This window comes from Chloroflexia bacterium SDU3-3 (genome assembly GCA_009268125.1).
Taxonomy (GTDB): Bacteria; Chloroflexota; Chloroflexia; order Chloroflexales; family Roseiflexaceae; genus SDU3-3.
The window spans coordinates 1-55,875 of record WBOU01000007.1; the positions used below are offsets into that span (position 1 = coordinate 1).

Consider the following 55,875-nt stretch of genomic DNA (forward strand, 5'->3'; position numbering starts at 1 on the left):
TGAGCGCGGTGGCCCCACCCCGTCCCATCTCGAACCGGGTCGTGAAACACCGCAGCGCTGAAGGTACTGGCTCCCCTGGAGCTGGGAGACAAGGTCCGCGCGCCCACCAAACAACCAAGCCTGCTGGTCACCCGTGGCGCCCGAGGAGGGCATCACGGGTGCTGGCAGCTGACGCGGCGTGGAGCAGTGGCAGCTCGTCGGGCTCATAACCCGAAGGTCGGTGGTTCGAATCCACCCGCCGCTACCAAACAAGGCCCTGGAGCTGATAATTTATCGGCCTCAGGGCCTTTTCTTGTGCTTTATTTATGACACCTCAACCAAAAATTAACATCTTTTTTGATTCAGCGCAACTTTTTGTAGTATCATAGCCATTAATATTTTGGGTAAAGGTGGTGTTATCCGTTTATGGCTGATCTATCACTTCACCAGTTGGATGGCGCAGCAATCAGCAATCTACTCGAAACTATGGATGTGCCCCGCGTACCGCAGCAGGCCCGCAGTCGGCAGAAGCGCGATCTTATCCTCGGCGCGGCGGCGCAGCTCTTTGCGCAGCATGGCTACGATGCGACGACCGCCGACGATATCGCTGAGGAAGCAGGGGTGAGTGTCGGGACCTTCTACAGCTACTTTCGCAACAAGCGCCAGGTCTTTCTTGCCCTCTATGTCACGGTGCTTGAGTCGGTTGAGGCCCTTGGTATCTCGAATATCGACTTTAGCGTCGAGCCTCGGCAGGCCCTGCGGGAGCTGGTAAAACGTTCGCTGACGCGCTCGCCGCTCTACTATGGCCTGCATAGTGCCTGGGCCGAGCTGGCGGCGCGCGACCCCGAGCTGAATGCGCTGAGCGAGCGCTTTACCGAGACGCTCTATCAGCAGATCTTGACGGCGGTGCGGCGGGTGGTGGTGCAGGGCATGGCGTGGCCTGATCTGGATGCCGAGGAGGCCAGCTGCGCGATCACGCTGCTGCTGGATCAGAAGTGCCCGAATAAGCTGAGGAAGACGCTCGGGCTGCCAGAGGAGATGGCGCGGCATCAGGAAGCACTAGCGGACATGATCTATCATACTATTTTCCACGGAGGCCCCGGAGATCATGCGGCAGGCGCATAGCAGTGGTGAAACGAACCCGCCGATGAGGCGGGTTCGTTGCTTTCAGCCGATGTGGAGGCTGCGCCATGCGGCGGCCACAAATTTGCCCTGGGGTGCGAGCCGCTCGACCCCCTGGAAGTAGCTGCGGGCGCGCTCGGACTCGCCGAGGTTGGCCAGCAGCTCGCCGAGGATGTAGCCGATCTCGGCCTGGCTGAGCGGCGAGCATTTTGGCAGCAGGCCCTCGGCGGTGTGCAGCGTGAGCGAGGCCTCGGCGAGGCGCTGCTGGCTGATCAGCGAGGCCGCCAGGGCGCACTGGAGCGCAGCGGCAAGCTCGGGCGCGGGGGCGCTGGCGATACTGCTGCGGATCTGGGCTTCGACTTGCTCGGCGGGAGCGCCGCAGAGCCGCATGGCCTCGGCCATGTAGAGCCGGGCCTGGGCCAGCTGGGGGGCGAGCCGCAGCGCCTCGCTAGCGGCCTGCGCGGCCTCGTGCGGTCGCTCTAGCTCGATCAGGGCACCGCTGAGCGCGGCGTAGAAGCTGGGCTGGGCGGGCAGCAGGCGGATGGCCCTGCGCAGGTGCTGCTCGGCCTCGTCGGGGTGGCCGTGGGCCAGCGCGAGCGCCCCCAGCAGCGCGAGCGCGTCGGCAGACCAGGGGTAGAGCGCCAGCGCCACGCGCAGCAGCGCGAGCGCCTGGGTGGTGTGGCCGCTGCGGCTGGCCTGCTTGGCCAAGAAGAGGGCCATGGCGCGTGTGGCGAAGGCGATGATCAGCGCGGCGGTGAGGATGGCAAGAAACTGCGGGCTGCCGAGGGCGGCGTAGAGGAGAAGTGCCGCCACGAGCATGATGGCCTCGGGGACCAGAAGGAGCCAGCGAAGTACGAGGTGGTGCCTGGGATATGCTGTGAGATAGGCAGTTCCGGCCATAACCTCAGTCCTTTCTTCGTTGCTTGCGTTGTAGTGCTAGTCTACCAGCGATATGTGACACGTACTGTCACAGCGGATGCTGATTTAGCACGAATTTTCGCCCTTTCGCGAAGATTGGCATATGTTGCGGCCATGAAGGGCTGCTGGCGTGCTGAGGGGCGGTTTGTATGGCGAGGTGTTAGCGGTGGCGCAGCGGCGCTTTTCCACCGACAGAGAAAGCTTCTGCAAACTACCGGCGGAAGTATTCACCCAAATCGGTCTAGCACATTATTTTGCCTTGAGGATATAAAAAGCGCCCCAGCACTTTTTTCGTGCTGAGGCGCTTTTTTGGCGGCTATGCGCTACTTCTCGTAGGGCTTGCCTGCGGCGGCGGGGCCACGGGTGCGGCCCACCACGCCGGTGAGCACGATGATCGTGATGATGTAGGGCAGCATCTGGATGAACTGCGGCGGCAGGGCAAAGTCGAAGCCCTGGATCTTGATCTGCAGCGCGTCGGAGAAGCTGAACAGCATCGCGCCGCCCAGCGCCCCGGCGGGCGTCCAGTTGCCGAAGATCATGGCCGCCAGTGCAATAAAGCCGCGCCCGTTGGTCATCACATCGTCGAAGTTGAAGGTGGCCTCAAGCGAGAACCACGCGCCAGCCAGCCCGGCCACGAACCCAGCGAACAGCACGTTCATGTAGCGCATGCGGATGACGTCGATGCCCATGGTGTCGGCGGCGCGTGGGTTCTCGCCGATCGAGCGGGTGCGCAGGCCCCAGGGCGTGCGGAAGAGCAGCACGGTCATCAGCGGCACCATGATCAGCATGCTGTAGGCGATCGGCTGGTGGTTGAAGAAGATCGGCCCGAGGATCGGGATCTGCGAGAGCAGCGGGATGGGCAGGTTGGGCAGGGGGTTGCCCACGCTGCCCGCCGCCTGCAGCGGCAGGATGACCGAGGTGCGCAGGAAGCCGGTGACGCCCACCGCCAGGATGTTGATCACCGTACCGCTGATGGTCTGGTCGGTCTTAAACTGGATGGACAGCAGCGCATGGAGCATCACGATCGCGCCGCCAGCCAGGATGGCGGCGAGCACGCCGAGCCAGGGGTTGCCGGTGAGCAGCGCGATGATGAAGCCCACGCACGCGCCGGTCAGCATCAGTCCCTCGATGGCGATGTTCACGATGCCTGAGCGCTCACAGAGGATGCCCGCGATCGCGCCGAGCGCGATCGGCGTGGCCAGCCGCACGGTGCGGGCCAGCAGGTCGACCAGATCTACGCGGTCGCCTGAGATTGCCCAGATCAGGATGGTGAACATGCCAATGAAGATCATCGACCCCACATAGATCGGGATGATCCGCGTGTAGGAGCGGATGAACATAAAGATGCCCGTCCCGATCAGGCCCAGGCTCAGGATGGCGATGGTGAGCAGGGTGGGCAACCGGATGTCGAGCAGCGATGGGTCGCTAAATTTCGCGCCAGGCGAGGTGATGCGCAGGGTCGATAGGGCCTCCCATGCGATATGGTTGGACACCAGGAGAAAAAGCAGACACGCAAAGAGCATGCCGATCAGGCCGACGATCCGCGCGCGGTTGAACAGTTTCATATGCTCCTCGCCCTAGCTTCCCCAGCCGCGGGTAGCCACAGCCTGTCGAGAGTCGACCTTCTTGATGCGGTAGACCAAGCGGATGATGTCGGGGGCGGCCACGAACACGATCACTAGCGCCTGGATGATATTGATCAGGTTGATTGAGATGCCGCTCTGCAGCTGCATCAGGCCCGCGCCGTTGCGTAGCGCCCCCCAGAACAGCGCCGCAGGCAGGATGCCGATCGGGCTGCTCTTGGCCAGCAGGGCCACCGCGATGCTGTCCATGCCGTAGCCTGCCGAGAACGACGACTTGAGGTTGTGCTCGACGCCCAGCACGGTGACTGCGCCCGCCAGCCCGGCCAGCGCGCCGCTGAGCGCCATGGCCAGCACAAAGTTCTTGGTGATGCTCATGCCGGCGTACTTGGCGGCGCTGGGGTTCTCGCCCACAGTGCGGATCTCGAAGCCGGTGGTGGTGCGGTTGATCAGCCAGTTGATAAACACCGCCACCACGATGGCCAGCAGGAAGCCCGCGTGCAGGCGGAACTCGGGGCCGAGCAGCAGCGGCAGCTGGGCGCTCTCCTGGATGAAGGGCGTGCGCGGCGCGCTGGCCTTGGTGTCGCGGAAGGTGTTCTTGATCAGGTAGTCGGTGAGGCGGATCGAGATGTAGTTCATCATGATCGTGACGATCACCTCGTGCGCCCCGGCGCGGGCGCGCAGGAAGCCCGGCACCGCGCCCCAGATCGCCCCGCCCGCCGCGCCGACCAGCAGGGCCAGCGGCACGTGGATGATGCCCGGCAGGCCCTTGAAGGCGAAGCCTGCCACGGCGGCGCAGATCGCCCCGATGCCGAGCTGGCCCTCGGCCCCCACGTTGAAGAGGCCGCACTTAAAGCCCAGCGCTACGGCCAGACCGGCGAAGATGAAGGGGGTTGATTCGACAAGGGTGTTGGAGATGGCGCTGAGGCTGCCGAAAGCGCCGATGAAGAGGCCGCTGTAGGCCGCGATCACGCTGGCACCGGTGGCCGCGATGATCAGCGCGCCGATCAGCAGCGCCGTGATGATGGCCAGAATAGGCACGAGCGCGCTGAGCAGAAGCTCTCGCCAGTTGACCGCCGTGCGGGCCGACCTGGCTGTGGGCGTGGTCGACATGGATACACTCCCTTTGCTGTAGTATGGTTGGTTGTTGTTGCTGCGAGACACGACGTTGTGCTTGCACTTCAATCTAGAGCGGCGCTCCGGCGGCTGGCGGCTCGTCGGCGGCCACGTGGGGCGTGGCATCCGACTCGACTGGCTCTTTGGTGATGCCCGCCATCAGCAGCCCCAGGCCCTCGCGGGTGGCCTCGGACGCAGGCAGGGTGGCGATGATCGTGCCCTTGAACATGACGGCGATGCGGTCGGCCAGGGCCAGGATCTCATCCAGCTCGGCGGAGACCACCAGCACGGCGGTGCCCTCGTCGCGCTGGCGGATGATGCTCTTGTGGATGAACTCGATCGAGCCGACATCCAGACCGCGGGTGGGCTGCGAGGCGATCAGCAGCTTGAGCGGGCGCGAGAACTCGCGGGCCACCACCACCTTCTGCTGGTTGCCGCCCGAGAGCTTGCCCGCCGCCGTCTCGATGCTGGGCGTGCGCACGTCGAACTGCTTCACCAGATCGTCGGCGTTTTTGTTGATCGCCTGCTGGTCGCGCACCCAGCCCTTGGCGAAGGGGCTGCGGTAGTAGCTGGAGAGCACCATGTTGTCGGCGATCGAGTAGCCGCTGACCATGCCGTGGCGGTGGCGATCCTCGGGGATGTGGCCCAGGCCTGCCTCGAACAGGCTGCGCGATGTGGCGTTGGTCACATCGCTGCCCAGCAGCTGCACCTGGCCCGCATCGGCGTTGCGCAGCCCGGTGAGCGCCTCGACCAGCTCGGCCTGGCCGTTGCCCTGCACGCCCGCGATGCCCAGCACCTCGCCCGCGCGCACCTCAAGCGACAGGCTGTCGACGGCCAGCGCGTTGCGGTCGTCGTAGACCCGCAGGCCGCTGATGCTGAGCACTGGCTGCTTGGGGCTGGCTGGGCCTTTGGCCACCGTGAGCGAGACCTCGCGGCCCACCATCATGGCGGCCAGCTGATCCTCGCTGGCGGTCTTGGGGTCGGCGCTGCCGACCACCGCGCCGCGCCGCAGCACGGTGATGCGGTCGGCGATCTTGCGCACCTCTTTAAGCTTGTGGCTGATAAAGATTATGGATTTCCCCTGCTCGCGCAGTGAAAAAATAACATGAAAGAGATCTTCGGCTTCCTGAGGGGTGAGCACGGCGGTCGGCTCGTCGAGGATGAGAATATCGGCACCCCGGTAGAGCGCCTTAATAATTTCTACACGCTGCTGCACGCCAATCGCCAGGTCTTCGACAATCGCTTCGGGGGGCACGGCTAGGCCATACTGCTGCGACAGCTCGCGGATGCGCGCGATCGCGGTCTTCTGGTCGAGCAGCGGGCCGCTGGTGATCTCTTTGCCCAGCATGATATTTTCGGCTACGGTGACGGTGGGCACCAGCATGAAGTGCTGGTGGACCATGCCAAGCCCAAGCTGGATGGCATCGAGCGGGCTGTGGATGGCAACTTTTTTCCCGCCGATGAAGATCTCGCCCTCGTCTGGCTGGTAGAGGCCGTAGAGGATGTTCATCAGGGTGGATTTGCCCGCGCCATTTTCGCCAAGAAATGCGTGGATCTCACCTGGTTCGAGCGTGAAGCTGACCTGATCGTTGGCGAGGACGCCAGGGAACCGTTTGGTAATGGTACGAACTTCGAGCACGGGAGGCATAGCGCACCTTAATTTTCTCAGACGTGCTTATTTATGATAAAAGGCCTGGAGCAAATTCTCCAGACCCTGGTGTTGGCCGCAGCGAGGCTTTGCTGCTAGTAGCATAACATAAAAAGGGAGAGGCTTAGCCTCTCCCTTTTCGCATAGGCCGATTAGGGCAGGGTCACGTTGGTCTTGATCGAGCCGTCGGCAAGGCCCTTCTGGATGCTGTCGAGCTTGGCCTTCACATCCGCCGACACGGCGCTGGCCGCATCGTGGAAGTCGGCCAGGCCCACGCCGTCGTTGGCGGCGTTGAACAGCACCGTGCCGCCCTTGAACGAGCCATCGACCGCCGACTTGACGGCGTTGTAGACGGCCACGTCCACGCGCTTGAGCGCGCTGGAGACCAGCTTGTCGGCGCCCTTGGTCGCGCCCTTCTGGAAGGTGGTCAGGTACTCGTCCTGGTCGACGCCGAGGACGAACACGCCCTGCTCGGCGGCGGCCTGGATGCCGCCCGAGCCGGTCTGGCCGCCAGCGCCGAAGATCACGTCGGCACCCTCGGAGATGAAGCTGCGGGCCGCCTCAGCGCCGCGGGCGCGGTCGGTGAAGCTGTCGATGTAGACCTTCTGCACCTTGACGTCGGCGTTGATGGCCTTCACGCCGTTCTCGTAGCCGAGCACGTAGCGCTGCACCGGCGGGATCTCCTGGCCACCGATCACGGCGACCGTGCCGCTCTTGGTGAGCGAGGCGGCCAGCGCGCCAGCCAGGTAGCCGGCCTCGTCCTCCGAGAAGGTCAGGGCCTGCACGTTGTCGATCGGCGGGTCGTACGAGGAGTCCACGATGGCGAACTTGACATCGGGGTGCTTCTCGGCAGCCTCTTTGATGGCATCGCCCATCAGGAAGCCCACGCCGATGATCATGTTGTAGCCCTCGCCCACCAGCTGGTCGATGTTCTTGCTGTAGTCGGCCTGGGCCTGGGTCTCGATATATGCCGTCTGGACGCCCAGCTCGGCCTCGGCCTTCTTCAGGCCCTCGTAGGCGAACTGGTTGAAGGTGCCGTCGTTGATCTTGCCTACGTCGGTGACGAGGCCAACCTTGAGGGTGGCACCGCCCGCGCTCGCGGTGGCGCTGGCCTCGGTGGTCGCGGCGGCGGTGGCCTCGGCGGTAGCCTCGGCAGTGGCCTCGGCGGTGGCCTCAGCAGTGGCCTCGGCGGTGGCCGCAGGAGCCTCGGTAGCAGCCGGAGCCTCGGTGGCAGCCGGGGCGGCGGTGGCGGCGGCTGGGGCGGTGGTGGCCGGGGCGGCCGGGGTCGTCGTGCCGCAGGCTGCCAGCGTCGAGCCGAGCAGCGAGAGCGTCAGGACCACTGCGCTGAGTGGTTTTCGCATAGGAATCTTCCTCCGTCCATAACATAACTATGGAAACAGCACCATCCAGCGGGCATTGCTGCGCCACCTTTTGGCGAACACAGGATAACATATTTTAAACAGTGTGATGCGGTCGCCGAACAAGAAAGCGACCTATGAGGCCACGCCCCTAAGTCGCCGATGACCGATGGTGGGATGTTGGTGAGTTGCCGGATTATACCAATGCTTGCGGCATGCTGCAATAGGGGTGCCAGGGCGTTCTAGGGCTACCTGATGCTGGATATGGCTGTGATGTTGGGTGCGGAGAGATCGCGCTGCGTGGGTTTTGTGCGGAAAGCACAGGAGCAGAGGGCGGGGATTTAGTGGCTTTGTCCAGAGCGTGGCGGGCGCGGGCTGAGTTTCTGTGGTTCGCTCTCATCAAATTCTTATTTTTAATGGCGCATCCACAGCTCTTTTCTTGCTTTGCGGCACAAACGATATCGCGATGGGATCTGGCCTTTCACCAACGAAAAAGCATCAGGGCGGCCAATTGGCCGCCCTGATGCGGAAGTGGTGGAGCAATGGGGATTCGAACCCCAGACCTACTGCGTGCAAAGCAGTCGCTCTCCCAACTGAGCTATTGCCCCAATAAAAAAGGAAGGAGTAAGTCGAATTCTTACCACTTCCTTCATTGTTTGGTGGGCGTAGGTGGACTCGAACCACCGACCTCGATCTTATCAGGATCGCGCTCTAACCATCTGAGCTATACGCCCGTTCGCTTTCGACGTGCGGGATTATAGCATTATCGGGGTATCTTGTCAAATCGGCCATATCGGGCGTTGGGATGCGGGTGCGGGGCGTCGGCCCCATGGGCGGGGCCGACGAATTTCTGCGGGGTTTTGAGCCTACTGCGGCACGTGGTCGTGGGCGTGGTAGCTCGACCGCACCAGCGGGCCGCTCTCGACGTGGCGGAAGCCGCGCCGCGCGCCCTCCTCGCGGTACATCTGGAACTCGGCGGGCGTCACATAGCGGTCGATCGGCCAGTGCGAGCTGGTGGGCGCGAGGTACTGCCCAATGGTGATCACATCCACATCCATGCTGCGCAGATCATCCATCACCTCGATCACCTCGGCGGGCTGCTCGCCAGCGCCCACCATGATGCCGCTCTTGGTCACCACCCCGCCGCCCAGCTCGCGGGCGCGGCGCAGCAGCTCTAGCGACTGGGTGTAGCTGGCCTTGGGCCGGAAGCGCCGGAACAGCCGTGGTACGGTCTCGATGTTGTGGTTCAGCACGTCGGGGCGGGCCTGCATCACCACGGCGAGCGCGTCCCAGTTGCCCTCGAAGTCGGGGATGAGCACCTCGACCTTGCAGTCGGGCAGGCGCTGGCGGATCAGGCGGATGGACTCGGCGAAGATGTGCGCGCCGCCGTCGGGGGCGTCGTCGCGGTTGACCGAGGTGAGCACGGCGTGCTTGAGCCGCAGGTGCTCCACCGCGTCGGCGATCCGCTCTGGCTCCTGCTCATCGATCGGCGCGGGCTTGCCCTTGGCGATCGCGCAGTAGCGGCAGCCGCGCGTGCACACGTCGCCCAGCAGCAGGAAGGTGGCGGTGCGGTGGTTCCAGCACTCGCCCATGTTGGGGCAGCGGGCCTCCTCGCACACGGTGTGCAGGCGCTTCTCGCGGATGAGCGAGCGCACATCGGTGTAGTTCTCGCCGGTGGGCGCCCGCACCCGCAGCCAGTCGGGGCGGCGCGGCGCGGCGGGCTGGTCGGCCTTGGCGCTGGGCGCGCTGGTGGGGGTGAGCGGTATGAAATCGGCCATATGGCGATGCCTTTCTCTACCTTGAGTCGGGTGGTGGGTTGCGAAGTGTCATCTTCTCGTTTCCGTACTATAACATACGCGCCGTGCGATCTTCTCAAGATCGCGCTTTTTGGGGCAGAATTAATACTTGACAAACTTGATCAAGTAAATTAGTATCACCACATCCATTCTTCGTGCTGCGCAGCACAATCTTTCAGAACACCACTCTATGGGCCTCTACCGCCCACAAGCGACAGGAAAGGAGCACCCTGTGGCCGAGGTTGTGACACTTGCTGGGAGCCTATCGGCGCGCTCGCGCTCGACGGCGGTGCTGGGCTATGTCCGCGAGCAACTGGCGGCGCGGGATGTTGCGGTGCGGCATATTGCCCTCCAGGGCCTGCCCGCCGAGGATGTGCTCTACGCGCGGGCCGACGCCACGCCGATCCGCGACGCCATCCGCCAGATCGAGCTGGCCGATGCGCTGGTGGTGGCCACGCCGATCTACAAGGCGGCCTACAGCGGCGCGCTGAAGGCCTTTCTCGACCTGCTGCCGCAGCGCATCCTAGAGCGCAAGGTGGTGCTGCCGATCGCCACTGGCGGCTCGCCCCACCACCTGCTGGCGATCGACTACGCGCTGAAGCCAGTGCTTTCGGCGCTGGGCGCGCAGCACGTGCTCAGCGGCGTGTACCTGCTGGATGCGCACATCCAGCTGGGCGAGGATGGCCGCGCGGATTTCGAGCCGCTGTCGCTGGCGCGGCTGGATGCGTCGCTGGATGCGCTGGCCGCCGCGCTGCCGCTGGCCCGCGCGGCGCTGGCGTAGGGGGTAGACGATGAGACTGCGACACAACCCCCTGGTGCGCGGGCTGCTGGCTGCGGCGGCGCTGGCCCTGCTGACCGCGTGCGCCGCGCCCAGCGCCGTGGCCCAGCCCCAGCCGCTGAGAACGCTGCGCATCGGCTACCAGAAGGGTGGCACGCTGCCCATTCTGAAGGCCCAGCAGCGCCTGGAGAAGCGCTTCGCCGACCAGCAGATCGCCGTGACATGGCTGGAGTTCCCCGCCGGGCCGCCGCTGCTGGAGGCGCTGAACGCGGGCAGCATCGACATCGGCGCGACCGGCGAGTCGCCCGCGATCTTCGCGCAGGCGGCGGGCACCCCGCTGGTGTACGTGGCCGCGCAGCAGAGCGACGTGGCCGGGCAGGCCCTGCTGGTGGCCAAAGACTCGCCGATCACGAGCGTGGCCGACCTGAAGGGCAAGAAGGTGGTGCTGGGCAAGGGCACCAGCGCGCACTACTTCCTCATCCAGGCCCTGAAGGATGCAGGCCTGAGCTACGGCGATGTCGAGCCGGTCTTTCTGAACCCGCCCGACGCGCGGCCCGCCTTCGAGAGCGGCTCGGTGGACGCTTGGGCGATCTGGGATCCGTATCTGACGCTGGCGCTGAAGTCGGGCCAAGCCCGCGTGCTGCGCGATGGCGCGGGGCTGCCGCAGCGCCACACCTACTACCTGGCCGCCCGCAGCTTCGCGCAGAGCCACGGCGATGTGCTGGGCGGCGTGCTAGATGAGGTGCAGCAGGTGGAGCAGTGGTCGAAGGCCAACCCCGACCAGGCCGCCGCCGCGCTGGCCCCGGTGGTGAAGATCGATGAGTCCATCCTGCGCGAGATCGCCCACCGCACGCCCTACGGCCTTGAGCCGATCAGCGAGCAGATCGTGGCCGACCAGCAGGATGTGGCCGACACCTATGAGCAGCTTGGCCTCATCCCCAAGAAGATCGTGGTGGCCGATGCGGTGTGGCAGTGGCGCACGCAAGAAGGAGCGAAGTGATGAACGTCCTCTGGTTCTTCCCCACCCACGGCGATGGCCGCTACCTGGGCAGCGACATCGGGGGCCGCCCGGTGACGCTGGAGTACCTGCAGCAGATCGCCAAGGCCGTGGACTCGCTGGGCTACGCTGGTGCGCTGCTGCCCACCGGGCGCAGCTGCGAGGATGCCTGGATCATCGCGTCGGCGCTGCTGAGCCATACCCAGCGCATGAAGTTCTTGGTGGCTGTGCGCCCCGGCCTCAGCTCGCCCGCCCTGGCGGTGCGCATGGCCGCCACCTTCGACCGGCTCTCCGGCGGGCGGCTGCTGATCAACGTGGTGACAGGCGGCAACCCCGACGAGCTGGCGGGCGATGGCCTGCACCTAGCCCACGACGAGCGCTACGCGCTGACCGACGAGTTTCTGTCGGTCTGGCGCGGCCTGCTGGCGGGCGAGACGGTGGACTTCGCGGGCGAGCACCTGCGCGTGGATGGCGGCCAGCTGCTGTTCCCGCCGGTGCAGCACCCCTACCCGCCGCTCTACTTCGGCGGCTCGTCGCCTGCTGCGGTGGAGGTGGCGGCCAAGCATGTCGACCTGTACCTGACCTGGGGCGAGACCCCGGCGCAGGTGGCGGCCAAGATCGCCGAGGTGCGCGAGCGCGCCGCAGCGCACGGGCGCACGCTGCGCTTCGGCATCCGCCTGCACGTGATCGTGCGCGAGACCAGCGAGGAGGCCTGGGCCAGCGCCAACGACCTCATCCGCTATGTGGATGATGCCGCCATCGCGCAGGCCCAGGCGGCCTTCGCCCGATCCGACTCGGTCGGGCAGCACCGCATGAGCGCGCTGCACCACGGCGGCAGCCGCGCGGCCCTGGAGATCAGCCCCAACCTGTGGGCGGGGGTGGGCCTGGTGCGCGGCGGCGCAGGCACGGCGCTGGTGGGCGACCCGGCCACGGTGGCCGAGCGGCTGCGCGAGTACGCCGACCTGGGCATCGACACCTTCGTGCTCTCCGGCTACCCCCACCTAGAGGAGGCCCACCGCTTTGCCGAGCTGGTCTTCCCGCTGCTGCCGCTGGATCACCCCATCGCCGCGCAGCAGGGGTTGCCGCAGCAGGGCGAGCTGCTCGGGGCGCGGGCCTACCCGCGCGAGCTGGCGCTGAGCGGGCGCTAGCGGCTGGAGCGCTGGCGCGGGGGCTTGGCCGCGCGCCAGTATGGCCTGGCGAGAAGACGAGAAGGAGAATGACCATTCTTGCAGGAGCGACACAGGAGCCAGCCGCCCTCGCCGCGCCCGCCCGCCGCCGGGCCTGGGCGCGGCCCAGCCTGCTGCCCTGGGCGCTGCCCCTGGCGCTGGTGGCGCTGTGGCAGGCGCTCTCGGCGCTGGGCCTGATCAGCGCGCGGGTGCTGCCCGCGCCGCTGGATGTGCTGCGCGCCGCCCTGGCGCTGATGGAGGGCGGCCAGCTGCTGCGCGACATCGGCATCAGCACCCAGCGGGCGCTGCTGGGCTTTGCGCTGGGCGGCGGCCTGGGTTTCGCGCTGGGCCTGATCAACGCGGTCAGCCCGCTGAGCGAGCGTCTGCTCGACAGCTCGGTGCAGATGCTGCGCAACATCCCGCACCTAGCGCTGCTGCCGCTGGTGATCCTCTGGTTTGGCGTGAGCGAGCAGGCCCGCCTGTTCCTGGTGGCGCTGGGCGTGTTCTTCCCGCTCTACGCCAACACCTTCCACGGCATCCGCACGGTGGACCACGGCCTGATCGAGATGGGTCAGGTCTACGGCCTCTCGCGCTGGGCGCTGTTCTGGCACATCCTGCTGCCGGGCGCGATGCCCTCCATCCTGGTGGGCGTGCGCTACGGCCTGGGCGTGATGTGGCTGACGCTGATCGTGGCCGAGACTCTGGCCGCCAACAGCGGCATCGGCTACATCACCATGAACGCCCGCGAGTTCATGCAGAGCGATGTGGTGGTGATGGGGATCGTGCTCTACGCCCTGCTGGGCAAGCTGGCCGACTCGCTGGCCCGCCTGCTAGAGCGCTGGCTGCTGGCATGGCACCCGCGCTATGGCCGGGCCTAGCGCCTATCGTGGAGGGGGAACATGACACAAGGGGTAGCGATCCAGCTGGAGCGGGTCGAGAAGCGCTTTGCTGCGCAGCCGGTGCTCAGCCGCCTGGATCTGGCGATAGCGCCCGGCGAGTTTGTCGCGGTGATCGGCAAGAGCGGCAGCGGCAAGAGCACGCTGCTGCGGCTGGTGGCCGGGCTGGATGTGCCCAGCGCCGGTGCGGTGGTGATCGACGGCCAGCCGCTGCGGGCACGCAACAGCGAGGCCCGCGTGATGTTCCAGGATGCGCGGCTGCTGCCCTGGAAGAGCGTGCTGGAGAACGTGGGGCTTGGCCTGCCCGCCAGCGGCCTGGGCCAGCGCGCCGCCGAGGCGCTGGAGCACGTGGGCCTGCACGACCGGGGCGGCGCGTGGCCGCTGGTGCTCTCCGGCGGCGAGCGCCAGCGTGTGGCCCTGGCCCGCGCCCTGGTGAGCGGCCCGCGCCTGCTGCTGCTCGATGAGCCGCTGGGCGCGCTGGATGCGCTCACCCGCATCGAGATGCAGCTGCTGATCGAGCGGCTCTGGCAGGAGCAGGGCTTCACGGCGGTGCTGATCACGCACGATGTGGAGGAGGCGGTGGCCCTGGCCGACCGCGTGGTGCTGATCGAGCACGGCCAGATCGCCCTGGATCAGCGGGTCGATCTGCCGCGCCCCCGCGCGCGCGGCAGCGCGGCCTTCGCGGCGCTGAAGGGCCAGCTGCTTCAGCGCGTGATCGGCAGCGGCTGGGACGTGTAGTCGGCAAGGTCGGGCGGCGGCGCGGCCTCGGCGATCTCCACCGCGAACACCTGGGCGAAGCTGGCCACCACCGCCTGCTCTAGCTCGGCGCGGGATGGGGCGTGCGCCGCGCCCAGCAGCCGCTCGATCGAGGTGACGCCCTTGCCCTCGATGCCGCACGGCACGATCTTCTGAAAGTAGCTCAGGTCGGTGCTCAGGTTCAGCGCGAAGCCATGCTGGGTGACGCCGCTGGAGCTGAGCTTGACCCCGATGGCGCAGATCTTCTCCTGCCCCACCCACACGCCGGTCAGCCCGCCGATCCGCTGGCCCGGCAGGCCGTAGCGCGCCAGCGTCACGATGATCACGTCTTCGAGCATGCGCAGGTAGCGCGCCACATCCCCGCCGTGGCGCGAGAGCTTGAGGATGGGGTAGCCCACGATCTGCCCTGGCCCGTGGTAGGTCACATCTCCCCCGCGATCGCTCTCGATCACCTCGGCCCCCTGGGCCGCCAGCAGCGCGGGCGGCACCAGGAAGTGGCCCTCCTTGGTGGCGCGCCCCAGTGTGTAGGTGTGCGGGTGGCCCAGCAGCAGCAGCGTGTCGCCCACCAGCCCCGCCGATCGCCGCTGCGCCAGCTCGCGCTGCATGGCCCACGCGGCGTTGTAGGGCATCTGGCCCAGCCGCAGCAGCGCGATCGCCGCTTTCTCGGTGTGTATCTCCATCGACCTTCTCATGAAAAACCGTAAGGCGCTTTTGTCGGCCCGCATTATAGCATTTTGAGATGTCAAGAGACGTGGCGCAGGCTGTTGGAAGGGGTGGCGCAGGTTGTTGGAAGGGTGGCACAGGCTGTTGGAAGCGTGGCGCGGTATCTCGGCAACAAGACAGATGCAAGATCACACAAAAAAAGGAGCGGGCCTAGGCTCGCTCCTTTCGATATCTACGGGTGGCGCTAGGCCTCGTCGCTGTCCTCAAGGAAGGCGCGCAGCATCCAGGCCATCTTCTCGTGGGCCTCCATCAGGCCAGTGAGGAAATCGCTGGTGCCCATATCGTGGATCTCCTCCTCGGTCTTGTCCACGAACTCGCGCAGGTTGCGGATGACCGCCTCGTGATCGGCGGTGAGGTTGGCCACCATCTGCATGGCCCCGATCCGCCCGCCCGCATCTTCCTTCAGCGTGGCGCAGTCCAAAAACTCGCGCATGCTGCCGAAGGCGGTGTAGCCCAGGGCGCGCACGCGCTCGGCCACCTCGTCGATAGCCTGCTCAAGCTGGGTGTACTGGGCCTCCAGCAGCTGGTGCAGCGAGTAGAACTGCGGGCCGGTCACGTTCCAGTGGTAGTTGCGGGTCTTGATATACAGCACGTGCTGATCGGAGAGCACGCGGTTCAGCACATCCGCCGAGGCGGCGCGCTCTTTGTCGTTCAGGCCAATATTGATCGCACTCTGCTTTTTCTGCTTAGCTGTCGCAGTCATCACGGTCCTCCTGATCATCGAACCCACTCGGGCCTCTGCTGATTCTAGTAGCACAGGCTGTGCCACAGGGTGCGGTTTTGGGGGCGGGAAAAACCGGGCGCGGGCGGCGTGCGTAGCTTGCTGCAATCATTGGAAGAAAGGTGCGACGGTGCGACGATGGATGCGGAATACCCTGCTGGCGCTGGTGGCCGTGGTGGTGCTGGCCGTGGCGGGCTTTGTGGCCTGGGCCGAGCTGCCGCTGGGCGCGCAGGATGTGGCGCTGGCCGCGCTGCGCTCGGATGATCGCGTGGTGGTGAGCGAGGGGCGCTGGCTGGCGTTTCAGCCTGCGGGCGGGGCGGGCGACACTGGCCTGATCTTCTACCCCGGCGCGCGCGTGGACGAGCGGGCCTACGCGCCCGTGCTGCGCCAGATCGCCGCGCAGGGCTACCTGGTGGTGCTGGTGCCCATGCCGCTGCACCTGGCGATCTTCGACGGCGACGCTGCGGATGACGTGCGCGTGGCCTACCCGGATGTGCGGCGCTGGGTGCTGGCCGGCCACTCGATGGGCGGCGCGATGGCCGCGAGCTACGCCCACGCCCGCCCCGATGCACTGGCGGGCATTGCGCTGTGGGCGGCCTACCCGCAGGCTAGCGACAGCCTGGCCGACCGCACCGGGCTGCGTGCGCTGGCGGTGTTTGGCGAGCTGCATGGCCTAGTCTCGCCCGATGAGCGGGCGCAGGCCCAGGAGCGCATGCCGCCCGATATGCGCACCCTGGTGATCGCGGGCGGCAACCACGCGCAGTTCGGCAGCTACGGCGCGCAGCCGGGCGACGCGCCCGCCGCCATCGACGCGGCGGCCCAGCAGGCCCAGGTGGTGAGCGCCACGCTCGACCTGCTGTGGGATGTGGCTGCCGCGCCCTAGGCGGAATAGCACGGCGCGGCTCCCCAGTGGCTGGGGGCCGCGCCGTGCTGTGCGGGTCGATCCTACGCCTGCATCGCCTCTTTCACCAGCAGGGCGATGTCGGTGGGCTGGCGGGCCACCTTCACACCCACCGCCTCCAGCGCGGCGATCTTCTCCTGCGCGGTGCCCTCGCCGCCCGAGATGATCGCGCCCGCGTGGCCCATGCGCTTGCCCTCAGGGGCGGTCTGCCCGGCGATAAAGCCGACCACCGGCTTGGTGACGTGCTCCTTGATGTAGCGGGCAGCCTGGATCTCGGCGTCGCCGCCGATCTCGCCGATCAGCACGATCGCCTCGGTCTGCGCATCTGCTTGGAACAGCGCCAGCACATCGATGAAGCTGGTGCCGATGACCGGGTCGCCGCCGATGCCCACGATCGTGCTCTGGCCCAGGCCCAGCCGCGTGAGCGCATCGACCGCCTCGTAGGTGAGCGTGCCCGACTTCGAGACCACGCCCACCGGGCCAGCGGCCACGATGTTGCCGGGGATGATGCCGACCTTGGCCGCGCCGGGGGTGAGCAGGCCGGGACAGTTGGGGCCGATCAGGCGCGCGCCCTTCTCCTGGACATAGGCGTAGGTGGCGATCATGTCGTTGGCGGGGATGCCCTCAGTGATGCAGACGATCAGCGCGATACCGGCGGCGGCAGCCTCGCGGATGGCGTCGGGGGCGAAGGGCGCGGGCACGTAGATCACCGAGGTGTTTGCGCCGGTGGCCTTCACGGCCTCGGCGACGGTGTTGAATACGGGAACCCTGCCATCGACGGCCTGCTGCCCACCACGGCCCGGCGTGACGCCAGCTACCACGTTGGTGCCATAGTCCAGCATGGCGCGGGCGTGAAAGGTGCCCTCGTTACCGGTGATACCCTGGACAACCAAGCGGGTGTTGTTATCGATCAGGATGCTCATCGTCGATACTCCTTGAGCCAATGAGGATGGTGTTCTCTGTCGCAAAGCGGGTTTATCCTAGCATATGCGTTGACAAAGCGCAATGCGGCGTGGCGCTTTCACAAGCGCTAGCGCTGGCCGAAGATCGCCCGCCCGACCCGCACCATGGTCGCGCCCTCGGCGATGGCGGCCTCGAAGTCCTCGGACATGCCCATGGATAGCTCGGCCCAGGGCGCGGCGGGGAAGCGGCGGGCCAGCTCCTCGCGCAGCAGGCGGGCGGCGCGGAAGGTGGGCAGCGGGTCATCGCCATAGGGCGCGATGGTCATCAGGCCGGTGATGCGCAGCCCCGGCAGGGCCAGCGCCTGCGCCACATCGGCGAAGAAGCCATGGGCGGCGGCGGGGCGATCCTGCCACATGGCTAGGTCGAAGCCCTCCTTGGAGGCCTCGCCAGAGACGTTGACCTGCAGCAGGGCCTCGCGGGGCGGCTGCCCGGCCTCCTGCACATGGCGGGAGATAGCCTGGGCCAGCCGCAGGCTATTGACCGAGTGAAGGCAGTCGAACAGGGCTGCGGCGCGCTTGGCCTTGTTCGACTGGAGGTGGCCGATCAGGTGCCACCTAGCCCCCTGGCCCGGCAGGCCCAGGATCTTCTGCTCGGCCTCCTGGATGCGGCTCTCGCCGAAGTCGCGCAGGCCCGCCGCCAGGGCCTCGGCGATCCGCTCCATGGGGAAGGTTTTCGAGACCCCGATCAGCCGCACGGTCTGCGGGTCGCGCTGGGCGGCGCGCGCGGCTCGGTCGATGCGCTCCTGGATCTGCGCGATCCGATCTGCTAGAGATTCCACGACGTGATTCCTTGGGTAGTGGCGCGGTTTGCTGCCGCCATTATAGGCCAAGCGCTACTCGCCGAGGCCAGGAATCTGCAGCGCGCTTGCCAGGATCAGCAGGAAATCGTAGGTGCCGTGGGCGATCGCGCTGGTGCTGGTGTTGGTGCGCTTGCGCAGCACGCCCAGCGCCATGCCGACCAAGAAGACCACCAGCAGCGAGTCCCAGCTGTACTGCAGGGCGTGCAGGCTGACAAAGAACAGGTTGGAGAGCAGGATGCCCGCCCTGGCCTGCAGCACGCCGCGCACCGCCAGCTCCTCTCCCAGCCCGGCGGTGACGCCGATCACCACCGCGCCCACCGGGCTGATGGCGAAGCTGAGCAGGCTGCCGAAGGCCTCGCTGTCGGTCTTGGGCCAGCCCAGCGCGCCCCACAGCCAATCTACCCCAGCCGAGAGCGCGGTGACGGCCAGCACCAGCGCCACCGCCGCGCCCAGGCCCACGGCCACCTGGCGCAGCGAGGGCCGCACCAGACCCAGTCGCTGGCAGGTCTGGCGCAGGCTGCGCACCTGGCCGTAGCCCACCGCGAACACCGTGGCCGGCACCAGCCACAGCAGGCCGTAGATCGTGCTCAGCAGCATGCCGGTGTCGCTGCGGCCTTCGTTGATCGACTCGCCCAGCCCCATCTGGCGCACCATGGTCAGCAGCGGCGGCTCGCCCAGCACCACCAGCGGCAGGAAGCACAGCAGCGTGGTGCCGACCACCACGGACAGCATCACGGTGTGCACAAACGACGACGGGTCGATCGGGATGACCCGGCTGAGCCTCCGGCGCACTGGGGGCAGCGCCACAATACCTGCCGCCACCCATGCGGCCAGCACGCCGACGCCCAGCCACACCAGCTTGGCCCCACCGCCATCCACCAGGGTCGGGTCGCCCGCCTGCATATTGGGCGCGAGCGTTGTCCAGCTCACCAGCATGATCATCAGCCCGCCGCCGCCCAGCAGCGCCAGCAGCGCCAGCAGCGCGCCGACCATGCCCAGGGCGTGGCGCTGCCCCAGGTAGGCCAGCACCGCCAGCAGCATAAACGGCAGTGCCTCGACCGCACCCTGGGCTATCTGCCCGAGCTCGGCACCCGGGCTGCCGAGCAGCCAGCCGAGCAGCGCCAGCACCAGCGGCAGCAGCAGAAAGCCGAGGATGAGCCACCAGCGCTGGGCTGGGCGGGGCTGGGCCTCGGGGGAATCCTGCCCATACGAGGGGGAGGAGATCGTGGTCATAGGGGGAAGCTCCTTTGGGGCTAGGTAGACCCGCCGAGCGTATGGCGCGGCGGGCAGGTATCGATATAGGTTCTACGAAAAGCATGCTCGATTTGTCGCATGCTGTCGCCCTAGAAGCAAGAACAGCGCCAGAGCAGGCGTGGCGGGCGAAAATATGTGCGGAAAACCCCTTGCTTTTTCCTCGGCTGGTCGCTATAATACCAGCATCGACTTTGCAAAATGCCGTTCAGGCACAAAGGAGGTGATGCCTATGAGTAGTCAGCGTCAGGGCATCGCCGGAGTGGCGGCCCGCTAGCGCCACAGCGGCGATGTCCTTTTCCACAGAAGCGCCCGCACCGGCATGGTGCGGGCGCTTTGTTGTGCGCCGCGCCTTTGCGGTGGGGTTGGGCATATGGTACGATACATAATGGCCATGGAGAAGAAGAGGCACTATGGATCAGCAGAGCGAGCAAGCAGCGGCGCTTATTCAGCGCTCGGAGCGGATCGTGGCGCTCACGGGGGCGGGCATCAGCGTGCCCTCGGGCATCCCCGACTTCCGCAGCAGCTCGGGGCTATGGGCTAGCGAGAACCCCATGCTGGTGGCCTCGGTCGAGGGCTTCGCCCGCGACCCGCGCCAGTTCTACCGTTGGATCGGCCCGCTGCTCGACCAAGTGCTGCTGGCCAAGCCCAACCCGGCCCACTACGCCTTTGCCGAGCTTGAGTGGCGCGGCCAGCTGCGCGCCATCATCACGCAGAACATCGACGGGCTGCACCAGAAGGCAGGCTCGCACGAGGTCTTCGAGCTGCACGGCCACCTGCGCAGCGCCACCTGCGTGGCCTGCGGCCAGCGCGTGCCCAGCGAGCCGCTCATCCCCCAGGTGCGCCAGGGCGAGGTGCCGCGCTGCAGCTGCGGTGGGGCCTTCAAGCCCGACCTCGTGCTGTTCGGCGACTCGCTGCCCATGGGCCTCTACTGGCTGGCCATCGAGGCGCTGCACCAGTGCGACCTGCTGATCGTGGCGGGCACCTCGCTGGAGGTGGCACCGGTGAGCGAGATGCCGCTGGAGGCGCTGCGGCGCGGCGCCAAGGTCATCCAGATCAATAAATCACCTACCTACCTCGACGCAAGCGCCACCATCACGCTGGCGGGCGACGTGGCCGAGATCTTGCCCCGGCTGGTGCGCCGCGCGGGGGCGATAGGCTAGGGCGCGCACGTTATTCGCACGCCGCCGCGCGGGCGGCACGATACCACTGTTGGAGCAGACTTTGACAAACGAGAACCTATACACCGAACTGGAGGCCCTGCGGCTGCGCGATGCCAGCGTCCGCGGGCGGCTTTGACCTCGCTGCGAAGCAGGAGGAGATAGCCCAGCTAGAGGAGCGCACCGCCGACCCAGGGCTGTGGTCCAACCCGCAGGAGGCCCAGCGGCTGATGCGCCAGCTGAGCCAGCTGAAGGCCGATGTGGCCCGCTGGGATGCGATCGGCGGCCAGATCGAGGGACTGGGCGAGCTGCTGGAGCTGGCCGACGCCGAGGGCGACGAGGATCTGCTGGGCGAGATCGCCCGCGAGCTGCAGGCCGCCGTCAAGACCATGGACGAGCTGGAGATCTCGGTGCTGCTGAGCGCCCCCTACGACGACCGCGACGCCTTCCTTTCAATCAAGGCGGGGATGGGTGGCACCGATGCGCAGGACTGGGCCGAGATGATGGAGCGTATGTACATCCGCTGGGCCGAGCGCCGCGAGTACAAGGTGAATGTGCTTGAGCGCAGCGAGGGCGACGAGGCGGGCATCAAGAGCGTGACGCTGGAGATCCGCGGCCCCTACGCCTACGGCAACGCCAAGGCCGAGGCGGGCGTGCACCGGCTCATACGGCTTTCGCCGTTCAACTCGGGCAATACGCGGCAGACCTCGTTCGCGGGCGTGGAGATCATGCCCGAGGTCGATGATGCGCCCGAGGTCACGATCAAGCCCGAGGATCTGCGGATCGACGTGTACCGCTCGGGCGGGCACGGCGGGCAGGGCGTCAACACCACCGACTCGGCGGTGCGCATCACCTACCGCCCTGGCACGCCCGAGCAGATCGTGGTGACGTGCCAGAACGAGCGCTCGCAGATCCAGAACAAAGAGACGGCCATGAAAGTGCTGCGCGGGCGGCTGCTGGAGCGCGAGCTGCAGCGCCAGCGCGAGGAGCGCGCCAAGCTGAAGGGCGAGTACCGCCAGGCCGACTTCGGCAGCCAGATGCGCACCTACTACCTGCACCCCTACACCCTGGTCAAAGATCACCGCACCGACCAGGAGACCAGCGATGTGCAGGCGGTGCTGGATGGCGCGCTCGAACCCTTTATCGAGTCGTATCTGCGCTGGAACGTCGGGCGCGACGCCTAGCGCTGCCCCACCACGCCCGACGCGCGGAGGACGCGCGTCGGGCGTGGCTGTGCCATGGGCGCGGGCCGCTGGCGGCGCGGCCTGCGGACGCCTTTTAACAAACACTACTGCTACGGCCCGCCCGCGTAGAGCGGCGGCCTGCGTTTTGACCTGTGAGGTTTGAGATGAAGATGAAACAGATCTGGCCGGTGCTAAAAGACTATACGATGATGACGGTGGGCGCGGTGCTGGTGGCCGCGTCGATCAACCTGTTCTTTGTGCCAAATAATGTGGTGACGGGCGGCATCATGGGCGTGGCTATGATGCTCTACAGCTTCTTCGGCCTGCCGATCGGCGTGGTGACGCTGGCGGCCAACATCCCGCTGTTTATCATCGGCTGGAGGCAGCTGGGCGGGTTCATGTTTGGGGTGCGCACGCTCTACGCCACGGTGGTAGTCTCGGTGGCGATCGACCTGCTCGCGCCCTTCATGCACTCGGTCACCAAGGATCCGCTGCTCTACATCCTCTATGGGGCGCTGCTGGATGGCATCGGCGTGGGTCTGGTGTTCCGCGCGCGCGGCACCACCGGCGGCATCGACATCCTGGCGCGGCTGCTGGAGCAGCGCTTCGGCATCCAGCCTGGGCGCAGCCTGCTGGTGATGAACATTGTGGTGTTCGGCGGGGCATTTTTCAGCTATGGCTCCGAGCCGGTGCTCTACGCCATCCTGGCCGCGTTTATCGGCAGCTTCGTGCTGGACTACACGCTGGCGGCGGGCGGCAGCGCGCGCCAGGCGCTGATCATCAGCAGCAAGCCCGAGGCGGTGACGCACGCGCTACTGCACGATCTTGGGCGCGGCGTGACCATGCTGGAGGGGAAGGGGGGCTATACAGGGGATCAGCGGGCGGTGCTGTTGTGCGTGGTGTCGCGCAATGAGATCAGCTTTGTGAAGAACATCGTATCGGCTGCCGATCCGCATGCCTTCCTGATCATCGGTGATGTGAGCGAGGTGCTGGGGGAGGGGTTCCGCACCTTTGCCCACCGGCCCGAGCCGCAGCCAGCGGTGGTGAGCACCCCGGCGCTGGCTACTGGCGAGGAGAAAGCTGTGTAGGGAGGGCGCCGGCATGGCGCTCCGCACCCCCCCTACCCATTACTCACCTACGGCGTGCGCGCGCGGGCGGCGGCCCCGGCCTTCGCGGATCTGCAGGCCATCGATGCCCTCGGTGCTGTAGCGGTTGAGCCAGTCGTACACGGTGTCGGCCTTGCGATAGCGCACCAGCCCGGATCGGGCCACGGTGGCGGCTGGCTTGCCATCGGCGACGAGCAGAATGGCCATTGCCCGCTCGCGTAGATAGGCCTTGGCGGCGCTGTCGCGCAGCCGCTGAAGTTCCTGGCGCTGGCCCTCGGTGAGAAAAATCCGTCGCTGGGTCATTGTGAGGACTCCTCTGTGCTATCGTAACGGTTTGTCGCCCTTGTGCTCTAACAGTGTCGCCGTGCCCGAAATAAATACATTTCTAACTTTTGAATCTGCGATCTTTTCCTCTGCGACATATGGTCGGAGATCGAAGGGCACACGGGCCGATCTGGCCTAGCCTGCGCGCAGCCCCACGGCCAACAATTCGATATGCGTGATCTGGAAGCTGGGCTGGCGCAGCATGAACAGCGGGGAGCTGGGGCGGGTGAGCATGTCGAAGGCGCGCGTGGCCTCAGGGGCGAGGTGGGGGGCGATCAGCGCGCCGAGCTCGGCGAGGTGTGTGGCGAGGTAGCGCTCCTCGTCGGCGGCCAGCGGGGCGCGGCGCTGCACCGCGAAGGGCAGCACACGCACATCCACCGCGCCCGCCTGGGCCAGCAGCCCGCCCAGGTCGCGCCCGATGTAGAACTTGGCCGTGGCCTGGCTAGGGCTGCGGCTCGCCAGGGCCGCGTGCTGCGCCGCCCGCACCGCCAGCTCTAGCTCGGCGGGCCAGGGCAGCACCATGTGGTGCAGGCTGTCGTTCTCAAGCACGGCCACGTGGCCGCCCGGATGCACCACCCGCAGCATCTCGCGCACGGCGGCCAGCGGGTCGGGCAGGCTGAACATACTCTGCGCGCACCAGGCTAGGTCGAACGCGCCGTCGGGGAAGGCCAGCCTGCCCGCCTCGGCCAGCTGGAAGCTGACGCGCTGGCCATGCGGCGCGCGCGCGGCGCGGCCCTGGGCCTCGGCCAGCAGCGCGGGGGAGAGATCGACGCTCACCACGCGGGCGGCGCGCTCGGCCAGCAGCATGCTCAGGCAGCCGTCGCCCGAGGCCACGTCGAGCACGTGGCTGCCCGGCCCCAGCGGCAGCGCCCCCACGATCTGCCGCAGCTCGGGCTGGCGCGAGCGGTGGTAGGCGTGCTGCATCTCGGTGTAGGGCGGCAGCTGCTCGCGCGCGAGCCCGCCGCCCGGCTCGGTGTCAAAGGTGGTGGTCATGGCCCGCTCCTCCTACGATAGCTCGGGGGCGGTAGCGCAAGAAGCGGGCCAGCCGCCAGCATGCTACGATGAAAGCAGGGCGCAGCATCTCAGCCCAGCGTCCAAGCAGGAGGGAGACAACCCATGAATATCTGTGTGTACTGCGCCTCAAGCGATCTGGTGCCCGAGCCGTACAAGGCCGCCGCGCGCGCGGTGGGCGCGGGCATCGCCCAGCGCGGCTGGGGCCTGGTGTACGGCGGCGGCAGCGTGGGCCTGATGGGCGCGGTGGCCCGCCAGGTGCACGCCGAGGGCGGCAGCGTGATCGGGATCATCCCGCAGGCGCTGCTGGATCGCGAGGTGGGCTATATCGACGCCGATGAGCTGGTGGTGACGCTGACGATGCGCGAGCGCAAGCGGATCATGGATGAGCGCTCGGATGCGTTTGTGACGCTGCCGGGGGGATTCGGCACGCTGGAGGAGCTGCTGGAGATCACCACGCTGCGCCAGCTGGCCTACCACGACAAGCCGATCTTTCTGGTGAATGTGGATGGCTTCTACGACCCGCTGCTGGCCATGTTCGATCAGATCTTCGCCCAGTCATTCGCGCACGAGCGCCACCGCCGCCTGGTGACGGTGGTGCGCAGCGTGGATGAGGTGTTCGCGGCGCTGGATGCCTACACGCCGCCGCTGCCGCCCGATGCCGCGACCGCATCCGACCTAGCCTAGCCCTCAAGCTGGTCGAGGATGGCGTTCCACTCCTTCATCCGGTCGGGGTCGCCGCCCTGATCGGGGTGGTGCAGCCGCGCCATGGCCTTGCGGATGGCCCGCGCCTCGTCGGGGGTGATGTCGAACCCACGGGGCGCGGCGGCGCTGCGCTGCTCGGTGCGCTGCCGCCACATGTCGCGCTCGTGCTCGACCGCCGCGTTCTCGCGCGAGATCGTGACCAGCTTGGCGACCACCTGGTTGTAGCTGCGGGCCACATCCTCGCAGCGGCCCTGCTCGGCGCGGATCTGGTGGGCGAGCCGACGGATCGTCTGCTGGGCCGCTTCCAGATCCTGCCGCAGCGTCTCCTCATCGCTGGCGATCTGCCGCTCGTCGTCAAGGTTGCGAAAGTACCGCACGCTCTCCTCCTCTCTTTTCCCTGTGCCTGAGCGCGCCCGCTGCCAGAAGTATCTATTGTACCAACTTACCGCCGCCTAGGGTGCTGTTTCTTCACTTGCGTTCAGGTTTGTTGGCATTTGGCGGGGCGGGACATGGTGCTGCGCGCACGCATCCGAGCCCTCAGCGCGCTTGCTACGCGCTGAGAGGTGGGTACCGTCAGGCTTGGTGTTGTGTGTGCCGTATGATACACGGCTTTGCGATGGGGGAGATCGGCTGCAAGGCCGTTGTTACCGGGGGGAGAACATGGTATGATAGAGCGGTCAGAAAGAGATGGTTTGACAAATGACGTTGACGCCGAGACAGCATGGCTGGCCCGGCGTTCTGTTTGTGGCACCGCCGACACCAGGATGTCGGCCCGTGTATCGGGCCAGCCTTTTGGCACCGCCGCGCCCCCGAGGGCATGCGACCGCCGCCCGTGTGCGCCCAGCCCTTTCCGCCGCGCCGCTGCCTGGCTGCCGATTGCCGCAGGCTCCTCCAATGCGTTCAAGTGCGAGGGAGAAGAATAGAATGGATACCCCAGCAGTCTCACGAATTGGCGTCTTGACAAGCGGTGGCGACTCGCAGGGCATGAACGCGGCTATCCGCGCTGTGGTCCGCGCCGCGCTCGAGCGAGATATTGATGTCTTCGCGATCTACGAAGGCTACCAGGGCATGTACGAGGGCGGCGAGTACATCCGCAAGATGGACTGGAACTCGGTGGGCGGGATCATGCAGCGCGGCGGCACCGAGATCGGCACGGCGCGCAGCGCGGCCTTCCGCAAGCGCGATGGCCTGCTGGCGGCGGCGCGCAACCTGATCGAGCGCGGCATCGACCACCTGGTGGTGGTGGGTGGCGACGGCAGCCTGAGCGGCGCGAACGAGTTTCGCGAGGAGTGGCCTGGCCTGATCGCCGAGCTAGCCGAGACCGGCAAGATCAGCCGCGAGCTGGCCGAGCAGCACCCCAACCTCTACGTGGTGGGCCTGGTCGGCTCGATCGACAACGATATGTACGGCACCGACATGACGATTGGCGCGGACTCGGCGCTGCACCGCATCACCGAGGCCATCGACTCGATCAGCAGCACGGCGGCCAGCCACCAGCGCACCTTCGTGGTGGAGGTGATGGGCCGCAACTGCGGCTACCTGGCGCTGATGGCGGGCATCTCGGGCGGGGCCGACTGGGTGTTCATCCCCGAGAACCCGCCGGATCTTGCCGACTGGGAGTCGCGCATGTGCGAGATCCTCAAGGCGGGCCGCAAGATCGGGCGGCGCGACAGCGTAGTGATCGTGGCCGAGGGCGCGCGCGACCGCGACGGCAACCCCATCCACGCCGACTACGTGAAGCAGGTGCTGGAGCAGCGCCTGGGCGAGGATACCCGCGTCACCATCCTGGGCCACGTGCAGCGCGGCGGCTCGCCTAGCGCCTTCGACCGCTGGATGAGCACCCTAGTGGGCTGCGCGGCGGTGGACGAGGTGCTGGCCATGGGGCCGGACAGCGAGTCCATGGTCATGGGCATCCGCGAGAACCGCATCACCCGCTACCCGCTGATGGCGGCGGTGGAGGAGACCCGCGCCGTGGCCAAGGCGATCGCGGCCAAGGAGTACGACCGCGCGATGGAGATGCGCGGCGGCAGCTTCTCGGACGCCTTCCGCACCCTGCGCACCCTGGTGCGCGCGCTGCCCCACGAGCCGGTGCAGGGCCAGCGCCGCCTGCGCCTGGCGGTGATGACGGCCAGCGGCGCGGCCCCCGGCATGAACACCGCCGTGCGCGCCGCCGTGCGGCTGGGCATCGACAAGGGCCACACCATGCTGGGCATCGAGTCGGGCTTCCGTGGCCTGATGGAGGACAAGGTGCGCGAGCTGACCTGGACCAGCGTGAGCGGCTGGAACTCGATCGGCGGCTCCGAGCTGGGCACCAGCCGGTTCGTGCCCGCCGAGGCCGACCTGCCTACGGTGGCCGCCACGCTGCGCCGCCACAACATCGAGGGCATCCTGATGATCGGCGGCTGGGCTGGCTACCAGAGCGTCTACCGCCTCCAGGCGGCCCGCGACCGCTTCGCCGAGTTTGGCATCCCCATGATCTGCCTGCCCGCCACGATCGATAACGATCTGCCCGGCTCGGAGATCAGCGTGGGCGCGGATACCGCGCTGAACAATATCATCGAGGCGGTCGATAAGATCAAGCAGTCGGCGGTGGCCTCGTTCCGCACCTTTATCGTGGAGGTGATGGGCGGCTACTGCGGCTACCTGGCGCTGATGAGCGGCCTGGCCAGCGGCGCGGAGCGCGTCTACCTGCACGAGGAGGGCGTGACCCTGGATGACCTGCAGAAGGACGTGCGCATGCTGCTGGACGGCTTCCAGAACGGCAAGCGCCTGGCGCTGCTCATCCGCAACGAGAAGGCCAACCGCATCTACACCACCGGCTTCATGCAGGCCCTGTTCGAGGAGGCGGGCGGCTCGCTGTTCGAGGTGCGCCAGTCCATCCTGGGCCACCTGCAGCAGGGCGGCAACCCCTCGCCCTTCGACCGCATCCAGGCCACCCGGCTGGCGGCGCGCTCGGTCGAGTACCTGATCGCCGAGAGCGAGAACGAGTCCCCGGGCGCGGCGATGATCGGCCTGATGCACGGCCATATCGACTACACCCCGATCGTCGAGCTGCCCGCGATCGCCGATATGACGCTGCAGCGCGTGCGCGAGCAGTGGTGGCTGGATCTGATGCCCCGCGTGAAGATGCTGGCCCAGTCTGGCCCGCACGGTCGAGCGCAGCGCTAGGCGCGTGGTGTTTGGCCCGCCCTGCCATTGCGGCAAGGCGGGCCTTTTTTTGTGGCGCGGGGCATCAGGGTGCGCTCCATGGCTCGCTCCAAATCTTGGAGTCTTGGAGCCTTGGTGGTAAAACGGCGCTCTTGTTCCCTTCTTGGTGAGGAATCTGGCTGGCGCGTGCTACAATGGCGGGAAATGGTGCACCTGAAAGAGAAGAGCATGAAGGCGAAGAAGATGCAGAAAGAGCTGGCCGAGCTGGCCGCAACCTACGGGCTGCAGAGCGTGCGGCGGCACATCTTCCTCTGCGCCGACCCGAGCGATGCGAAGTGCTGCGGGCGCAAGGAGGGGATCGAGTCGTGGAACTTCCTCAAGAAGCGGCTGAAGGAGCTGGAGCCAAAACTGGCCGAGGCCAGCATCTACCGCACCAAGGCCAACTGCCTGCGGATCTGCGCCTTCGGGCCGGTGGCGGTGGTCTACCCCGAGGGCGTGTGGTACCACTCGTGCACGCCCGAGGTGCTGGAGCGGATCATCCAGGAGCACCTGATCGGCGGGCGGGTGGTGTCCGAGTACGCCTTTGCCCACAGCCCGGTGGCCGCGCCCGCCGACTAGGGCCGGGCGTCGGCGCGCACGTTGTTCAGCGGGCTCCAGCCACGGTAGCCCTGGGCCTCCACCAGCTGCCAGATGGTGCCGTCGGCCTCCACCGTCGGCTCGTCGATGATGCGCAGGCGGTCGCCCTCGGCGAGGCGCGGCGGCATGGTGGCGCTGTCGAAGCTGGGCTGCTCGTGCAGCCAGCCCGGCCCGCCGCCGAGGTTGACCAGGGTGCCGGTGCGCCCAGGGATGGCGGTGGGCAGCGCGCCAGCGGTGGCGGCGGCCTGCGGCACGGTGGGCGCATCCAGCTCGCGCAGGGCCTGGCCGACCCACTGGTAAGTGGCAAATACCCCGGCGCACAGCATGCCGCTTACCGCCACCATGATCGCCAGGCGCAGCATGTCGCGGTTCCAGCTGGGCGCTGGCTCGGCTGGCTCGGGCGGCTGCTCGCGCGCCCGCTCGGCGGTGCGGCGGGCCTTGGTCAGCTCATCCAGCATGCCCTCGGCCCCGCAGAACACGGCGACGAAGCGCCCGTAGCGCAGCATGTCGGCGGCGCGCCACGCGAAGGGGCGGCCCTGGATGAAGCCGCGCCGCACGTGCTGGGCGTCCAGCACCAGCTGTAGCTCGGTGTCGGCCAGGGCCAGGTGGCGCTGGGCCAGGTCGGCCAGGGCTGCCCAGCTCAGCTCGCGGCGGATGAGCCGCTGGCGGTCGTCCTCGGCCACGGCGGGCGTGCTGGCCAGCGCGCCGCGCATGTGCTCCTCCAGCGCGCTATGGATGGCCAGCAGGGCCACGCCCATCAGGTCGCTGTCGCTGGATGCGCGGGCCAGCAGCCCGAACCCGCGCCGCAGCTTCGCCTCGACTGTGCTCATGCGGTCTCGCCTCTCGCTCCTGATCGTGTGGCGGCTCCCCCCGACGTGTGGCGCAGCCGGGGCGTACCCCAGCTGCGCCGCAGGCGCTACTTGATCACTGTCAGGCCGCCCATGTAGGGCTGCAGCACCTCGGGCACCAGGATGCTGCCATCCTCCTGCTGGTAGTTCTCGATAATCGCGATCATCACGCGCGGCAGGGCAAGGCCCGAGCCGTTGAGCGTGTGCACGAACTCGGGCTTCGCGCCGTGGCTGGGGCGGTAGCGGATGTTGGCGCGGCGGGCCTGGTAGTCGCCGAAGTTGCCGCACGAGCTGACCTCAAGCCACTCGCCCACGCCGGGCGCCCACATCTCCAGATCGTACTTCATCACCGCCACGCCCAGGTCGGCGGTGCATAGCTCCAGCAGGCGGTAGGGGATCTTCAGGCCCCGGCACACGTCCTCGGCGTTGTCGATCAGCGCCATCAGCTCGTCGTAGCTCTTCTCCGGCTCCACGAACTTCACCATCTCGACCTTGTCGAACTGGTAGACGCGCTTGATGCCGCGCACGTCGCGCCCGCCGCTCATCTGCTCGTTGCGCCAGCAGGGCGTGTAGGCCACGTGGTAGATCGGCAGCCGCCCCGGCTCCAGGATCTCCTCGCGGTAGAGGTTGGTGACCGGCACCTCGGCGGTGGGGATGAGCGTCATGTCCTGGCCCTCGACGCGGAACAGGTTGTCGCCGAACTTGGGCAGGTTGCCGGTGCCCACCAGCACCTCCTCCTTCACCACATAGGGCGGCAGGATCTCGGTGTAGCCGTGCTTCTGGGTGTGCAGGTCGAGCATCCAGGTCACCAGGGCGCGCTGCAGCCGCGCGCCCGCGCCCTTGAGCACGAAGAAGCGGCTGCCCGAGATCTTGATGCCGCGCTCGAAGTCGATGATGTCGAGCGCCTCGCCCAGATCCCAGTGGGGCTTGGGCGCGAAGCCCAGCTCGCGCGGGGTGCCCTCGGTGCGGGCCACCTTGTTGTCGGCGTCGCTCTGGCCGTAGGGCACGCGGGCGTCGGGGATGTTGGGCAGGGCCAGCATCAGCGCGGTGAAGGCGGCCTCGGTCTCGGCGATCTGCTTGTCCAGCTCGGCGATCTGGTCGCCCACGGCGCGCATCTCGGCGATCTTGGCCTCGCGGGCGGCGGCGTCCTTCATCTTGCCGATCTCCTTCGAGACGGCGTTGCGGGTGGCCTTCAGGGTCTCGGCGTCCTTCAGCAGCGTGCGTCGCTGCTCATCCAGCCCCAGCACCTGGTCGACCAGCGCGGGGTCCTCGTCGCGCCGCTTGAAGCCCTCCTTCACAAAGTCGGGCTGCTCGCGGATGAGCTTGATATCCAGCATGAGAGTCTCCTCTATCTAAACAAGGCGTTGTATAGCGTTAGATCCGCACGAAGCTCCACGAGATCATTTTGCCGTCCTCGTAGGGTGCGATGCCGTGGAACGGGCGGGGGTCGTCGTCGAACACCATATCGATCCAGAGCCTATCGCTGTCCCATAGGTTGAGCGACTGGATCTGGTCGACCGGCACCCACTCCAGCGTGCCCTCGTGGTTGGCCGTCAGCGGCGTGCCGCTCCAGCGGTCCACGCGGAAGATGAAGCCCAGCCAGTCTTCGTCGCCCACGAAGCCCGGCCAGTTGACCGTGCCGCGCAGCGACATCTCCTCGATCTCTATCCCGGCCTCCTCGCGCACCTCGCGGCGGATGCCGCTGGCCACGTCCTCCTGCGGCTCCAGCTTGCCGCCCAGGCCGTTGTGCTTGCCATAGTGGACGTCGTCGGGGCGGGTGTTGCGATGGATCATCAGCACCGAGCGCCTGTCGGGCGACAGGATGTAGGCCAGGGTGCCGAGGATGGGCTTGTATGGTGCCATGCGCTGTTCTCCTTCTCTACCAGGCGTCGGTCAGGCCGCTCTTTCTGGCGCGGTGCTCGTCGATCCGGCGGGCGCTGCCGCGCTCGATGCCCTCGGGCAAGGCGTCCATGGGAAAGTAGCGGGCCTCGGCGATCTCAAGCGTGTCGCGGGGGATGAGCGTGGCGCTGCCCTGGGCCACGAATACCGCGATGTGGTTGGTGATGCCCAGCGCGAAGCTGTGGTACATGCCGTGCAGCCGCTCGATCTGCACCATGGCCCCGGCCTCCTCGTAACACTCGCGGCGGGCGGCCTGCTCTAGCGGCTCGCGTCGGCCCACCCCGCCGCCCGGCAGCGACCACGGCCTGGGGCCGCTGCGGTGCCGCACCAGCAGCACATGGTCGCCCTGGATGACCAAGATGCGCACGCCCACCAGCAGCGGCTTGGTGATCCACCACCACACGCCGCGCGCCCGCAGCGCCCCGGCATAGAGCGCGGTCAGCGCTCGATCGCTCAGCGGTAGTCGCATAGCTGCCCCCCGGTGTCGCATGCCAATAAAAAAGCCCCCATCCTCTTTTTCATAAGAAAAAGGACGAGAGGCGCTGTGAGCCTTCGTGGTGCCACCTTCATTCCGATCGCGGGCTTTTTTTGTGCCACGGCGATCGCTCGCTGCGCGCTAACGGGCGCACCCGGCCTCGGTTCGGCTGGCGCGTGCGCGCCGCTTTTCCGGGCGACTCGTGGAGGGGATTGGGCAGGTGCCGCGCTGCCGCCTCGCACCATCCGGCGGCTCTCTGCAAGCGGGCGACGGGCCTACATCGTCTCCGTCATCGTCTGTCGGCTGCGATTATAGCACGGGGCTAGGCCCTGCGCAATCGGGCAGCGGGCCTGTTTCACCGCGAAGACGCGGAGATTTCTACCACCAATGGAGTCTTGATGGTAAAACGGTTCTTTCGTTCCCTTGGTGTCTTGGTGGTAAAGCGGTACACTAGAGGCGAGACGATCCGACACAGGAAGAGAGATGCCGCGATGTATCGCCAAGGCGTGCTGCTCAACATGATTATGCTCACCGGCCTGGCGGCGGTGCTGGCCGGGGCCGCCGGGCGGCTGATGCCCGCGTGGTCGCCTGCGCTGCCGGTGGCGTTGGTGGCGCTGGTGGCGCTTGAGGCGGGCGTGGTGCACCGCACCTACCGCCGTGACCGCATGTGGTTGAGCGAGCTGCTGCACTACCTCGCGCCCGAGCTGCTGGTGCTGGCCATGCTGGCCCGCGTGGCCGCCAGCCTGAGCGGCGGGGCCGACCTGGCCGCCGACGCGCGGCGCTGGCTGGGCGACCCGCTGGGCGCGCTCGACCTGCCGTTCTGGCTGGTGCTGGCGGCGGCCTGCGGCGCTGGCTGGCTCACCCACATCACCATGGAATCGCTCTGCCAGCTGGAGCCAAAGCCGCTGGAGCTAAGCATCCCCAGCGACGAGATCCGGCGCATGATGCAGCTGGTGCTGCAGGACAAGGCCGAGGCGCTGCGCCAGGTGGGGCGGCGCTTCCTGTTCGGCGGGGCGGCGCTGCTAGTGGCGTTGGGTGTCACCTCGGTGAACATGGAGGTGCTGGGCGGCCCCTCGGTGCCCATGCCGCCCGCCAGCGTGGCGGGGGCGCTGGCCTACCTGATCTGCGGCTTCATGCTCTACAGCCGGGGGCGGCTGGCCCTGCTGCGCAGCCGCTGGTGGCTGGATGGGGCCAGCATCGCGCCGGATGTCGAGCGGCGCTGGGGCGTGTCGAGCTGGCTGATGGTGGCCGGGGCGGCGCTGGGCCTGGCGCTGCTGCCGCGCAGCTACGGCATGGGCCTGCTAGAGACGCTGCACGCCTCGCTGGGGCTGGTGGGCTACGCGCTGCTGATGGTGGGCTATCTGGTGGTGTGGGTGTTCGGCATGCTGGCGCTCATCCCAGCGGCGCTGATGGCGCTGTTCGGCGGGCAGTCCATCCCGCCCGAGGCGGCGGGGGCGCTGCCCGCCATGCCGCCCGCGCCGCCCCAGGCCGAGCACCAGCCCAACTTGGCCTCGGCCATGGTGTTCTGGCTGTGCATGGCGGCGCTGGTGCTCTACGCCCTGGTGACGGTGGTGCAGCGCCACCCGCTGCTGGCCGAGCGGCTGCTGGGCGGGCCGCTGCGCGACCTGTGGGCTTGGCTAGGCCGCCTTTGGCGCGGCGGGCGGCGCTGGGCGGCGCTGGCCAGCAGCGCCGTGCGCCAGCGGCTGCGGCCCGCGCCCGCGCCCGCCGCGCTGCGCAGGCTGCGGCTGCGGCTGGGCGCGCTGGCCCCGCGCGATATGGTGCGCTACTTCTACCTCTCCACCCTGCGCCGCGCCGCCAGGGGAGGCGTGGCCCGCCGCCCGGCCCAGACCCCGCGCGAGTACGCGGCCACGCTCTCCAGCGCCCTGCCCGAGGCCGAGCCAGACATCGCCGCGCTCACCGAGTCGTTCGTGGCCGCCCAGTACAACCCCCGCCCCGTGAGCGACGCCGACACGCGGCGCGCCCGCCCGCCGTGGCAGCGCCTGCGCGATAGGCTGCGTCAGCGCTAGGGAGGCGCTGCCCCTCAGCAGATGCGCCGCGTTCATCGCACATTCATCCGATGCTCACGGTGCATTCGGATGCGCTCCGTGCCACGTTGCATCAATAGAGGCATGGATAGGTGTTTGGGGAAGGGCGTGTGCAAGTCGGGGAAGGGCGTGTGCGAGTACTCAGAAAACAGCGCAGCGGCCAGGGGCTTGCCCCTGGCCGCTGCGCTATGCGTGGTGCGTGACGCCTAGTAGGTCGGCACGCTCGGGTCCACATCCTCCGACCAGCGGATGATGCCGCCGGCCAGGTTTTTCAGCTTGCGGAACCCGGCGCGGCGCAGCGTATTGATCGCGCGCGCGCTGCGGACGCCCGACTTGCAGTAGACCACCATCTCCACCGAGGTGTCCAGCTCGCTCATGCGCTCGGGCAGCTCGTTCACCGAGATGCGCACCGCGCCGGGCAGGTGGCCGATCTCCCACTCGTTGGCCTCGCGCACATCCAGCAGGAAGGGCTTCTCGGGCTGCTGGAGCCACGCGGCCAGCTCCTTGGGCGTCAGCTCCTCCACATCCTCCGCCGCCTGGACCTCGGATGTGATGCCGCAGAACATCTGGTAGTCGATCAGCTCGGTCACGGTCGGGTGCTCGCCGCATACCGGGCAGCTGGGGTTGCGGCGCAGTTTCAGCTGGCGGAACTGGAGGTTCAGCGCATCGTAGAGCAGCAGCCGCCCGATCAGAGTCTCGCCGATGCCGGTGAGCAGCTTGATCGCCTCGGTGGCCTGGATGGTGCCGATCACACCCGGCAGCACGCCCAGCACCCCGCCCTCGGCGCAGCTGGGCACCAGGCCGGGGGGCGGCGGCTCGGGGTAGAGGCAGCGGTAGCAGGGGCCGCCGTCCTTGGGGTGGAACACGGTGGCCTGGCCCTCGAAGCGGAAGATCGAGCCGTAGACATTCGGCTTGCCCAGCATCACGCTGGCGTCGTTGGTCAGATAGCGGGTGGGGAAGTTGTCGGTGCCGTCGATCACCACGTCGTAGGGGCGGATCAGGTCCAGCGCATTGTCGGATGTGATCTGCGTCTCGTAGGTGGTCACCTCGACGTTCGGGTTCAGGTCTTGGATGCGGCTCTTGGCCGACTCGGTCTTGAGCATGCCCAGGGTGGATGTGCCGTGGGCGATCTGGCGCTGCAGGTTGCTCTCATCGACCACGTCGAAGTCGAGCAGGCCGATGTGGCCCACGCCTGCCGCCGCCAGGTAGAGCGCCAGGGGCGAGCCGAGGCCGCCCGCGCCGATCAGCAGCACGCTACCCTGCTTCAGCTTGCGCTGGCCCTCCATGCCGAACTCGGGCAGGATGAGGTGGCGCGAGTAGCGGCGGATCTCCTCATTTGAAAGCTGCGTATCTGTCATAGTGATGCTCTGCGATCGCGTGCGCCGGGCCAGTGCCCGCTGGCGCTGCGATCAACAGCTGCCCCCCGCAATCGCTGGAATAATGCTGACGGTCTCGCCATCCGGCACCTGGGTCTCCGCGCCCTGAAGGTAGCGGATGTCCTCATCGCCCACATAGATATTCACAAAGCTGCGCAGCTCGCCCTGCTCGTTGTGCAGCTGCTTGCCCAGCTGCGGGTGCTGCTCGACCAGGGCGGCCAGCACCTCGCGGATGCTGCCGCTGGCGAGCTTGGCGCTCGCCTGGCCCCCGGCGTACTGGCGCAGCGCGGTGGGGATGGTGATCGTAACTGCCACGGTGAACCTCCAACTGTAAGAAGCCAAAGAATGCGGCCCAGCGGCGCTGCTGGGTGTGCGGCGCTAGCGGGAGCCAAGCTCCTCGGCGATAAAGCGGCTGCCGTCCTCGGCCAGCAGCCAGCTGGCCAGCTCTGCCGCGCCATCGCTGCGCACCGACTGGATGAGAAACGAGAAGCTGGTGCCGCCGCCCACGCCCTGCGCGCCGACCCGGTCGCGCTCGGATGGGATGGCGGGCCAGTCGGGGTGCGAGTGGTAGCAGCCCACCACATCTAGCCCCTGGGCCTGCGCCTCGCGGTCGGCGCGCAGGTAGTCCTTGGGGTCGAGGTAGAAGCGGTCGCGCTGCGAATCGGCGTCGTCGGTCTCGGAGAGCGCCACCTGGCCGGACCAGCTGTTCTGGGCGGCGTAGGTGGCCACCACCGCCTTGCTGCGGCCCTCCAGCGTGCCCAGCAGCAGCCCAACGCACTCGTTGGGGTAGCTGGCCTGGGCGTGGGTGGCGATGGCCGCGCGGACCTCGGGTGTGAGCGTGATCATGGTGAAGCCCTCTGTCTACTGGCCCAGCTGCGCCAGGCCCCGCGCGGCCACTAGCTTGAGGTGCACCACCATGAAGTGGACACCGTTCAGGCGCTGCGGGGAGAGCGCGCTCTGCAAGCCCATGCGGTAGTAGATGTCGTTCGGTAGCCGCACGATCTCCTTTGGCTCAAGGCCGTTCAGGCCCTGGCGCAGGATCTCGGCGAAGCCGCGCACCGTGGGCGACTCGGGCGGGATGTCGAAGTGGAAGAAGATCTGCCGGTCGCGCAGCTCGAATGCGATGTCGACCGGGGTCGCGCACTCGTCCACGCGCTCTAGCGGGGCGCTGGCGCGCAGCGGCGCGGGCAGGGCCGGAAGCTGCTCGGAAAACTCCAGCAGGGTCTCAAGCTTCTCCTCGCGGCTCATGTCGCGGAAGTCGTCGATGATCGCCTGCAGGGGCGCGGGCAGGGGTGCTTGTGCATCACTCATAGTGTACCTGATCGCATGAGGCGCAAAAAAAGGGGCCGTGCTGATTCAACCCGCAGTATAGCGCATATTTGCGCCGCCTGGGAATCATCCACGCCCCCTCGCATCGGATTCGCCGCTGGGCTAGGGCTGGTAGGTCTTCTCGATCGGCAGGCCCACGCTGTTGCCCCACTCGGTCCACGAGCCGTCGTAGTTGCGCACCTTGGGGAAGCCCAGCAGGTAGCGCAGCACGAACCAAGTGTGGCTCGACCGCTCGCCGATGCGGCAGTAGGCGATCACGTCCTGGTCGGGGGCGATGCCCTGGCTGCCGTACAGCTCCTCTAGCTCCTCGCGGCCCTTGAAGGTGCCATCCTCGCGCACGGCCTTGGCCCAGGGCACATTCACGGCGGTGGGGATGTGGCCGCCGCGCAGCGTGCCCTCCTGGGGGTACTCGGGCATGTGGGTGCGCTCGCCGCTGAACTCCTGGGGGCTGCGCACATCCACCAGCGCGCCGCCCTGGCGCACGTGGGCCAGCACCTGGTCGCGGAAGGCTCGGATGGTGGCGTCGTCGCGCTCGGCGGCGGTGTAGCTGGCCGGGGCGGGGCTGGCCTTCTCCTTGGTCAGCGGGCGGCCCTCGGCGGCCCACTTGGCCCGCCCGCCGTTCATGATGCGGGCGTCGCGGTGGCCGAACAGCTTGAACACCCAGAGGGCGTAGGTGGCCCACCAGTTGTTTTTGTCGCCGTAGAACACCACCGTAGTGTCGTTGGCGATGCCCTTGGATGCCAGCAGTTTCTCGAAGCTGGCCTTGTCGAGGTAGTCGCGCACCACGGGGTCGTTCAGGTCGGTCACCCAGTCGATATTTACCGCGCCGGGGATGTGGCCCTGGTGGTAGAGCAGGATGTCCTCGTTGCTCTCTACAAGGCGCACCTTGGGGTCATCCAGGTGCTGCGCGACCCACTCGGTGTCGACCAGCACTTCGGGATGGGCATATGCGGCCATTGCGCTGCCTCCGCAGTTCTATTCTGAAGTAGATTTGCCAAGTTAATTAAGTAATTCTACTCAGAAAGCCGGGCGGCGTCAAGCCAGAAGGGGCGGGCGTTTGGCGGCGGGCATTCTTGATTCACCGAAGATTTTCAACCACGAAGACGCGAAGGCTCGAAGGTTGCTCTTCCTTTTCCCTTCGCGCCTTCGTGGCTATTGGTTCCCTTTTCCTTGGTGTCTTGGAGCCTTGGTGGTGAAAGAATCTATGCTTTATCGAGAATGCATAGACCCTGGGGCGCGCGTTTGGCGGCGGGTGTGTCGCCAAACGGTGTCGCGGCTGGGGGTGCTAGGGCAGCTCGACAAAGATATCGCCGCCCTCAATGCTGGTGGGGTAGGTGGCCAGCGGGCCATAGGCGGGCAGGGCTAGCACCGCGCCGGTGTCGATGCGGAAGCGCGCCCCGTGGAGCGGGCACTCGATCGAGCAGTCGTCGGGGTCGACAAAGCCTTCGCCGAGGTCGTAGTAGGAATGGGTGCAGATCGCGTCGGTGGCGTAGATCTGGCCGCCGACGTTGTAGATCGCGATGCGCTCGCCCTGGCAGTCGAACGAGCGCACACTGTTCTCGGGGATCTCGCCCACCGTGGTGATCTTCACGCGCATGGCTAGCCTGCGATCCCAAGGGCCTGGAGCATCAGCGCAGGCTCGCCCTCGGGCCAGCCGGTGCGGCCAGGGGCGCTGCTCACCACCAGCAGCGAGGCCAGCGGCCCCACGAACACTAGGTCGATCACGCCATCGGCGGTGACAAGGCCGACCTGATCGAGCCGGCCAGTGCGAGTTTTCGCCCACAGCCGAAGGGATGAGATGCCGATACGTGCGATGTTGGGCGCGGCGCGCTCGAAGGCGGCGTCGGACGCCCAGACAACCTGTCCATCGAGGGTACAAAGCGCTGCCGCATCCGCGTTGGATTGGAGCAGCTCGCCCTCCAGGTAGCGCCCGATTTGCTTCACGAGCGTGTTGGTAAGTGCAATCTGGCTTGCTGTGGTCATGCGTCTGTCCTGCTGTTTCTTAACTAAGCGTGACACGAGGCGCTGCGCCGAGTGCTGGGGCCAGGCTCGCGAACGGTTGGCTACTAGTATACCAGCAAGTGGATAGGTAGCACAGAGCCGACGATCCTGCCGCAAGAGGATCTACGATGCACCCGCGTACGAGAGAGAGCCTTGGCGGAGCTGATGGAGAAGCGCGCGCCCACCATTATTTTGCTCTGCTAGGTATTTTACACGAGTATCGCAGTCGCCTGCAAGATTCTCTCTGTCATGGCTTTGTGAAGCCATATGATCAAATCTGTAAGTAGCATCCCCCCATGGCCCATGGGGCGGCGCTCGGCCTCGGGTTGTATGTGTTCATCTGAACGCAGCGGCAAGATCAATTTCGCTTATCGGGTTAGGAATGTGGGTGAAATAGGCGAAGAGTTGTGATGGAACTCTTATATGACATAACGAAGGGCGGCCACGAGGAAGAATCCCCAGGCCGCCCCGAACAGGCTATGGCACGAAGCCTAACCGACCGAGCCTTCCATCTCCAGCTGGATAAGCCGGTTCAGCTCTAGCGCGTACTCCATGGGCAGCTCGCGGGTGAACGGCTCCATGAAGCCCAGCACGATCATCGAGAGCGCCTCGGATTCGGGGATGCCGCGGCTCATCAGGTAGAACAGCTGCTCCTCGCCGATCCGGCCCACGGTGGCCTCGTGGGCCAGGGTGGTGCGGGCCTCTTCGACCTCGATATAGGGGATGGTGTCCGACTTCGAGCTTTCGTCGAGGATCAGCGCGTCGCAGTTGACGTTGATCTTCGAGCCAGTTGCGCCGGGCAGCACCTTGGCCAGGCCGCGGTAGGTGGTCTTGCCGCCGTCCTTCGAGACCGACTTGTTGGTGATGCGGCTGGTGGTGTCGGGGGCCATGTGCACCATCTTCGCGCCCGCATCCTGGTGCTGGCCCTTGCCCGCGTAGGCGATCGAGAGCACCTCGCCGCGCGCGCCACGGCCCATCAGGTAGACCGAGGGGTACTTCATGGTCAGGCGCGAGCCGATGTTGCCATCCACCCACTCCATGCTGGCATCCTCGTAGGCCACGGCGCGCTTGGTCACTAGGTTGAAGATGTTGTTGGCCCAGTTCTGGATGGTGGTGTAGCGGCATTTGCCGCCCTTCTTGACGATGATCTCGACCACCGCCGAGTGCAGCGAGTACGAGCGGTAGACCGGCGCGGTGCAGCCCTCGATATAGTGCACCGACGCGCCTTCATCCACGATGATCAGGGTGCGCTCGAACTGGCCCATGTTCTCGGCGTTGATGCGGAAGTAGGCCTGCAGCGGAATGTCGACATTCACCCCCGGCGGCACATAGATGAACGAGCCGCCCGACCACACCGCCGTGTTCAGCGCGGCGTACTTGTTGTCGGCAGAAGGCACCACTGTGCCGAAGTACTGCTTGAACAGCTCGGGGTACTCGCGCAGCGCCGAGTCGGTGTCTAGGAACACCACGCCGCGCTTGGCCCACTCCTCGCGGAGCGAGTGGTAGACCACCTCGGACTCGTACTGCGCGCCCACGCCGGCCAAGAACTTGCGCTCGGCCTCGGGGATGCCCAGCTTCTCGAAGGTGTTTTTGATCTCGGCGGGCACGGCGTCCCAGTCGCTCTCGGGCTTCTCGCCCGCGCGCACGAAGTAGTGGATCTCGTCGTAGTTGAGCTGATCCAGCTCGTCGTTGCCCCACGCGCCCTGGAGCGGTGTGGGCTTCTCCTGGAAGATCCTGAGCGCCTGCAGGCGTCGGCGCAGCATCCACTCCGGCTCGTTCTTCATCGCCGAAAGCTCGCGCACGATCTCCTCGGTCAGGCCCTTGCCCGATTTGAAGACGTAGTTCTCTTCCTCGCGGAAGCCGTATTTCGAATAATCGAATGAGAGATTCGCAGCTTCAACTGCCATCGGTCATCCTCCTGCTACTGTGAGGTAGCTGTTGTTTCATCGGTGTGGGCGGCACCAGCCGTGCGCCCTTCGGGTTGCCGCTAGAGCTCGTCCTCGTCGTCCTCAAGCTGGGTGCCTAGGAAGCTGTAGACCCCGGCCTTCACGGCCTTGAGCGGCAGGAGCGCGCATTTGATGCGCACCGGGTTGTGGCCAAGCGGAATGCCGATCAGGTCGAGCACGTCGTCCTTGGTCAGCTGCTTGATCTCGTCCAGCGACTTGCCCTTGATCTCGTCGGTGAGCAGCGATGTCGCGGCCTGGCTGATCGCGCAGCCCCGCCCGACAAAGCGCACATCGGTGATAACGCCATCTTCGATGGCAAGATCTATCTTGATCTGGTCGCCGCAGAGCGGGTTTTTCTCCTCCTGCGTGACCGTCGGGTTCTCCAGGGTGCCTGCGTTGTGCGGGTACTTGGAGTGCTCGATGATAAGCTCTCGGTAGAGATCATCCATCATGTCACCTCGCACTTTCGTGATGTGCCGCCATGGCCTGCTGGCCTAGGCGAAAAGCCGCCGTGCCTTCTCCAGCGCCGCCGCGAGTCGGTCGATCTCCTCGGGGATGTTGTAGAGGTAGAATGAGGCGCGGGCGGTGGCCGGAATGTTGAGCAGATCGTGCAGCGGCTGGCAGCAGTGGTGCCCGGCGCGCACCGCGATGCCCTCGGTGTCGAGGATGGCCGCCACATCGTGCGGGTGCACCCCCTCAAGGGTGAAGCTGATCACGCCGCCGCGCTGCTCGGCGGTGGGCGGGCCGTACAGCTGCAGGCCGTGCACCTCGCTCAGGCGGTCGAGCGCGTAGGCGGTGAGCTTCTGCTCGTAGGCGTGGATGCGCGCCATGCCGACATCGCTGAGGAAGTCGATGGCCTCGCCCAGCGCGATCGACTCGCCGATGGCCGGGGTGCCAGCCTCGAAGCGGGTCGGCACATCGGCGTAGGTGGTGCCCTCCAGCGTCACGTTCTGGATCATGGAGCCGCCGCCTAGGAAGGGCGGCATGGCATCCAGCAGCGCCTTGCGGCCCCAGAGCGCGCCGCTGCCGGTGGGGCCGCACATCTTGTGGCCCGAGAAGGCCAGGAAGTCGATGCCGAGCGCCTGCACATCCACGGGCATGTGCGGCACGCTCTGCGCCCCATCCACCAGCACCACCGCGCCCGCCGCGTGTGCCCTGGCCGCGATCTCGGCCACGGGGTTGATCGTGCCCAGCACGTTGGACTGGTGCGTGACCGCCACGATCTTCACGCCCTGCAGCCTGCGGTCGAGGTCGTCCAGAATGAGACGTCCGTCGCCGTCGATCTCTAGGTAGTCGATCTTGGCCCCGGTGCGCTGGGCGATCATCTGCCAGGGCACCAGGTTCGAGTGGTGCTCCATCACGGTGAGCAGGATGCGGTCGCCGGGGCGCAGGTTGGCCGCGCCCCATGTGTTGGCCACCAGGTTGATCGCCTCGGTGGTGTTGCGCACAAAGACGATCTCTTTGAGCGAACGCGCGTTGATGAACTTGGCCACCTTGCCGCGCGCCCGCTCGTAGGCGAAGGTCGCCTGCTCGCTCAGCTGGTAGACGCCGCGGTGGACATTGGCGTTGGTGTGCTCGTAGTAGTGCTCAAGGCTTGTGATCACGCGCCTGGGCTTCTGCGAGGATGCGCCGCTGTCCAAAAACGCCAGCGGCTTGCCATGGATGGGCTGCTGGAGGATCGGGAACTCGCGGCGAAGCGTGAGGATGTCGAACTGATCGATGTCTTTTTGTGTGCCCATTGCGGTATCGTCCAGAGTGACGTGTGGCGGCGGCGGGCAGCCCCGCCGCCGCCAGCGCGCATCCTACAGCTTGGCCTCGATGGCCGCGCTCACACGCTCGCGAACCTCCGTCGACGGGATGCGGTCGAGCACTGGCTCGAAGAAGCCGGTGATGATCATGTGGATGGCGTCCTCGCGACCGATGCCGCGCGAGAGCATGTAGAACAGCTGCTCCTCGTCGATCTCGCCGCTGGTGGATGCGTGGCCGGCCCGCTCGACATCGTTGGTATCGATCTTCAGGCCGGGGATGGAGTCGCTGCGCGACTTGCCGCCCAGGTGGAGCGCGTGCTCCTCAAGCCGGGTGGCGGTGGCGCGGCTGCCCTTCTCGATCTTGATCATGCCGTCGAAGGTCGAGTAGCCCTCGTCATTCACCACGGTCTTGAAGTCCAGGTGGCTCTCGGTGCTCACGCCCACGTGGCGCAGGGTCGGTGCGATCAGCAGCGACTGCTTCTCGTTGGCGAAGGTCACGGCCTGCCACTCGACGCGCGAGCCGACCTCGGTCATGGTGGCCTCGGCCTCGATGTGCTGGAGCTTGCCGCCCAGGTTGGCCGTCACCCAGTCCACATTGGCGTCGCGCCCGGCCACCACGCGCTGCGCGCCGATGTGGTAGACCTCGCGGCCCCACGTCTGAATGCTGACGAAGCGCAGGCTTGAACCCTGGCGGGTGAAGATCTCGGTGGCCGGGTTGGCGAAGCCCTGGCCGCTGGCATCGGCGGAGGTGAACTCCTCCACGAATGTGGCGCTCGCGCCCTCCTCCAGCACCACGATGCTGTGGGGGAACACCGAGCCGCCCTGGCCCAGCGCGAACGAGGCCACGAACGGCTCCTCGACGGCCACGTTCTTGGGCACATAGAGGAACACACCGTCGAGCCAAAGCGCGGCGTGCAGAGCGTTGAACTTATGGGCCTCGGCCTCGATGGCTGTGCCGAGCAGCTGCTGGGCCAGGGCGTTGCCGCTGGCCAGCGCGCTGAGCAGCGGGGTGAAGATCACACCCTGGGCCGCGAGCGACTGGTTCCAGGTGAGCGTGGTGCTGGCGGCCTCGGCGGGCGCGCTGATCTGCTCGGGCTGGAACTTCGAGAGGTCGGTGCGCTTCCAGATCGGCGGCGCGCTGGCCACGAAGGTCTTCCAGGCGGCCTCGCGCCGCTCGATCAGCCAGGCAGGCTCGCCACGGCGCTGCGCGGCCTCGGCCAGCACGTTCTCATTGAGCTGTGAAAGGGGGGGGAGCGTATTCATAGTTAGGGGGCAAATGCTGCGGCAGCCTCACCGCCACAGCTACTTTGCCGCAACCTCCTCCCGGATCCAGTCGTAGCCCTTCTCCTCCAGCTCCAGCGCTAGCTCGGGGCCGCTCTCGCGCACGATCCGGCCATCCATCATCACCGAAACGATGTTGGGCTTGATGTAGTTGAGCAGCCGCTGGTAGTGGGTGATCACCAGCACGCCCATCTCGGGGTTGGCGGCGGCCAGCGTGTTGACGCCCTGCGAGACGATGCGCAGCGCATCGATGTCGAGGCCCGAGTCGGTCTCGTCCATCACGGCCATAGTCGGCTTGAGCATGGACATCTGGAGGATCTCGATGCGCTTCTTCTCGCCGCCCGAGAAGCCCTCGTTTAGGTAGCGGCGGATGAAGGACTCATCCACTTCTAGCGAGGCCAGGTTGGCGCGCAGCGTCTTGCGGAACTCGGCCATGGGGATGGCGGTCTGCTTGGGATCCTTGCCCTCCTCGGCGCGGTGGGCGTTCACGGCGGCGCGTAGGAAGTTGGCCACGGTGACGCCGGGGATGGCCACGGGGTACTGGAAGGCCAGGAACAGACCCAGCTTGGAGCGCTCGTCGGGGGCCAGCTCAAGGATGTTCTGGCCCTTGTACCAGACCTCGCCGCCGGTGACCTCGTAGCCGGGGTGTCCGGCCAGGGTGTAGGCCAGGGTGCTCTTGCCGCTGCCGTTCGGCCCCATAATCGCGTGGACAGTGCCGGGCTTAATAGTTAGGTTGACACCACGCAGGATCTCTTTCTCTCCGACGTTGGCGTGCAGATCCTTGATGACAAGCTCTGTGTTCATTCGGTCCTCATCTATGATGATGTACTACATAAGGGCAAAAAAGAAGGCAGCACCGCATAGAACAGCTTCGGTGCTGACCTCGGCCTCTACCCATTGAATGTATGCGGCGAGCGGAGGGGCCTGCAGGTATTCAGCAGGCCACCCCGCCAGTTTGCCTACTCTTCGTTTCGGACTTTAAAGCTACAGCTGCGGTGGCCTTCGCGGATAGTCCCCTCGATCTGGAGATCCTCGCCGAGCACCTGCTCCATCATGCGCCGCTCCATGCGGCAGACGGCCTCGTGCTCCTGCGCCACGTCGAGGTAGGGGCAGGAGAAGACCTGGAAGCCCTGGCCAGACGGCTGGACCTCTACAGGGATACTGCGGGCCTCAAGCGCCTTGCGCAGCCCATCCAGCTTTTCCTGCAGCTCTTCGCCGGGGATCTGGCCCTTGTACTCCTCGGCCAGCCGCGAACCGACCGCATCCAGCAACACATCAAGCTGCTCGGAGCCTTGGCGGTTGGCCAGTTCGCGCAGCAGCATGTTCACCAGGGTGTCGTATGCCTTGGGGAACTGGGCCTGCGCCGCCGAGGTGAGAAAGTAGACCTGCTTGGGTCGGCCAGGGCCGGTGCGCACCAGCTTGGTATCGATCAGACCACGGGTCTGAAGGTTGGTGATGTGCTCGCGCACCGCAGTGGTGCTGATGCCAAGCACCTCTTCAAGATCGCGCACCGACGCCTCGCCATGGCGTTGGAGGTGGCGCAACACTTTATTGGCTGGCGTATCGCCTACGAACGTTATCGCTGCCATGGTGGTATTCGCTCCTCGCATATATGTACGCTAAGTATAGCTCAAAATCTGCTTTTGTCAATTTCGAAAGCAAAAACTTTCGAAATTAGAATCAACGAATAGCGCAGTATGATCAGCTTTCTGCTGCGAGCCGCGCATCGGCCAGCACTTGCGCCACCTGGGCCTCAGCCACGTCGCTGCGGGTCACGGCTGCGCCGATGGATGTGGGCAGCACCCAGCGCACTTTGCCAGCCTGCACCTTCTTGTCGCGCAGGGTGCGCTCGATCAGATCCTCGGGGTCGACGCTGGGCGGCAGGGCGGTGGGCAGCCCGTAGGCGTGCAGCAGCCGCCGCTGGCGCGCGACATCCGCCGCCGCGAACGTGCCCATGCTCACGGCGATCTGGGCGGCCAGCTCCATGCCGATGGCCACCGCCTCGCCGTGCAGCAGGGTACCGTAGCCCGCCGCCGCCTCGATGGCGTGGCCCAGGGTGTGGCCATAGTTCAGCAGCATGCGCTCGCCGGTCTCGCGCTCGTCGCGGGTGACCACGCCCGCCTTCACCGCCGCCGCCTGCCGTACGATCGCGGCCAGCTCCTCGGGCGGCAGCGCCAGCGCGGCGTCCGATCCTGCGCCCGCCGTCACCTCGCCAGGCAGCCCGGCGATCTGCTCCAGCCGCTCGAACAGCGCGCGATCCTGGATGACGCCGTGCTTGATCGTCTCGGCCCAGCCCGCCCGCAGCTCGCGTGGGGGCAGCGTGGCCAGCGTGCTGGTGTCGGCCAGCACTAGGCGGGGCTGGTGGAACGCGCCGATCAGGTTTTTGCCCAGCGGGTGGTTCACGCCGGTCTTGCCGCCTAGCGCGCTATCGACCATGGCCAGCAGCGTGGTGGGCAGCTGGATGAAGGCCACGCCGCGCAGGATGCTGGCGGCGGCGAAGCCCGCCAGGTCGCCCACCACGCCGCCGCCCAGCGCCAGCACCACGTCGCGCCGCTCCACGCCGCCGCCGATTAGCCAGTCGTAGAGCTTGGACAGCGTCGCCAGATCCTTGCTCTGCTCGCCCGAGGGCACCGCGAAGCCGCGCGCGCCGTAGCCCGCCCCCTCCAGCGCGGCCAGCAGCGGCAGCCCGAAGCGGTTGTAGACAGCGGCGTCGCTGATCAGCCAGATCTTGCCGCGTAGGCCCAGCCGCGCGAGGTGGCCGGGCAGCGTGGCCAGCACCCCAGCGCCGACCAGGATCTCGTAGGTGCCAGCGGGTGTGGTGATGGTGAGTGGGGCAGGTGTTGTCATCGGGGGCCTCTCTATGCTGGTGGCCATCGCCGCTATGGCCGGTAGATTCGCAGGATCTCCTGGGCGATCTCGCTGGCGGCGCGACCGCTGGTGATGATCTGGTGGTGGGCCACATCGGCGTAGAGCGCGGCGCGGGCGGCCCGCAGCGCCTCTAGCTTGGCGTGGGCCTCGCCGCTCAGCAGCGGTCGCTCCTCGTCGTGGGCGGCCAGGCGGGCCACCAGATCCTCGGTGGGGGCGTCGAGCCACACCACCAGGGCCAGCTCGCGCAGCAGCGTGCGGTTGGCGGGCCGCAGCACGATCCCGCCGCCGGTGGCCACCACCGCCGCCGTGCCGCCCAGCGCCTCGGCCAGCGCGGCCTGCTCTAGCGTGCGGAAGTGGGCCTCGCCGTGCTGCTCGAACAGGGCCGAGATGATCTGGCCCTGCTGGCGCTCGATGGCGCGGTCGGTGTCGATCAGCGGCATGCCAGTGCGCTCGGCCAGCGCCCGCGCAACGGTAGATTTCCCCGTGCCGGAGAGGCCGACCAGGGCGATAGAACGATCTTGCATCGTATTACCTGTCATTGGTTTCTCCTCTATTGTAAACGATCATCGCCGCAGCTTGGTCGCCTGAGTGGGAACTTTGGGTAGAAATTTCGTTTATATCAAAACAAATTGCCCGCCCTCATTTTTGCGAGGGATGCTGTCGCTGTTTTCATGCGCTTTTTCGCTTCCCAGCGCGCCGCGTATGCCGCAGCATAGGACGCCACCGCCCAGTACGTGATGTGACCATACCACCTGACCTGTAGGTGACTGTGGTCATATGGTATCGGTGTGGCTGGTGTGCTAGGCTCACACTGGGGAACATAGGTGGTCTGCGCCCAACGAAGCCAACTGGCGCGAACCGCACCAAACGATCTACCATGCGTCTTCTGCTTCGCATCTTAGCCGGGCGTATCAGCAACAAGATTGTGCTGCCGTACCTGCTGCTCGCGCTCTGCATCGGCATCGCCACCACCTTTGTGGCGGTGCGGCTCACCACGGGCGCGCTTCAGGATCGGATGGATAACCGCCTGATCGAGGCGGGCCAGGTCACCAGCGACAGCCTGGTGGCCACCGAGGACCAGCAGATCGAGCAGCTGCGCGCCATGGCCTTCACCGAGGGTGTGCCCGAGGCTCTGGCGGCTGGCGACACCGCCCATCTGGCCGAGCTGCTGCGCCCGCACTGGGCCAACAACGGCCTGCTGGCCCTGGTGGCCTTCGACGCCCAGGGCCAGCAGATCATCGGCTGGCAGCGCGACACCGAGACCTCGGTCGATGCGACCCCGGCGGATCTCAGCATCGCCGACTTCCCCAGCTGGTGGCTGACCGCGCAGATCACGGGCGGCAAGAGCGACACGTTTGGCGACAAGTTCTCGGCCTTCCGCGCGGGGCGGCTGTTCACCGCCGCGCCGGTGCGCCGCGATGGCGTGCTGGTGGGTGGCCTGATGGTGGCCGTGCCGCTCGACACACTGCTGGAGCGGCTGCAGAGCCGCAGCCAGGCCAGCGTCACCACCTTCTACGACTCGAATGGTGTGGCGGTGGCCACCACCCAGATCTTGGCGGGCGACGCGGTGGTGCCGCCTATCCCCGCCAGCTCGCTGGCGGAGCTGCGCCCGCTGCTTACCGCCGCCGACCCCGCGCACATCCAGAACGTGGCGGGCATCAACGGGCGCGAGTACCAGTTCGCCTACAGCCCGCTGCGCCTGCGCCGCGCTGTGGATGGCTACTTCTCGGTGGCGCTGCCGCGCAGCTTTATCGTGGACACCTGGGCGGTGCAGCGCCTGCCGCTGGCCGCGCTGGCCCTGGTGCTGCTGGCCGCCGTGGTGGCGGTGGGCACGCTGGTGTCGCGGCGCATCACCCGCCCGCTGGAGGACTTGGCGCGCACCGCTCGCTCGGTGGCCAGCGGCGAGCTGGAGCGCCGCAGCGCGGTGGACAGCCGCGACGAGCTGGGCGTGCTGGCCCGCTCGTTCAACCAGATGACCGAGCGCCTGCTGCACCTCTACGAGACCAGCCGCACGCTGAGCGCCCACAACCAGATCGGCGCGATCCTAGCCCAGGCCAGCGCCTCCATCCAGCCGATCGTACCGGGCGCGGTGGCCCTGGCGCTGCTGGCCGACGACGACGGCTGGCGCTTCTACGTGGGCGACGACGCCCCGGCCACGCTGCACGCCCTGCGCGGCGTGCGTCTGCCCGATGGTGCGGTGGTGCAGTCGCTGGTGAACCAGGCCGCCGAGCCCCAGGTGGCCGAGGCTAGCGCCCGCCGCATCCGCAACATCCAGCTGCCGCCCGACATGGCCTCGGTGTGCTATATGGCGCTCTCGGTGCAGCACCAGCTGATCGGCCTGCTGCTGCTGGCCCATGCCGAGCGCGGGGTGTTCGGCCCGGCCAGCCTGCCGCCGATCGCCGCCGTGGCCAGCATGACGGCCACCGCCCTGCACAACACACGGCTCTACCTTGAGGTGCAGGAGGAGGGTGCGCGCCGCCGCGTCATCCTAGAGAGCATCGCCGACGCCGTGATCGTGTGCGACGCCCAGCGCTTTGTGGTGCTGCTCAACCCCGCCGCCGAGGCCCTGCTGAAGGTGCGCGACTGGCAGCGCCGCCGCTACCACTTCAACGAGCTGCCGCTGGTGCCGATCGTGGATGCCAGCGCGCTGCTGGGCGAAGATGGCCAGCTCATCCAGCGCTACGAGGCCCTGGGCCAGACGCTGCGGGCATCCAGCGCGGTGCTCTCCTCGCCCGCCCAGGCTATATCGGGCGAGGTGATCGTGCTGCACAACATCAGCGCCGAGGCCGCGCTCGACCAGGCCAAGACCGACCTGATCGCGCTGATCTCGCACGAGCTGCGCACGCCGCTCACCGCCATCCAGAGCGCCGCCGACATGCTAAAGAAGGGCATCGGCGGCGAGTTGAACGCGCTGCAGACCGAGCTGGCCGACACGGCGCTGCGCCAGAGCTACGCCATGAGTGCCCTGATCGATAAGGCGATCATGGTGGCCAATATCGAGAACGGCACGCTGGATGTGGACACCTTCCCCACCGGGCTGGAGCTGGTGGTCACCTCGGCGCTCCAGCCGCTGCGCGACGCCGCCGCCGCTTCCGAGGTGGAGCTGCTGGTGGATGTGCCCAAGGAGCTGCCGCTGGCTCAGATCGACGGACGGCTGGTGAAGGTGGCGCTGCAGCAGATCGTGGACAACGCCATCAAGTATGGGGTGGGCGCGCCGGTGCGGCTGGTGGCCCGCGCCCACGGCGAGGGCATCGCCATCGCGGTGCGCGACTTTGGGCCGGGCATCGCCGCCGAGCAGATCCCCCACCTGTTTAGCCGCCTGCACCGTGGGGCCGACGCGCTCAACCAGGCCCCGCGCGGCATGGGCCTGGGCCTGATGATCGCCCGCGAGCTGATCGAGCGCCAGGGCGGCAGCGTGAGCGTGCAGAGCGAGCTTGGGCAGGGCAGCCTGTTCACTATCTTCCTACCAGGAGCAAAAGATGTTGCGCAAGCCGTCGCGGCCTAGCCGCTATCCACGCCGGACCACGCTGGCCAGCCTGATGCGCTGGCTGCTGCGGGTCTTTCGGCGCTCGCCCATCCGCGTGGCCTCGCTGGCGGTGGCCGCGCTCTCGCTCGGCGGGGTGGCCGGGGTCTCCGCCGCTGGGCTGCGCATGGTGGAGCCGCACAACCGCGACTACCCCGTGAGCATCCAGAGCCTGCTGAGCGCCAACTACGCGCCCTGGCCGGGCAATGGCCTGAATCAGGGCCGCCTCGACCAGGCGATCATCGCCGAGGCCGCGCGTGATGCGGCGCTGCGCAGCCCCGAGCGCGGCATGGATGGCGGCGCGGTGGCCCCCATGGATCTGCCGCCGCTGCCCCAGGCCCTGGCTAGCTCGGGCCTGCCCGCCGCCAGCGCGGCGGCGGTGGCCCCTACCGCCAGCGCCACCAGCGCGGCCAGCGCCACCCGCACCGCCAGCGCCACCCGCACGGCGCTGCTCCGCACATCCACGGCCCAGGCCAGCGCCACAGCCCGTGCTAGCGCCACGCCGCCTACATCCAGCGCCACGGCGCCTGCATCCAGCGCCACGCCGCTGGCCACGCTGGCCCCCGCCACGGCCCTGCCGCCCACGCCCGTCCCCGCCGATACGGCGACGGCTGCGCCATCCAACAGCGCGGTGGCTACCGCGCTCGCCTCGGCCACTGTGCTGCCCACCGAGACCGCCAGCGCCACCGCGCAGCCCACCGACACGGCTACGCCTAAGCCCACCAAGACGCGCACGCCCGTGCCAGATACCGAGACGCCGCTGCCGCTGACCGACACGCCGGTGCCCACGCCCACGATCTACCGGCCCACGCTTGGCCCCTCGGTTACGCCGCTGCCGCCGACCAGCACGCCGCTGCCATGGACGAACACGCCGGTGCCGCCGACCGATACGCCGGTGCCACCGAGCGCGACGCCGATGCCGCCGACCAACACCCTTGTGCCGCCGACCAACACCCTTGTGCCGCCGACCAACACCCCGGTGCCGCCGACCGACACCCCGGTGCCGCCGACTGATACGGCCATCCCCCCCACGGACACGCCCGTGCCGCCAACCAACACGCCCGTGCCGCCGACCAACACGCCCGTGCCCGCAGGGCTCGTAGTGAAGATCCTCAGCCCATCGGATGGCGCGACCGTCACCAGCGCCTCGCAGACAGGCTTTGAGATTAAGGCCTACGATCCAGCCGTGGGCAATGGCAATGGTGCTGGCATTACCCAGGTGGAGATCCAGATAGTGCAGCCGGATGGCTCGCTGATGGTGCTACCGATGGGCACGACCCAGACCGAGAAGGTGCTACCCTACTGCGCCTTTGGCGACGGCGGCGGGGCCTGCTCGACCGTCAGCGCTGGCACCTTCGCGGGCTGGCAGCCTGGCACCTACACGCTGCGTGCCCGCGCCCTCTCCACGGGCGGCGTGTGGTCGGGCTGGGTGTCGGTCACGTTTACGGTCTAGCTCGCCATCAAAGCGGCTCAGGGGCACTATGCTCCTGAGCCGCTTTTGTTTTGATATGTTGGTCTATGACTTTGATATGTTGGTCTATGACTTTGATGTGTCGGTCTGTGACTTTGATGTGTCGGTCTGTGATGTCGAGGCTATAGTTTTATTTTTAAAAGAAATGCTTTCGCATGATCGTATTTTTTTCATTCAAAAAGAAAAGGCGCTGGTATTGGGAAAGCTCCCAATACCAGCGCCCTGCCAGTATTACGCCCGCACGTGGCCATCGCCCTCGGCCACATACTTGTAGGTGGTCAGCTCGCGCAGCGCCATAGGGCCGCGCGCGTGCAGCTTCTGCGTGCTCACCGCGATCTCGGCCCCCAGCCCGAACTGGCCGCCGTCGTTGAAGCGGGTCGAGGCGTTCACGAACACCGCCGAGGAGTCGACCGCGCTCACGAAGTGATCCGCCGTCACCGGGTTCTCGGTGATGATCGCGTCGGAGTGGTCGCCGTACTGGGCGATGTGGTCGAGCGCCTGCTCCAGGCCATCCACCACACGGATGGAGAGGATGAGCGCCATGAACTCGGTGCCGAAATCCTCGGGCTGGGCGGGCACTGCCGCCGTGAACTCGGCCCCGCGCAGGATGTCCAGCGACTCCTCGTCGCAGCGCAGCTCCACGTGGTACTGGGCCAGATCCTCGGCCAGGGGCGGCAGGGCCTGGGCCGCCACATCGCGGTGCACCAGCACGGTGTCGAGCGCGTTGCACACGCTGGGGCGCTGCACCTTGGCGTTGCGCACGATCGGCACCACATAGTCCAGGTTGGCGTCCCTGTCCACATACACGTGGCACACCCCGATCCCGCCGGTGATCACGGGGATAGTGGCCTTCTCGCGGCAGAACTGGTGCAGCGAGGCCCCGCCGCGCGGGATGATCACATCCACATACTTGTCCAGCCGCAGCAGCTGCTCCACCAGCGCGCGGTCGGGGTCGTCGATCACCTGGATGGCGTCGGCGGGCAGCCCGGCCTGGGCCAGCGCGCCCTGGATGATCTGCACCAGCGCTGCGCACGAGTGGCGGATCTCCTTGCCGCCGCGTAGGATGGCGGCGTTGCCCGACTTCAGGCACAGCGCCGCGCAGTCCACGGTGACATTGGGGCGGGCCTCGTAGATGATGCCGATCACACCCAGCGGCACGCGGCGCTTGTGCAGGCGCAGGCCATTGGGCAGCACGGTGGCCTCGAAGCGCTCGCCCACCGGGTCGGGCAGCTGGGCCACCTTGCGGGTGTCGCTGGCGATCGCCTCCAGCCGCGCCCTGGTGAGCAGCATGCGGTCGAGCAGCGCGTCGCTGGTTCCGGCGGCGCGGCCCTGGTCCATATCGCGGGCATTGGCCGCAAGGATAGTGTCGGCCTGGGCCAGCAGCGCGTCGGCGATGGCCTCAAGCGCGGCGTTCTTCTGGTCGGTGGACATAAGCGCCAGCGTGCGGCCTGCGGCCTTGGCGCGCTTCCCCATCTGTTGCAGATCCATGCGAGTGGCTCCTTCTTCTTCGTATCGGGCAGGCAGGCTAGAGCACAACCATATCATCGCGGTGCACGGCCTCGGGGCCGTAGTCATACCCGAGGATCTCGCCTATCTGGCTGGACTGCGCCCCCATCAGCAGGCGCAGGTCGCGGGCGTTGTAGTGGGCCAGCCCGCGCGCGATCTCGCGATCCTGGCGTGAGTAGATGCGGATGGTCTGGCCGCGCTCGAAGTCGCCCTCCACCGCGCAGACCCCGGCGGGCAGCAGGCTCTTGCCGCCCTGGGTCAGCGCGCGGGCCGCGCCGTCGTCGGCCACCACGCGGCTGTGGCGGGCGGTCTCGGCCAGCAGCCAGCGCTTGCGGCTCTCCACGTGGCTGCTGATCGCTGGGAAGTGGGTGCCCACCGGCTCGCCGCCCAGCAGCCGCGCGATGATCTCTGGCTCGGCCCCGCTGGCGATCACCACGCTGGTGCCGCTGCGGGTGGCGAGGTCGGCGGCCTGGATCTTGGTGAGCATGCCGCCGGTGCCGCGCACGTTGCTGCCGCCCGCCAGCGCGTAGATCTCCTCGGTGATCTGGGGGATCTCGCGGATGAGGGTGGCCTCGGGGTTGTGGCGCGGGTCGGCGGTGTAGACCCCCGCGATGTCGGAGAGGATGAGCAGGATGTCGGCGTCGATCAGCCCCGAGACCATGGCCGACAGGTTGTCGTTGTCGCCCACCTTGATCTCATCCACCACCACCGCGTCGTTCTCGTTCACGATCGGCAGCACCCCGTACGAGAGGCAGGCCGTGAGCGTGTTGCGGGCGTTCAGGTAGCGGTGGCGGTCGCGCAGGTCGGCGCGGGTGAGCAGCGCCTGGGCCACCGGGATGCTGTAGAGGTCGAAGATCTGCTCGTAGATGTGCATCAGGCGGCTCTGGCCCACGGCGGCCAGCAGCTGCTTCATGGGCATGTCGCGGCGGCGTGGCGGGTACTGCAGCCGCTCGCGGCCAGCGGCCTGCGCCCCCGAGCTGACCATGGCCACCTCCACCCCCTGGCTGCGGGCGGCGGCCACCTGGCGGGCCAGATCGACGATGCGCGGGCGGTGCAGGTGGTCGGTGCCTGCGGTGAGCACGTTGGTGCCCAGCTTGATGACGAGACGACGTGGTTGTGACATGGCGGTCTCTACACAAGAACCGCAGCCTCGCCCCCCCGACCCGGCGTCGGCGGAAACAATGCTGCGGTTCGATTTGGTTCGCGGTGTGGCCGTGCGCGCCGCCGCTTGGGGCCGGGCCGCGCGCGCTGGCCAGATGAGCTATGCTACGGCACCAGCCGGTACCCCACGCCCCACTCCGTCAGCAGCAGCTTGGGGTCGCGCGGGTCTTCTTCGAGCTTGCGGCGCAGGTGCCAGATGTAGACCTTGAGGTAGTCGTTGTCCTTGGTGTACTCGCTGCCCCACACACCCTGCAGCAGATTCTCGTGCTGCAGCACGCTTCCGGCATTCTCGGCCAGCAGCAGCAGCAGGTCGTACTCGGTGGGCGTCAGGTCGATCAGCTGGCCGCGGATCGTGACCTCGCGCTTCTGCTTGTCGATCACAATGTCGGACTTGCCCGCCACCACCGGGCGGTTGGGCGAGGGCACGCGGCGGATGAGCGCGCGCACGCGGGCGTTCAGCTCGTCCATGTTGAAGGGCTTGGAGAGGTGGTCGTCGGCTCCGTTGTCGAGACCGGTCACAATATGCTGGCTGGAGCCGAGCGCGGTGAGCATCAGCACCGGCGTCTGCGTGAACTCGCGCAGGCGGCGGCAGACCTCCCACCCATCCATCTCAGGCATCATCACATCCAAAATGATCAGGTCAGGCTTCTGGCTCTGGGCTAGCTCTAGCGCCTGGTGGCCATTGTCGGCCTGGAAGACCATATAGCCTTCGTGCTCGAGATTGATCCGTACGAGTTCTCGCAGACCGGCTTCATCGTCTACGATCAGGATACGGCGCTGCTCCATGCTATTCCTCGCTCTTTCAGCGCATAGCGGCGGTATGCTGCTGAAGCTCGTTGAAAACGCGCTCCACATCTTGGGCGGTCAGTGATGTATAGCTCGCGTAGCGAATGGTGCCCGCTGGGTCGATGAAGAAGCTGGAAGGGAGCGGGAGCACTTGGTACGACCGCCCGACCGCGCCTTGCTCGTCGTAGACGATAGGGTATGTCACGCCGTAGCGGCTGACAAAGTTCTTCACATCTTGCTCGCCAGCGGGGCCATTCTGCTCGTTGCCACGCACATTCACGCCAATTACTACGAGTCCCTGATCCGAAAGTTTCTGGTATGTCTGCTGCAGCGCGGGCGTTTCGGCCTCGCAGGGGGCGCACTTGCTATACCAGAAGTTCACCAGCACCACCTTGCCCTGGCCAAAGTAGCTGTCGAGCCGCAGCGGCCTGCCCTCGATATCGTTCAGCTCGAAGGCGGGCGCGGGCTTCTCCATCTTCACCATGCTGATGGTGCGCGTGGTGCTGCGCCCGGCGAACACCCACACCACCATGATCAGCGCCAGCCCCACGGCGGCCCCGCCCACCAGCATGGCCAGCTCGCGGCGGCTGAGGCTGCTGCGCTCGCGGGCGGGCTGCTGGCCGCCCGCGTCGTAGGCGGCGCGGGCCTGCGGGTCGGCCAGGGTGCGGTGGGCCTGCTCGATGGCGGCCAGCCGCTGCTGGGCGATCTGGGCGAAATCCTCGCCCATGTCTTCGATATGCTCTAGGCTATAGCGCTGGCGCTCGCGGCTATAGGCGCGCTCGATCTGCTCGGCGCTGGCGTCGGGTGCGACGCCAAGCAGTGTGTAATAGCTTTCCATGGCTTTAGAACAGGCTGTTGACCTGCGTGATGC

Annotated in this window: 51 protein-coding genes, 3 tRNA genes and 1 pseudogene; 17 read left to right on the forward strand and 38 right to left on the reverse strand. The window is 67.1% G+C overall.

The genetic code is table 11. The features are described from left to right. The first annotated feature begins 172 nt into the window (after positions 1-172). Together F8S13_12935 and F8S13_12940 are read left to right on the forward strand one after the other, a co-directional pair. Positions 173-247, forward strand: a tRNA-Met gene (locus tag F8S13_12935). Between the two features lie 158 nt (positions 248-405). Continuing rightward, entirely contained in the window at positions 406-1,104 is a 699-nt protein-coding gene (locus F8S13_12940) for a TetR/AcrR family transcriptional regulator (protein KAB8142466.1), read from the forward strand. A gap of 42 nt (positions 1,105-1,146) precedes the next feature. On the opposite strand, the gene F8S13_12945 is transcribed toward F8S13_12940, so the two are convergent. The 8 genes from F8S13_12945 to lipA all read right to left on the reverse strand — a co-directional run bounded on the left by F8S13_12945 (position 1,147) and on the right by lipA (position 9,499). After that, positions 1,147-2,001, reverse strand: a complete 855-nt coding sequence (locus F8S13_12945) for a tetratricopeptide repeat protein (protein ID KAB8142467.1) — start codon at positions 1,999-2,001, stop codon at positions 1,147-1,149. Positions 2,002-2,342: 341 nt separating this feature from the next. Continuing rightward, the gene (locus tag F8S13_12950; protein KAB8142468.1) at positions 2,343-3,584 is read right to left on the reverse strand and encodes an ABC transporter permease; all 1,242 of its coding nucleotides are present in this window, start codon (positions 3,582-3,584) and stop codon (positions 2,343-2,345) included. A gap of 12 nt (positions 3,585-3,596) precedes the next feature. Then, positions 3,597-4,841 (reverse strand): ABC transporter permease, encoded by a 1,245-nt coding sequence (locus F8S13_12955; protein ID KAB8142469.1) that lies wholly within the window; start codon positions 4,839-4,841, stop codon positions 3,597-3,599. Next, positions 4,786-6,363 carry an ABC transporter ATP-binding protein gene (locus F8S13_12960; GenBank protein KAB8142470.1) on the reverse strand — a complete coding sequence of 526 codons (1,578 nt, stop codon included), beginning with the start codon at positions 6,361-6,363 and terminating at the stop codon, positions 4,786-4,788. Before F8S13_12960 ends, F8S13_12955 begins: the two co-directional genes overlap by 56 nt. 152 nt (positions 6,364-6,515) lie before the next feature. Continuing rightward, positions 6,516-7,724, reverse strand: coding sequence for a BMP family ABC transporter substrate-binding protein (locus F8S13_12965; protein KAB8142471.1), 1,209 nt, complete (start codon positions 7,722-7,724; stop codon positions 6,516-6,518). A 529-nt stretch (positions 7,725-8,253) separates the two neighbouring features. Beyond that, positions 8,254-8,329: transfer RNA gene (locus F8S13_12970), tRNA-Ala, on the reverse strand. A gap of 49 nt (positions 8,330-8,378) precedes the next feature. Continuing rightward, a tRNA-Ile gene (locus F8S13_12975) sits at positions 8,379-8,455 on the reverse strand. Positions 8,456-8,587: 132 nt separating this feature from the next. After that, on the reverse strand, positions 8,588-9,499 hold the full coding sequence (gene lipA, locus F8S13_12980) for a lipoyl synthase (GenBank protein KAB8142472.1): 912 nt from the start codon (positions 9,497-9,499) through the stop codon (positions 8,588-8,590). A 208-nt stretch (positions 9,500-9,707) separates the two neighbouring features. On the opposite strand from lipA, the gene ssuE reads away from it, so the two are divergent. From ssuE to F8S13_13005, 5 genes are all read left to right on the forward strand, one after another. Then, positions 9,708-10,298, forward strand: coding sequence for an NADPH-dependent FMN reductase (gene ssuE / locus F8S13_12985; protein ID KAB8142473.1), 591 nt, complete (start codon positions 9,708-9,710; stop codon positions 10,296-10,298). A gap of 10 nt (positions 10,299-10,308) precedes the next feature. Then, on the forward strand, positions 10,309-11,295 hold the full coding sequence (locus F8S13_12990; protein KAB8142474.1) for a sulfonate ABC transporter substrate-binding protein: 987 nt from the start codon (positions 10,309-10,311) through the stop codon (positions 11,293-11,295). Then, positions 11,295-12,440, forward strand: coding sequence for an FMNH2-dependent alkanesulfonate monooxygenase (gene ssuD / locus F8S13_12995; GenBank protein ID KAB8142475.1), 1,146 nt, complete (start codon positions 11,295-11,297; stop codon positions 12,438-12,440). The genes F8S13_12990 and ssuD overlap by 1 nt, the downstream gene beginning before the upstream one ends. A 68-nt stretch (positions 12,441-12,508) precedes the next feature. Then, entirely contained in the window at positions 12,509-13,336 is an 828-nt protein-coding gene (locus F8S13_13000) for an ABC transporter permease subunit (GenBank protein ID KAB8142476.1), read from the forward strand. Between the two features lie 21 nt (positions 13,337-13,357). Continuing rightward, entirely contained in the window at positions 13,358-14,092 is a 735-nt protein-coding gene (locus F8S13_13005) for an ATP-binding cassette domain-containing protein (GenBank protein KAB8142477.1), read from the forward strand. On the opposite strand, the gene lipB is transcribed toward F8S13_13005, so the two are convergent. Together lipB and F8S13_13015 are read right to left on the reverse strand one after the other, a co-directional pair. Further along, positions 14,059-14,790 (reverse strand): lipoyl(octanoyl) transferase LipB, encoded by a 732-nt coding sequence (lipB, locus tag F8S13_13010; protein ID KAB8142478.1) that lies wholly within the window; start codon positions 14,788-14,790, stop codon positions 14,059-14,061. The genes F8S13_13005 and lipB overlap by 34 nt on opposite strands. A gap of 227 nt (positions 14,791-15,017) precedes the next feature. Further along, positions 15,018-15,554 carry a DNA starvation/stationary phase protection protein gene (locus tag F8S13_13015; GenBank protein KAB8142479.1) on the reverse strand — a complete coding sequence of 179 codons (537 nt, stop codon included), beginning with the start codon at positions 15,552-15,554 and terminating at the stop codon, positions 15,018-15,020. A 142-nt stretch (positions 15,555-15,696) separates the two neighbouring features. On the opposite strand from F8S13_13015, the gene F8S13_13020 reads away from it, so the two are divergent. Next, positions 15,697-16,437, forward strand: coding sequence for an alpha/beta hydrolase (locus tag F8S13_13020; GenBank protein KAB8142762.1), 741 nt, complete (start codon positions 15,697-15,699; stop codon positions 16,435-16,437). A 62-nt stretch (positions 16,438-16,499) separates the two neighbouring features. Here F8S13_13020 and sucD read toward each other — a convergent pair whose 3' ends face one another. The 3 genes from sucD to F8S13_13035 form a co-directional block, all read right to left on the reverse strand. After that, positions 16,500-17,378 carry a succinate--CoA ligase subunit alpha gene (gene sucD / locus F8S13_13025; protein KAB8142480.1) on the reverse strand — a complete coding sequence of 293 codons (879 nt, stop codon included), beginning with the start codon at positions 17,376-17,378 and terminating at the stop codon, positions 16,500-16,502. Between the two features lie 107 nt (positions 17,379-17,485). After that, positions 17,486-18,196, reverse strand: coding sequence for a YggS family pyridoxal phosphate-dependent enzyme (locus F8S13_13030; GenBank protein ID KAB8142481.1), 711 nt, complete (start codon positions 18,194-18,196; stop codon positions 17,486-17,488). Between the two features lie 54 nt (positions 18,197-18,250). Further along, on the reverse strand, positions 18,251-19,450 hold the full coding sequence (locus F8S13_13035; protein KAB8142482.1) for a CPBP family intramembrane metalloprotease: 1,200 nt from the start codon (positions 19,448-19,450) through the stop codon (positions 18,251-18,253). Positions 19,451-19,881: 431 nt separating this feature from the next. Between F8S13_13035 and F8S13_13040 the strand changes: the two genes are divergently transcribed. The 3 genes from F8S13_13040 (at position 19,882) to F8S13_13050 (ending at position 22,900) form a co-directional block, all read left to right on the forward strand. Then, positions 19,882-20,631, forward strand: a complete 750-nt coding sequence (locus tag F8S13_13040; protein KAB8142483.1) for an NAD-dependent deacylase — start codon at positions 19,882-19,884, stop codon at positions 20,629-20,631. Between the two features lie 61 nt (positions 20,632-20,692). Further along, positions 20,693-21,812, forward strand: a protein-coding gene (locus F8S13_13045) for a peptide chain release factor 2 (GenBank protein KAB8142484.1) whose coding sequence is annotated in 2 segments (ribosomal slippage) — positions 20,693-20,764 and positions 20,766-21,812 — 1,119 coding nt in all. Because the reading frame shifts where the segments join, the coding sequence is not laid out codon by codon here. A 164-nt stretch (positions 21,813-21,976) separates the two neighbouring features. Then, entirely contained in the window at positions 21,977-22,900 is a 924-nt protein-coding gene (locus tag F8S13_13050) for a YitT family protein (GenBank protein KAB8142485.1), read from the forward strand. A gap of 39 nt (positions 22,901-22,939) precedes the next feature. Here the strand turns inward: F8S13_13050 and F8S13_13055 are convergent, their stop codons facing one another. Next, on the reverse strand, positions 22,940-23,221 hold the full coding sequence (locus F8S13_13055; GenBank protein ID KAB8142486.1) for a helix-turn-helix domain-containing protein: 282 nt from the start codon (positions 23,219-23,221) through the stop codon (positions 22,940-22,942). 156 nt (positions 23,222-23,377) lie between these two features. After that, on the reverse strand, positions 23,378-24,235 hold the full coding sequence (locus F8S13_13060; GenBank protein KAB8142487.1) for a methyltransferase domain-containing protein: 858 nt from the start codon (positions 24,233-24,235) through the stop codon (positions 23,378-23,380). 123 nt (positions 24,236-24,358) lie between these two features. Here F8S13_13060 and F8S13_13065 point away from each other — a divergent pair, with 123 nt between their 5' ends. Then, entirely contained in the window at positions 24,359-24,940 is a 582-nt protein-coding gene (locus F8S13_13065) for a TIGR00730 family Rossman fold protein (protein ID KAB8142488.1), read from the forward strand. Here F8S13_13065 and F8S13_13070 read toward each other — a convergent pair. Further along, positions 24,937-25,335: a hypothetical protein gene (locus tag F8S13_13070; protein KAB8142489.1), complete on the reverse strand. Its 399-nt coding sequence runs from the start codon at positions 25,333-25,335 to the stop codon at positions 24,937-24,939. The genes F8S13_13065 and F8S13_13070 overlap by 4 nt on opposite strands. 547 nt (positions 25,336-25,882) lie before the next feature. On the opposite strand from F8S13_13070, the gene F8S13_13075 reads away from it, so the two are divergent. Further along, positions 25,883-28,126 carry a 6-phosphofructokinase gene (locus F8S13_13075; protein ID KAB8142490.1) on the forward strand — a complete coding sequence of 748 codons (2,244 nt, stop codon included), beginning with the start codon at positions 25,883-25,885 and terminating at the stop codon, positions 28,124-28,126. Between the two features lie 222 nt (positions 28,127-28,348). Continuing rightward, a complete protein-coding gene (locus F8S13_13080) occupies positions 28,349-28,723 on the forward strand; it encodes a (2Fe-2S) ferredoxin domain-containing protein (protein KAB8142763.1) in 375 nt (124 codons plus the stop codon). On the opposite strand, the gene F8S13_13085 is transcribed toward F8S13_13080, so the two are convergent. From F8S13_13085 to F8S13_13100, 4 genes are all read right to left on the reverse strand, one after another. Next, entirely contained in the window at positions 28,720-29,571 is an 852-nt protein-coding gene (locus tag F8S13_13085) for a hypothetical protein (protein KAB8142491.1), read from the reverse strand. The genes F8S13_13080 and F8S13_13085 overlap by 4 nt on opposite strands. A gap of 86 nt (positions 29,572-29,657) precedes the next feature. Then, positions 29,658-30,926, reverse strand: coding sequence for a serine--tRNA ligase (gene serS / locus F8S13_13090; GenBank protein ID KAB8142492.1), 1,269 nt, complete (start codon positions 30,924-30,926; stop codon positions 29,658-29,660). Positions 30,927-30,963: 37 nt separating this feature from the next. Further along, a complete protein-coding gene (locus F8S13_13095; protein ID KAB8142493.1) occupies positions 30,964-31,452 on the reverse strand; it encodes an 8-oxo-dGTP diphosphatase in 489 nt (162 codons plus the stop codon). A 16-nt stretch (positions 31,453-31,468) separates the two neighbouring features. Beyond that, positions 31,469-31,978: an NUDIX domain-containing protein gene (locus tag F8S13_13100; protein KAB8142494.1), complete on the reverse strand. Its 510-nt coding sequence runs from the start codon at positions 31,976-31,978 to the stop codon at positions 31,469-31,471. 476 nt (positions 31,979-32,454) lie between these two features. Between F8S13_13100 and F8S13_13105 the strand changes: the two genes are divergently transcribed. Beyond that, entirely contained in the window at positions 32,455-33,990 is a 1,536-nt protein-coding gene (locus F8S13_13105) for a DUF4129 domain-containing protein (GenBank protein ID KAB8142495.1), read from the forward strand. Between the two features lie 224 nt (positions 33,991-34,214). On the opposite strand, the pseudogene moeB reads toward F8S13_13105, so the two are convergent. The 14 genes and pseudogenes from moeB to F8S13_13175 all read right to left on the reverse strand — a co-directional run bounded on the left by moeB (position 34,215) and on the right by F8S13_13175 (position 47,096). Beyond that, a pseudogene (gene moeB, locus F8S13_13110) lies at positions 34,215-35,699 on the reverse strand (molybdopterin-synthase adenylyltransferase MoeB). A 63-nt stretch (positions 35,700-35,762) separates the two neighbouring features. After that, on the reverse strand, positions 35,763-36,230 hold the full coding sequence (locus F8S13_13115; GenBank protein KAB8142496.1) for a M67 family metallopeptidase: 468 nt from the start codon (positions 36,228-36,230) through the stop codon (positions 35,763-35,765). Positions 36,231-36,245: 15 nt separating this feature from the next. Next, complete coding sequence (locus F8S13_13120; GenBank protein KAB8142497.1) at positions 36,246-36,695, reverse strand: SufE family protein; 450 nt, start codon at positions 36,693-36,695, stop codon at positions 36,246-36,248. Positions 36,696-36,815: 120 nt separating this feature from the next. Then, positions 36,816-37,670, reverse strand: a complete 855-nt coding sequence (locus tag F8S13_13125; GenBank protein KAB8142498.1) for a sulfurtransferase — start codon at positions 37,668-37,670, stop codon at positions 36,816-36,818. A 328-nt stretch (positions 37,671-37,998) separates the two neighbouring features. After that, positions 37,999-38,310, reverse strand: coding sequence for a non-heme iron oxygenase ferredoxin subunit (locus tag F8S13_13130; GenBank protein KAB8142499.1), 312 nt, complete (start codon positions 38,308-38,310; stop codon positions 37,999-38,001). 2 nt (positions 38,311-38,312) lie between these two features. After that, positions 38,313-38,696, reverse strand: a complete 384-nt coding sequence (locus tag F8S13_13135) for a hypothetical protein (protein KAB8142500.1) — start codon at positions 38,694-38,696, stop codon at positions 38,313-38,315. 509 nt (positions 38,697-39,205) lie between these two features. Next, positions 39,206-40,621: a Fe-S cluster assembly protein SufB gene (gene sufB / locus F8S13_13140; GenBank protein KAB8142501.1), complete on the reverse strand. Its 1,416-nt coding sequence runs from the start codon at positions 40,619-40,621 to the stop codon at positions 39,206-39,208. A gap of 80 nt (positions 40,622-40,701) precedes the next feature. Continuing rightward, positions 40,702-41,109 carry an SUF system NifU family Fe-S cluster assembly protein gene (locus F8S13_13145; GenBank protein ID KAB8142502.1) on the reverse strand — a complete coding sequence of 136 codons (408 nt, stop codon included), beginning with the start codon at positions 41,107-41,109 and terminating at the stop codon, positions 40,702-40,704. 45 nt (positions 41,110-41,154) lie between these two features. Next, positions 41,155-42,399, reverse strand: a complete 1,245-nt coding sequence (locus F8S13_13150) for a cysteine desulfurase (GenBank protein ID KAB8142503.1) — start codon at positions 42,397-42,399, stop codon at positions 41,155-41,157. A gap of 63 nt (positions 42,400-42,462) precedes the next feature. After that, the gene (gene sufD, locus F8S13_13155) at positions 42,463-43,671 is read right to left on the reverse strand and encodes a Fe-S cluster assembly protein SufD (protein KAB8142504.1); all 1,209 of its coding nucleotides are present in this window, start codon (positions 43,669-43,671) and stop codon (positions 42,463-42,465) included. A gap of 39 nt (positions 43,672-43,710) precedes the next feature. Continuing rightward, a complete protein-coding gene (gene sufC / locus F8S13_13160) occupies positions 43,711-44,493 on the reverse strand; it encodes a Fe-S cluster assembly ATPase SufC (protein ID KAB8142505.1) in 783 nt (260 codons plus the stop codon). A gap of 155 nt (positions 44,494-44,648) precedes the next feature. Further along, the gene (locus F8S13_13165) at positions 44,649-45,278 is read right to left on the reverse strand and encodes a winged helix-turn-helix transcriptional regulator (GenBank protein ID KAB8142506.1); all 630 of its coding nucleotides are present in this window, start codon (positions 45,276-45,278) and stop codon (positions 44,649-44,651) included. Between the two features lie 112 nt (positions 45,279-45,390). After that, entirely contained in the window at positions 45,391-46,536 is a 1,146-nt protein-coding gene (gene aroB / locus F8S13_13170; GenBank protein ID KAB8142507.1) for a 3-dehydroquinate synthase, read from the reverse strand. Between the two features lie 32 nt (positions 46,537-46,568). Continuing rightward, positions 46,569-47,096 (reverse strand): shikimate kinase, encoded by a 528-nt coding sequence (locus F8S13_13175; GenBank protein KAB8142508.1) that lies wholly within the window; start codon positions 47,094-47,096, stop codon positions 46,569-46,571. Between the two features lie 338 nt (positions 47,097-47,434). Here F8S13_13175 and F8S13_13180 point away from each other — a divergent pair, with 338 nt between their 5' ends. Together F8S13_13180 and F8S13_13185 are read left to right on the forward strand one after the other, a co-directional pair. Then, positions 47,435-50,062, forward strand: a complete 2,628-nt coding sequence (locus F8S13_13180) for a HAMP domain-containing protein (GenBank protein ID KAB8142509.1) — start codon at positions 47,435-47,437, stop codon at positions 50,060-50,062. Beyond that, complete coding sequence (locus tag F8S13_13185) at positions 50,037-51,533, forward strand: hypothetical protein (GenBank protein KAB8142510.1); 1,497 nt, start codon at positions 50,037-50,039, stop codon at positions 51,531-51,533. The genes F8S13_13180 and F8S13_13185 overlap by 26 nt, the downstream gene beginning before the upstream one ends. 249 nt (positions 51,534-51,782) lie before the next feature. Here F8S13_13185 and F8S13_13190 read toward each other — a convergent pair whose 3' ends face one another. The 4 genes from F8S13_13190 to F8S13_13205 all read right to left on the reverse strand — a co-directional run bounded on the left by F8S13_13190 (position 51,783) and on the right by F8S13_13205 (position 55,842). Then, on the reverse strand, positions 51,783-53,039 hold the full coding sequence (locus F8S13_13190; protein ID KAB8142511.1) for a glutamate-5-semialdehyde dehydrogenase: 1,257 nt from the start codon (positions 53,037-53,039) through the stop codon (positions 51,783-51,785). A 37-nt stretch (positions 53,040-53,076) separates the two neighbouring features. After that, the gene (gene proB / locus F8S13_13195; GenBank protein KAB8142512.1) at positions 53,077-54,180 is read right to left on the reverse strand and encodes a glutamate 5-kinase; all 1,104 of its coding nucleotides are present in this window, start codon (positions 54,178-54,180) and stop codon (positions 53,077-53,079) included. Positions 54,181-54,323: 143 nt separating this feature from the next. Then, on the reverse strand, positions 54,324-55,004 hold the full coding sequence (locus F8S13_13200; protein KAB8142513.1) for a response regulator transcription factor: 681 nt from the start codon (positions 55,002-55,004) through the stop codon (positions 54,324-54,326). Between the two features lie 16 nt (positions 55,005-55,020). Continuing rightward, positions 55,021-55,842 carry a redoxin domain-containing protein gene (locus F8S13_13205; GenBank protein KAB8142514.1) on the reverse strand — a complete coding sequence of 274 codons (822 nt, stop codon included), beginning with the start codon at positions 55,840-55,842 and terminating at the stop codon, positions 55,021-55,023. Positions 55,843-55,875 lie beyond the last annotated feature (33 nt).

Excerpts from the sequence above, each read along its gene's own strand:
- F8S13_13065 (KAB8142488.1), top strand. The coding sequence starts at position 24,359 with ATGAATATCTGTGTGTACTGCGCCTCAAGCGATCTGGTGCCCGAGCCG.
- F8S13_13200 (KAB8142513.1), bottom strand. The coding sequence starts at position 55,004 with ATGGAGCAGCGCCGTATCCTGATCGTAGACGATGAAGCCGGTCTGCGA.
- ssuD (KAB8142475.1), top strand. The coding sequence starts at position 11,295 with ATGAACGTCCTCTGGTTCTTCCCCACCCACGGCGATGGCCGCTACCTG.
- F8S13_12965 (KAB8142471.1), bottom strand. The coding sequence starts at position 7,724 with ATGCGAAAACCACTCAGCGCAGTGGTCCTGACGCTCTCGCTGCTCGGC.
- F8S13_12990 (KAB8142474.1), top strand. The coding sequence starts at position 10,309 with ATGAGACTGCGACACAACCCCCTGGTGCGCGGGCTGCTGGCTGCGGCG.
- F8S13_13080 (KAB8142763.1), top strand. The coding sequence starts at position 28,349 with ATGCAGAAAGAGCTGGCCGAGCTGGCCGCAACCTACGGGCTGCAGAGC.
- F8S13_13185 (KAB8142510.1), top strand. The coding sequence starts at position 50,037 with ATGTTGCGCAAGCCGTCGCGGCCTAGCCGCTATCCACGCCGGACCACG.
- F8S13_13060 (KAB8142487.1), bottom strand. The coding sequence starts at position 24,235 with ATGACCACCACCTTTGACACCGAGCCGGGCGGCGGGCTCGCGCGCGAG.
- F8S13_12945 (KAB8142467.1), bottom strand. The coding sequence starts at position 2,001 with ATGGCCGGAACTGCCTATCTCACAGCATATCCCAGGCACCACCTCGTA.
- F8S13_12955 (KAB8142469.1), bottom strand. The coding sequence starts at position 4,841 with ATGCCACGCCCCACGTGGCCGCCGACGAGCCGCCAGCCGCCGGAGCGC.
- F8S13_13095 (KAB8142493.1), bottom strand. The coding sequence starts at position 31,452 with ATGGCACCATACAAGCCCATCCTCGGCACCCTGGCCTACATCCTGTCG.
- aroB (KAB8142507.1), bottom strand. The coding sequence starts at position 46,536 with ATGACAACACCTGCCCCACTCACCATCACCACACCCGCTGGCACCTAC.
- F8S13_13005 (KAB8142477.1), top strand. The coding sequence starts at position 13,358 with ATGACACAAGGGGTAGCGATCCAGCTGGAGCGGGTCGAGAAGCGCTTT.
- F8S13_13075 (KAB8142490.1), top strand. The coding sequence starts at position 25,883 with ATGGATACCCCAGCAGTCTCACGAATTGGCGTCTTGACAAGCGGTGGC.
- serS (KAB8142492.1), bottom strand. The coding sequence starts at position 30,926 with ATGCTGGATATCAAGCTCATCCGCGAGCAGCCCGACTTTGTGAAGGAG.
- sucD (KAB8142480.1), bottom strand. The coding sequence starts at position 17,378 with ATGAGCATCCTGATCGATAACAACACCCGCTTGGTTGTCCAGGGTATC.
- lipA (KAB8142472.1), bottom strand. The coding sequence starts at position 9,499 with ATGGCCGATTTCATACCGCTCACCCCCACCAGCGCGCCCAGCGCCAAG.
- F8S13_13020 (KAB8142762.1), top strand. The coding sequence starts at position 15,697 with ATGCGGAATACCCTGCTGGCGCTGGTGGCCGTGGTGGTGCTGGCCGTG.
- F8S13_13050 (KAB8142485.1), top strand. The coding sequence starts at position 21,977 with ATGAAGATGAAACAGATCTGGCCGGTGCTAAAAGACTATACGATGATG.
- F8S13_12950 (KAB8142468.1), bottom strand. The coding sequence starts at position 3,584 with ATGAAACTGTTCAACCGCGCGCGGATCGTCGGCCTGATCGGCATGCTC.
- F8S13_13190 (KAB8142511.1), bottom strand. The coding sequence starts at position 53,039 with ATGGATCTGCAACAGATGGGGAAGCGCGCCAAGGCCGCAGGCCGCACG.
- F8S13_12940 (KAB8142466.1), top strand. The coding sequence starts at position 406 with ATGGCTGATCTATCACTTCACCAGTTGGATGGCGCAGCAATCAGCAAT.
- F8S13_13055 (KAB8142486.1), bottom strand. The coding sequence starts at position 23,221 with ATGACCCAGCGACGGATTTTTCTCACCGAGGGCCAGCGCCAGGAACTT.
- lipB (KAB8142478.1), bottom strand. The coding sequence starts at position 14,790 with ATGGAGATACACACCGAGAAAGCGGCGATCGCGCTGCTGCGGCTGGGC.
- sufD (KAB8142504.1), bottom strand. The coding sequence starts at position 43,671 with ATGAATACGCTCCCCCCCCTTTCACAGCTCAATGAGAACGTGCTGGCC.
- proB (KAB8142512.1), bottom strand. The coding sequence starts at position 54,180 with ATGTCACAACCACGTCGTCTCGTCATCAAGCTGGGCACCAACGTGCTC.
- sufB (KAB8142501.1), bottom strand. The coding sequence starts at position 40,621 with ATGGCAGTTGAAGCTGCGAATCTCTCATTCGATTATTCGAAATACGGC.
- F8S13_13130 (KAB8142499.1), bottom strand. The coding sequence starts at position 38,310 with ATGCGCGTGAAGATCACCACGGTGGGCGAGATCCCCGAGAACAGTGTG.
- F8S13_13125 (KAB8142498.1), bottom strand. The coding sequence starts at position 37,670 with ATGGCCGCATATGCCCATCCCGAAGTGCTGGTCGACACCGAGTGGGTC.
- F8S13_13035 (KAB8142482.1), bottom strand. The coding sequence starts at position 19,450 with ATGACCACGATCTCCTCCCCCTCGTATGGGCAGGATTCCCCCGAGGCC.
- sufC (KAB8142505.1), bottom strand. The coding sequence starts at position 44,493 with ATGAACACAGAGCTTGTCATCAAGGATCTGCACGCCAACGTCGGAGAG.
- F8S13_13150 (KAB8142503.1), bottom strand. The coding sequence starts at position 42,399 with ATGGGCACACAAAAAGACATCGATCAGTTCGACATCCTCACGCTTCGC.
- F8S13_13040 (KAB8142483.1), top strand. The coding sequence starts at position 19,882 with ATGGATCAGCAGAGCGAGCAAGCAGCGGCGCTTATTCAGCGCTCGGAG.
- F8S13_13135 (KAB8142500.1), bottom strand. The coding sequence starts at position 38,696 with ATGACCACAGCAAGCCAGATTGCACTTACCAACACGCTCGTGAAGCAA.
- F8S13_12960 (KAB8142470.1), bottom strand. The coding sequence starts at position 6,363 with ATGCCTCCCGTGCTCGAAGTTCGTACCATTACCAAACGGTTCCCTGGC.
- F8S13_13205 (KAB8142514.1), bottom strand. The coding sequence starts at position 55,842 with ATGGAAAGCTATTACACACTGCTTGGCGTCGCACCCGACGCCAGCGCC.
- F8S13_13085 (KAB8142491.1), bottom strand. The coding sequence starts at position 29,571 with ATGAGCACAGTCGAGGCGAAGCTGCGGCGCGGGTTCGGGCTGCTGGCC.
- F8S13_13105 (KAB8142495.1), top strand. The coding sequence starts at position 32,455 with ATGTATCGCCAAGGCGTGCTGCTCAACATGATTATGCTCACCGGCCTG.
- F8S13_13175 (KAB8142508.1), bottom strand. The coding sequence starts at position 47,096 with ATGACAGGTAATACGATGCAAGATCGTTCTATCGCCCTGGTCGGCCTC.
- F8S13_13165 (KAB8142506.1), bottom strand. The coding sequence starts at position 45,278 with ATGGCAGCGATAACGTTCGTAGGCGATACGCCAGCCAATAAAGTGTTG.
- F8S13_13120 (KAB8142497.1), bottom strand. The coding sequence starts at position 36,695 with ATGAGTGATGCACAAGCACCCCTGCCCGCGCCCCTGCAGGCGATCATC.
- F8S13_13015 (KAB8142479.1), bottom strand. The coding sequence starts at position 15,554 with ATGATCAGGAGGACCGTGATGACTGCGACAGCTAAGCAGAAAAAGCAG.
- ssuE (KAB8142473.1), top strand. The coding sequence starts at position 9,708 with ATGGGCCTCTACCGCCCACAAGCGACAGGAAAGGAGCACCCTGTGGCC.
- F8S13_13145 (KAB8142502.1), bottom strand. The coding sequence starts at position 41,109 with ATGGATGATCTCTACCGAGAGCTTATCATCGAGCACTCCAAGTACCCG.
- F8S13_13100 (KAB8142494.1), bottom strand. The coding sequence starts at position 31,978 with ATGCGACACCGGGGGGCAGCTATGCGACTACCGCTGAGCGATCGAGCG.
- F8S13_13000 (KAB8142476.1), top strand. The coding sequence starts at position 12,509 with ATGACCATTCTTGCAGGAGCGACACAGGAGCCAGCCGCCCTCGCCGCG.
- F8S13_13180 (KAB8142509.1), top strand. The coding sequence starts at position 47,435 with ATGCGTCTTCTGCTTCGCATCTTAGCCGGGCGTATCAGCAACAAGATT.
- F8S13_13115 (KAB8142496.1), bottom strand. The coding sequence starts at position 36,230 with ATGATCACGCTCACACCCGAGGTCCGCGCGGCCATCGCCACCCACGCC.